This window comes from Curtobacterium sp. C2H10, assembly GCF_025407985.1.
Classification (GTDB): domain Bacteria; phylum Actinomycetota; class Actinomycetes; order Actinomycetales; family Microbacteriaceae; genus Curtobacterium.
The window spans coordinates 1-55,880 of sequence record NZ_JABXGF010000020.1 but is presented as its reverse complement, the minus strand read 5'-3'; the positions used below and the strand labels follow the sequence as shown (position 1 = coordinate 55,880).

50 protein-coding genes, 1 tRNA gene and 1 rRNA gene are annotated in these 55,880 nt (G+C 71.4%); 15 read left to right on the top strand and 37 right to left on the bottom strand.

Going from position 1 to position 55,880, the window contains the following annotated elements:
- From HWD93_RS09555 to otsA, 14 genes are all read right to left on the bottom strand, one after another.
- Positions 1-259 (bottom strand): 16S ribosomal RNA (locus HWD93_RS09555); the annotation flags it as partial.
- A gap of 498 nt (positions 260-757) precedes the next feature.
- A complete protein-coding gene (locus HWD93_RS09550) occupies positions 758-1,528 on the bottom strand; it encodes a fumarylacetoacetate hydrolase family protein (RefSeq protein WP_070418535.1) in 771 nt (256 codons plus the stop codon).
- A 30-nt stretch (positions 1,529-1,558) separates the two neighbouring features.
- Positions 1,559-2,668, bottom strand: coding sequence for a branched-chain amino acid aminotransferase (locus HWD93_RS09545; protein ID WP_092386564.1), 1,110 nt, complete (start codon positions 2,666-2,668; stop codon positions 1,559-1,561).
- Positions 2,669-2,683: 15 nt separating this feature from the next.
- The gene (locus HWD93_RS09540; RefSeq protein ID WP_070419523.1) at positions 2,684-3,751 is read right to left on the bottom strand and encodes a 3-isopropylmalate dehydrogenase; all 1,068 of its coding nucleotides are present in this window, start codon (positions 3,749-3,751) and stop codon (positions 2,684-2,686) included.
- Positions 3,752-3,764: 13 nt separating this feature from the next.
- Positions 3,765-5,354: a phosphoglycerate dehydrogenase gene (serA, locus tag HWD93_RS09535; RefSeq protein WP_071294936.1), complete on the bottom strand. Its 1,590-nt coding sequence runs from the start codon at positions 5,352-5,354 to the stop codon at positions 3,765-3,767.
- A 156-nt stretch (positions 5,355-5,510) separates the two neighbouring features.
- Positions 5,511-5,891 (bottom strand): hypothetical protein, encoded by a 381-nt coding sequence (locus tag HWD93_RS09530; protein WP_070418532.1) that lies wholly within the window; start codon positions 5,889-5,891, stop codon positions 5,511-5,513.
- The gene (locus tag HWD93_RS09525; RefSeq protein ID WP_070418531.1) at positions 5,888-6,328 is read right to left on the bottom strand and encodes a hypothetical protein; all 441 of its coding nucleotides are present in this window, start codon (positions 6,326-6,328) and stop codon (positions 5,888-5,890) included. Before HWD93_RS09525 ends, HWD93_RS09530 begins: the two co-directional genes overlap by 4 nt.
- Before the next feature lie 61 nt (positions 6,329-6,389).
- Complete coding sequence (locus HWD93_RS09520) at positions 6,390-7,580, bottom strand: mannitol-1-phosphate 5-dehydrogenase (protein ID WP_070418530.1); 1,191 nt, start codon at positions 7,578-7,580, stop codon at positions 6,390-6,392.
- A 209-nt stretch (positions 7,581-7,789) separates the two neighbouring features.
- Entirely contained in the window at positions 7,790-8,815 is a 1,026-nt protein-coding gene (gene ilvC / locus HWD93_RS09515; protein WP_070418529.1) for a ketol-acid reductoisomerase, read from the bottom strand.
- A 117-nt stretch (positions 8,816-8,932) separates the two neighbouring features.
- Complete coding sequence (gene ilvN, locus HWD93_RS09510) at positions 8,933-9,433, bottom strand: acetolactate synthase small subunit (protein WP_022907763.1); 501 nt, start codon at positions 9,431-9,433, stop codon at positions 8,933-8,935.
- Positions 9,430-11,253, bottom strand: coding sequence for an acetolactate synthase large subunit (locus tag HWD93_RS09505; RefSeq protein ID WP_070418528.1), 1,824 nt, complete (start codon positions 11,251-11,253; stop codon positions 9,430-9,432). Before HWD93_RS09505 ends, ilvN begins: the two co-directional genes overlap by 4 nt.
- A gap of 46 nt (positions 11,254-11,299) precedes the next feature.
- Complete coding sequence (gene ilvD / locus HWD93_RS09500; protein WP_070418527.1) at positions 11,300-12,994, bottom strand: dihydroxy-acid dehydratase; 1,695 nt, start codon at positions 12,992-12,994, stop codon at positions 11,300-11,302.
- 107 nt (positions 12,995-13,101) lie between these two features.
- Entirely contained in the window at positions 13,102-13,884 is a 783-nt protein-coding gene (gene otsB, locus HWD93_RS09495) for a trehalose-phosphatase (protein WP_071303818.1), read from the bottom strand.
- Positions 13,877-15,469: an alpha,alpha-trehalose-phosphate synthase (UDP-forming) gene (otsA, locus tag HWD93_RS09490; protein ID WP_070418525.1), complete on the bottom strand. Its 1,593-nt coding sequence runs from the start codon at positions 15,467-15,469 to the stop codon at positions 13,877-13,879. The genes otsB and otsA overlap by 8 nt, the downstream gene beginning before the upstream one ends.
- Before the next feature lie 116 nt (positions 15,470-15,585).
- Between otsA and HWD93_RS09485 the strand changes: the two genes are divergently transcribed.
- Both HWD93_RS09485 and HWD93_RS09480 read left to right on the top strand, forming a co-directional pair.
- Positions 15,586-18,195, top strand: coding sequence for a hypothetical protein (locus HWD93_RS09485; RefSeq protein ID WP_261646675.1), 2,610 nt, complete (start codon positions 15,586-15,588; stop codon positions 18,193-18,195).
- A 67-nt stretch (positions 18,196-18,262) separates the two neighbouring features.
- Positions 18,263-19,234, top strand: coding sequence for a magnesium transporter CorA family protein (locus HWD93_RS09480; protein ID WP_070418523.1), 972 nt, complete (start codon positions 18,263-18,265; stop codon positions 19,232-19,234).
- Here the strand turns inward: HWD93_RS09480 and HWD93_RS09475 are convergent.
- Complete coding sequence (locus HWD93_RS09475) at positions 19,231-20,382, bottom strand: SLC13 family permease (protein ID WP_071294932.1); 1,152 nt, start codon at positions 20,380-20,382, stop codon at positions 19,231-19,233. The genes HWD93_RS09480 and HWD93_RS09475 overlap by 4 nt on opposite strands.
- A 93-nt stretch (positions 20,383-20,475) precedes the next feature.
- Between HWD93_RS09475 and HWD93_RS09470 the strand changes: the two genes are divergently transcribed.
- Complete coding sequence (locus tag HWD93_RS09470) at positions 20,476-20,667, top strand: hypothetical protein (RefSeq protein WP_071294931.1); 192 nt, start codon at positions 20,476-20,478, stop codon at positions 20,665-20,667.
- A 102-nt stretch (positions 20,668-20,769) separates the two neighbouring features.
- On the opposite strand, the gene HWD93_RS09465 is transcribed toward HWD93_RS09470, so the two are convergent.
- From HWD93_RS09465 to HWD93_RS09450, 4 genes are all read right to left on the bottom strand, one after another.
- Complete coding sequence (locus HWD93_RS09465) at positions 20,770-21,936, bottom strand: mechanosensitive ion channel family protein (RefSeq protein ID WP_261646674.1); 1,167 nt, start codon at positions 21,934-21,936, stop codon at positions 20,770-20,772.
- A gap of 107 nt (positions 21,937-22,043) precedes the next feature.
- Positions 22,044-22,958, bottom strand: coding sequence for a glycine betaine ABC transporter substrate-binding protein (locus HWD93_RS09460; RefSeq protein ID WP_261646673.1), 915 nt, complete (start codon positions 22,956-22,958; stop codon positions 22,044-22,046).
- Positions 22,959-22,972: 14 nt separating this feature from the next.
- On the bottom strand, positions 22,973-23,950 hold the full coding sequence (locus HWD93_RS09455; RefSeq protein ID WP_261646672.1) for a proline/glycine betaine ABC transporter permease: 978 nt from the start codon (positions 23,948-23,950) through the stop codon (positions 22,973-22,975).
- Entirely contained in the window at positions 23,947-25,269 is a 1,323-nt protein-coding gene (locus HWD93_RS09450) for a glycine betaine/L-proline ABC transporter ATP-binding protein (RefSeq protein WP_267484330.1), read from the bottom strand. Before HWD93_RS09450 ends, HWD93_RS09455 begins: the two co-directional genes overlap by 4 nt.
- A 423-nt stretch (positions 25,270-25,692) precedes the next feature.
- Here HWD93_RS09450 and HWD93_RS09445 point away from each other — a divergent pair, with 423 nt between their 5' ends.
- Positions 25,693-27,330 (top strand): amino acid permease, encoded by a 1,638-nt coding sequence (locus HWD93_RS09445; RefSeq protein WP_261646671.1) that lies wholly within the window; start codon positions 25,693-25,695, stop codon positions 27,328-27,330.
- 116 nt (positions 27,331-27,446) lie between these two features.
- Complete coding sequence (locus HWD93_RS09440; RefSeq protein WP_261646670.1) at positions 27,447-27,752, top strand: hypothetical protein; 306 nt, start codon at positions 27,447-27,449, stop codon at positions 27,750-27,752.
- 72 nt (positions 27,753-27,824) lie between these two features.
- Here HWD93_RS09440 and HWD93_RS09435 read toward each other — a convergent pair whose 3' ends face one another.
- The 8 genes from HWD93_RS09435 to HWD93_RS09400 all read right to left on the bottom strand — a co-directional run bounded on the left by HWD93_RS09435 (position 27,825) and on the right by HWD93_RS09400 (position 33,940).
- Entirely contained in the window at positions 27,825-28,661 is an 837-nt protein-coding gene (locus tag HWD93_RS09435) for a VOC family protein (protein WP_261646669.1), read from the bottom strand.
- 108 nt (positions 28,662-28,769) lie between these two features.
- Positions 28,770-29,396, bottom strand: a complete 627-nt coding sequence (locus HWD93_RS09430; protein WP_261646668.1) for a PepSY domain-containing protein — start codon at positions 29,394-29,396, stop codon at positions 28,770-28,772.
- Between the two features lie 48 nt (positions 29,397-29,444).
- Entirely contained in the window at positions 29,445-30,788 is a 1,344-nt protein-coding gene (locus HWD93_RS09425) for a HAMP domain-containing sensor histidine kinase (protein ID WP_261646667.1), read from the bottom strand.
- A complete protein-coding gene (locus HWD93_RS09420) occupies positions 30,781-31,458 on the bottom strand; it encodes a response regulator transcription factor (RefSeq protein WP_261646666.1) in 678 nt (225 codons plus the stop codon). Before HWD93_RS09420 ends, HWD93_RS09425 begins: the two co-directional genes overlap by 8 nt.
- Before the next feature lie 263 nt (positions 31,459-31,721).
- Positions 31,722-31,934: an SCO4848 family membrane protein gene (locus HWD93_RS09415; RefSeq protein ID WP_070418512.1), complete on the bottom strand. Its 213-nt coding sequence runs from the start codon at positions 31,932-31,934 to the stop codon at positions 31,722-31,724.
- A 178-nt stretch (positions 31,935-32,112) separates the two neighbouring features.
- The gene (locus tag HWD93_RS09410) at positions 32,113-33,039 is read right to left on the bottom strand and encodes a hypothetical protein (RefSeq protein ID WP_261646665.1); all 927 of its coding nucleotides are present in this window, start codon (positions 33,037-33,039) and stop codon (positions 32,113-32,115) included.
- Positions 33,036-33,503 (bottom strand): ImmA/IrrE family metallo-endopeptidase, encoded by a 468-nt coding sequence (locus HWD93_RS09405; protein WP_261646664.1) that lies wholly within the window; start codon positions 33,501-33,503, stop codon positions 33,036-33,038. Before HWD93_RS09405 ends, HWD93_RS09410 begins: the two co-directional genes overlap by 4 nt.
- Positions 33,500-33,940 (bottom strand): hypothetical protein, encoded by a 441-nt coding sequence (locus tag HWD93_RS09400; protein WP_070419521.1) that lies wholly within the window; start codon positions 33,938-33,940, stop codon positions 33,500-33,502. The genes HWD93_RS09405 and HWD93_RS09400 overlap by 4 nt, the downstream gene beginning before the upstream one ends.
- An 84-nt stretch (positions 33,941-34,024) precedes the next feature.
- Between HWD93_RS09400 and HWD93_RS09395 the strand changes: the two genes are divergently transcribed.
- Positions 34,025-34,675 (top strand): YigZ family protein, encoded by a 651-nt coding sequence (locus HWD93_RS09395; protein ID WP_261646663.1) that lies wholly within the window; start codon positions 34,025-34,027, stop codon positions 34,673-34,675.
- 105 nt (positions 34,676-34,780) lie between these two features.
- Here the strand turns inward: HWD93_RS09395 and HWD93_RS09390 are convergent.
- Positions 34,781-34,856: transfer RNA gene (locus tag HWD93_RS09390), tRNA-Lys, on the bottom strand.
- A gap of 93 nt (positions 34,857-34,949) precedes the next feature.
- Between HWD93_RS09390 and bcp the strand changes: the two genes are divergently transcribed.
- Positions 34,950-35,420: a thioredoxin-dependent thiol peroxidase gene (gene bcp / locus HWD93_RS09385; protein ID WP_261646662.1), complete on the top strand. Its 471-nt coding sequence runs from the start codon at positions 34,950-34,952 to the stop codon at positions 35,418-35,420.
- A gap of 73 nt (positions 35,421-35,493) precedes the next feature.
- Here bcp and HWD93_RS09380 read toward each other — a convergent pair whose 3' ends face one another.
- Complete coding sequence (locus HWD93_RS09380; RefSeq protein WP_261646661.1) at positions 35,494-35,916, bottom strand: hypothetical protein; 423 nt, start codon at positions 35,914-35,916, stop codon at positions 35,494-35,496.
- 260 nt (positions 35,917-36,176) lie between these two features.
- Between HWD93_RS09380 and HWD93_RS09375 the strand changes: the two genes are divergently transcribed.
- Entirely contained in the window at positions 36,177-36,425 is a 249-nt protein-coding gene (locus HWD93_RS09375) for a WhiB family transcriptional regulator (RefSeq protein WP_022904217.1), read from the top strand.
- 850 nt (positions 36,426-37,275) lie between these two features.
- On the opposite strand, the gene HWD93_RS09370 is transcribed toward HWD93_RS09375, so the two are convergent.
- The gene (locus tag HWD93_RS09370; RefSeq protein WP_092386542.1) at positions 37,276-38,784 is read right to left on the bottom strand and encodes a sensor histidine kinase; all 1,509 of its coding nucleotides are present in this window, start codon (positions 38,782-38,784) and stop codon (positions 37,276-37,278) included.
- Between the two features lie 117 nt (positions 38,785-38,901).
- Between HWD93_RS09370 and HWD93_RS09365 the strand changes: the two genes are divergently transcribed.
- Positions 38,902-39,315, top strand: coding sequence for an Rv3235 family protein (locus tag HWD93_RS09365; protein WP_261646660.1), 414 nt, complete (start codon positions 38,902-38,904; stop codon positions 39,313-39,315).
- A gap of 78 nt (positions 39,316-39,393) precedes the next feature.
- On the opposite strand, the gene secA is transcribed toward HWD93_RS09365, so the two are convergent.
- The 6 genes from secA to mtrA all read right to left on the bottom strand — a co-directional run bounded on the left by secA (position 39,394) and on the right by mtrA (position 48,111).
- Entirely contained in the window at positions 39,394-42,174 is a 2,781-nt protein-coding gene (gene secA / locus HWD93_RS09360; RefSeq protein ID WP_261646659.1) for a preprotein translocase subunit SecA, read from the bottom strand.
- A gap of 158 nt (positions 42,175-42,332) precedes the next feature.
- Positions 42,333-43,040 (bottom strand): ribosome hibernation-promoting factor, HPF/YfiA family, encoded by a 708-nt coding sequence (hpf, locus tag HWD93_RS09355; RefSeq protein ID WP_092386538.1) that lies wholly within the window; start codon positions 43,038-43,040, stop codon positions 42,333-42,335.
- Positions 43,041-43,224: 184 nt separating this feature from the next.
- Positions 43,225-43,971 carry a ComF family protein gene (locus HWD93_RS09350; protein WP_261646658.1) on the bottom strand — a complete coding sequence of 249 codons (747 nt, stop codon included), beginning with the start codon at positions 43,969-43,971 and terminating at the stop codon, positions 43,225-43,227.
- Positions 43,972-44,066: 95 nt separating this feature from the next.
- Positions 44,067-45,749, bottom strand: coding sequence for an LpqB family beta-propeller domain-containing protein (locus tag HWD93_RS09345; RefSeq protein WP_261646657.1), 1,683 nt, complete (start codon positions 45,747-45,749; stop codon positions 44,067-44,069).
- Complete coding sequence (gene mtrB / locus HWD93_RS09340) at positions 45,749-47,431, bottom strand: MtrAB system histidine kinase MtrB (protein WP_229086247.1); 1,683 nt, start codon at positions 47,429-47,431, stop codon at positions 45,749-45,751. The genes HWD93_RS09345 and mtrB overlap by 1 nt, the downstream gene beginning before the upstream one ends.
- Before the next feature lie 5 nt (positions 47,432-47,436).
- The gene (gene mtrA, locus HWD93_RS09335; RefSeq protein WP_070418502.1) at positions 47,437-48,111 is read right to left on the bottom strand and encodes an MtrAB system response regulator MtrA; all 675 of its coding nucleotides are present in this window, start codon (positions 48,109-48,111) and stop codon (positions 47,437-47,439) included.
- 148 nt (positions 48,112-48,259) lie between these two features.
- Here mtrA and HWD93_RS09330 point away from each other — a divergent pair, with 148 nt between their 5' ends.
- From HWD93_RS09330 to HWD93_RS09310, 5 genes are read left to right on the top strand one after another with little or no spacing between them, the layout of a single operon-like run.
- Entirely contained in the window at positions 48,260-49,699 is a 1,440-nt protein-coding gene (locus tag HWD93_RS09330) for a glycerophosphoryl diester phosphodiesterase membrane domain-containing protein (RefSeq protein WP_261646656.1), read from the top strand.
- Positions 49,696-50,334, top strand: coding sequence for a DUF4129 domain-containing protein (locus tag HWD93_RS09325; protein WP_261646655.1), 639 nt, complete (start codon positions 49,696-49,698; stop codon positions 50,332-50,334). The genes HWD93_RS09330 and HWD93_RS09325 overlap by 4 nt, the downstream gene beginning before the upstream one ends.
- A complete protein-coding gene (locus HWD93_RS09320; protein WP_261646654.1) occupies positions 50,331-51,581 on the top strand; it encodes a DUF4350 domain-containing protein in 1,251 nt (416 codons plus the stop codon). The genes HWD93_RS09325 and HWD93_RS09320 overlap by 4 nt, the downstream gene beginning before the upstream one ends.
- A complete protein-coding gene (locus HWD93_RS09315) occupies positions 51,578-52,573 on the top strand; it encodes an AAA family ATPase (protein WP_374115155.1) in 996 nt (331 codons plus the stop codon). The genes HWD93_RS09320 and HWD93_RS09315 overlap by 4 nt, the downstream gene beginning before the upstream one ends.
- Positions 52,573-53,925 carry a DUF58 domain-containing protein gene (locus tag HWD93_RS09310; RefSeq protein WP_261646653.1) on the top strand — a complete coding sequence of 451 codons (1,353 nt, stop codon included), beginning with the start codon at positions 52,573-52,575 and terminating at the stop codon, positions 53,923-53,925. Before HWD93_RS09315 ends, HWD93_RS09310 begins: the two co-directional genes overlap by 1 nt.
- Before the next feature lie 7 nt (positions 53,926-53,932).
- On the opposite strand, the gene HWD93_RS09305 is transcribed toward HWD93_RS09310, so the two are convergent.
- Positions 53,933-54,928, bottom strand: a complete 996-nt coding sequence (locus tag HWD93_RS09305; RefSeq protein ID WP_261646652.1) for a stage II sporulation protein M — start codon at positions 54,926-54,928, stop codon at positions 53,933-53,935.
- A gap of 80 nt (positions 54,929-55,008) precedes the next feature.
- Between HWD93_RS09305 and HWD93_RS09300 the strand changes: the two genes are divergently transcribed.
- Positions 55,009-55,878, top strand: coding sequence for an RDD family protein (locus HWD93_RS09300; RefSeq protein ID WP_261646651.1), 870 nt, complete (start codon positions 55,009-55,011; stop codon positions 55,876-55,878).
- The last annotated feature ends 2 nt before the right edge of the window (positions 55,879-55,880 follow it).

Here is a 55,880-nt window from a genome sequence, read left to right as displayed (position 1 = left end):
TACCTCACCAACAAGCTGATAGGCCGCGAGTCCATCCCCAACCAAAAAATCTTTCCACCACCAGACCATGCGGCCGGTGATCATATCCAGTATTAGACGTCGTTTCCAACGCTTATCCCAGAGTCAGGGGCAGGTTACTCACGTGTTACTCACCCGTTCGCCACTAATCCACCCAGCAAGCTGGGCATCATCGTTCGACTTGCATGTGTTAAGCACGCCGCCAGCGTTCGTCCTGAGCCAGGATCAAACTCTCCGTAAAAAATTACAACCAACACCCGAAAGCGTCAGCGAGTTGATTCTGACTGTTGACTGTCTACTGACAATCTTCAATCCAAAAGGAATTGTCTCCGAACCCACCAGCAAGCTGATGAGTCACGGGGTCAATAAATTGGCATTGACAATGTGCACGCTGTTGAGTTCTCAAGGACCAGACGCACTCCCCACTCGTCCCGTGGAACACGAGCGTCGTCAGAGAGGCATTTCGTCTCACCCCGAACAGACCACTTCGAGAGTGGATCGTCATCGGGATTCGTTGCCTGAGCGGGACCCCGTCCGGACTGCATCTCCGGGGCGTTCGCTCCGGTGACCGTCTCGGCCGTTCCGTTCTCCGCCTCAGCGGCAACGAGTGATTACTCTACACATGCCCCGGGGGCCCCGCCAACCGTCCCGCACCCCGGGCGTGTCGCAGGGGCTGATCCGCGCGGAGACGCGGAACGGCCCGCCCCCACGGTGGGAGCGGGCCGTTCGGTGACGCATGTCAGTGCTTGGCGATGACCGGGTTCTTGAGTGTGCCGATCCCCTCGATCGTCACCTCGACGACCTCGCCGTCGCGGATCTCGCCGACGCCGGCAGGGGTGCCGGTCAGGATGACGTCGCCAGGGAGGAGCGTCCAGATCGACGAGACGAACTCGATGAGGGACGGGATGTCGTGCACCATCTCACTCGTCGAGCCCACCTGGCGCAGGTCGCCGTCCACGCGGGTCTCGATGCGGATGTCCGACGGGTCGATCTCGGTCTCGATCGCCGGCCCGAGCGGGCAGAAGGTGTCGAAGCCCTTGGACCGAGTCCACTGGCCGTCGCGCGCCTGCAGGTCACGGGCGGTCACGTCGTTGGCGATCGTGTAGCCGAGGATCACGCTCGCGAAGTCCTCGCGCGTGACGTTCTTCGCGAGCGACCCGATCACGATGGCGAGCTCGCCCTCGTGGTCGACGCGTCCGACCCCGGCGGGGAGACGGATCGGGTCCTCGGGGCCGATCACCGACGTGTTGGGCTTGAGGAACACCACCGGGTCGTCCCCGGAGCGCTCGTCCATCTCGGACGCGTGCTCGGCGTAGTTGAGCCCCACGCCGATCACCTTCGACCGCGGGATGACGGGGGCGAGGAGCTTGGCGTCCGCCAGGGGCACCCGCTCCCCCGTGGTCTCGAACCCCTGGTACATCGGGTCACCCGCCAGCACGACCAGGTCGCGCTCGTCGAGGATGCCGTACCGGGGGTCTTCGCCCTTGCTGCTGAACCGTGCGATCTTCACCGTTGGAGCCTATCGACGTGTGGTGTGCGTTCAGGCCGGGTCGGTCAGGCGCGTCATCCACCCGTGCGGGTCGGGACGGCGGCCGTACTGGATGTCGGTGAGTTCGTCGCGCAGGGACATCGTCAGCTCGCCGGCCCCGACGGTCGGCGACCCGATCGTGAAGCCCTCGCCGCGGAGTTCCGCGATCGGGGTCACGACGGCGGCGGTCCCGCACGCGAAGGCCTCGGTGATGGAGCCGTCCTCGACGCCGTCACGCCACTCGTCGAGGGTCACCCGACGGCGTTCGACGCGCAGCCCGCGGTCCTCCGCCAGCTGCAGGATCGAGTCGCGCGTGATGCCCTCGAGGATGGAGTCGGAGTCCGGCGTGACGAGCGTGCCGTCCGCCTTCACCAGCACGACGTTCATGCCCCCGAGTTCCTCGAGGTACTTGCCCTCGACCGAGTCGAGGAACATGACCTGCTGGCAGCCGTGCTCGTAGGCCTCTTGCTGGGGCAGGAGCGACGAGGCGTAGTTGCCGCCGGTCTTCGCCGCACCCGTGCCGCCCTTGCCGGCCCGCGCGTAGTTCGTGGACAGCCAGATCGACACCGGCTTCGGTCCGGAGGTGAAGTACGCCCCCGCCGGGCTCGCGATGCAGTGGTACGCCACCGCCTGTGCCGCACGCACCCCCAGGAACGACTCGGTCGCGATCATGAACGGCCGCAGGTACAGGCTCGTCTCGGCCGCCGAGGGCACCCAGTCGACGTCGGTCCGGACCAGCTCGCGGATGGAGTCCACGAAGGTCTCCACCGGCAGCTCCGGCAGCGCGAGCCGCCGCGCGGACCGCTGGAAGCGCTTGGCGTTGGCGTCCGGGCGGAACGTCCAGACCGAGCCGTCGGCGTGCCGGTAGGCCTTCAGCCCCTCGAAGATCTCCTGCGCGTAGTGCAGGACGCTCGCGCTGGGGTCGAGGCTGATCGGCCCGTACGGGTGGACCGAGGCATCGTGCCACCCGGCGTCCAGCGTCCACTGCACGGTGGCCATGTGGTCCGTGAAGTGCTTGCCGAAGCCCGGGTCGGCGAGGATCTCCTCGCGCTCGGCGGCGGCACGGCGCTCGGGTGAGGGGGTGGTGGCGAACGCGAGTCCGAAGTCGGTGTCGGTGCTCATACGGGGAGACTCCTGTCAGGCGGTGGTGGTGCGTGCCGTGGCCGCGGCGGCGATGGCGTCGCCGATCTCGGCCGTGCGACGCTGCGAGGTGCCCCGGTCGGCGAGGTCGGCCTCGACCGCCCGCGTGACCGCCGCCGCGAGGTCGCTGCGACCGATGTGGTCGAGCAGCAGTGCGACGGACAGGATGGCGGCCGTGGGATCGGCCTTCTGCTGACCCGCGATGTCCGGCGCGGAGCCGTGGACCGGCTCGAACATGCTGGGGAAGGTGCCGTCCGGGTTGATGTTGCCCGAGGCCGCCAGACCGATGCCGCCGCTGATCGCGCCGGCCAGGTCGGTGATGATGTCCCCGAAGAGGTTGTCGGTGACGATGACGTCGAACCTAGCAGGTTCGCGCACCATGTGGATGGTGACGGCGTCGACGTGCTGGTAGTCCACCGTGACGTCCGGGTACTCCTGCCCGACGGCCGCGACGGTGCGCTGCCAGAGGGCTCCGGCGTGCACCAGGACGTTGCTCTTGTGCACGAGCGTGAGGTGCTTGCGCGGCCGCCGGTCCGCCAGCTCGAACGCGTACCGGACGACGCGCTCGACGCCGTACGCGGTGTTCAACGAGACCTCGGTCGCGATCTCCTGCGGGGTCCCGACGCGGATGGCGCCGCCGTTGCCGACGTACGGTCCCTCGGTCCCCTCGCGGACGACCACGAAGTCGACATCACCGGGGGACGTCAGCGGCGTCGTCACCGACGGGTAGACGACGGTCGGGCGCAGGTTCACGTAGTGGTCGAAGGCGAACCGCAGCTTCAGCAGCAGCCCGCGCTCGATGATCCCGCCCGCGAGCCGGGGGTCGCGGGGGTCGCCACCGACCGCGCCGAGCAGGATCGCGTCGTGGGTGGCGATGGCGGACATGTCGTCCTCGGTGAGGATGTCACCGGTCTCGAGGAACCGGTCGGCACCGAGGGAGAACGGGGTCTCCTCCACCACGAGGTCGTCCGGCAGCACCGCGTGCAGGACCTTCAGCGCCTCGTCGACCACCTCGGGTCCGATGCCGTCCCCGCGGATCACCGCGAGCTTCACCGTCTGCGTCATGTCCGCCACTCCCCTACAGCGTGATGTCGATCTCGCGGAGCGAGGCCGCGTCGATCGTGGACCGGACGTGCTCGAGGATCTCGGCCGGGACCGGCGAGTCGACGGTGAGGACGCTGAGCGCCTGGCCGCCGGCGGCTTCCCGCGAGATCTGCATCGCCGCGATGTTGATGCCGGCGTCGCCGAACTCCTTGCCGTAGACCGCGACGATGCCGGGCCGGTCGGTGTACTCCATCACCACGTGGTGCTCGGCGAGGGCGACCTCGACGTCGTGACCGTTGATCTCGACGAGCTTCGCGACCTGCTTCGGGCCGGTGAGCGTGCCGGACACGCTGATCGCCGGGCCGTCTGACTGGGCCCCGCGGATCGTGAGCACGTTCCGGTACTCGGGGCTGTCCGAGTCGGTGATGAGCCGCACGGTGACCCCGCGCTGCTCGGCGATCAACGGTGCGTTCACGTAGGACACCTGGTCGCTGACGACGTCGGTGAAGACGCCCTTGAGCGCAGCGAGCTTCAGCACGCTGACGTCGAACTCGGCGAGCTCGCCGTGCACCTCGACGTCGATGCTGGTGACGGGCGACGTGGCGAGGCCGGTGAAAACCTGACCGAGCTTCTCGACGAGCGGGATGCCGGGGCGCACGTACGGGTCGATGACGCCACCGGCGACGTTGACCGCGTCGGGGACGAGTTCGCCGCCGAGGGCGAGCCGCACGGACTTGGCGACCGAGACGCCCGCCTTCTCCTGCGCTTCGTCCGTCGAGGCACCGAGGTGCGGCGTGACGACGACGTTCGGGAGCGCGACGAGCGGCGAGTCCTTCGGGGGCTCGGACACGAAGACGTCGAGACCGGCGCCGGCGATCGTGTTCGAGGTGAGCGCACGGTGCAGCGCGTCCTCGTCGATCAGTCCGCCACGGGCGACGTTCACGACGAACGCGGTCGGCTTCATGAGCGCGAACTGGTCGTCCGAGATCATGCCGACCGTCTCCGGCGTCTTCGGCATGTGGATCGTGGTGAAGTCGGCGCGCTTGAGCAGGTCCTCGAGCGAGACGAGCTCGACCCCGAGCTGCTGGGCACGGGCCGTGGTGACGTACGGGTCGTACGCGATCACCTGGACGCCGAACGCCTGCAGGCGCTGGGTGATGAGCGCACCGATGCGGCCGAGGCCGATGATGCCGACGGTCTTCTCGTACAGCTCGACACCGGTGTACGCGGAGCGCTTCCAGGTGCCGGCCGCGAGCGACGCGTGCGCGGCCGGGATGTGGCGCGCGAGCGACAGGATGTGGCCGACCGTGAGCTCGGCGGCGGAGATGATGTTCGACGTCGGCGCGTTGACGACCATCACCCCGGCGGTGGTGGCCGCCTTGATGTCGACGTTGTCGAGGCCGACACCGGCACGGGCGACGACCTTGAGGTTCGGGGCCGCGGCGATCGCCTCGGCGTCGACCTTGGTGGCGGAGCGCACCAGGATGGCGTGCGCGTCGGCGAGGGAGGCCAGGAGGGCGGGGCGGTCGGTACCGTCCACGTTCCGGATCTCGAAGTCGGGCCCGAGGGCGTCGACTGTGGCGGGCGAGAGTTCTTCGGCGATCAGGACGACCGGCTTCGGCACAGCTGCAGTTTCCTCACACGAGACGGGCGGTATCCCACCATCGTATCGACGTGCGCACGTGGTTACGACCGCAGGGGCGGTCCGGTGGGCGACCACACGACGGACGGGAGGCGCGGTGCCAGCCGGCACCGCGCCTCCTGGCCGTCGGACGGACCGTCAGAAATCCAGCAGCCGCGGCACGAAGAGCTGCAGATCGAGCCACAGCGCGCCGGCGGCGGCGAACGCGAGGACGAAGACGCCGATCGTCACCGCGAGCCGCGCGCGACGGCTCACCCACAGCGCGACGACGAACGCGATCGGCGCGATCGCGATGTCCAGGACGAGCCACACCCACGGGGTGCTGCGGGCCAGCGAGTCGCCGCCGGACGTCGTACCGAGGAACGCGTTGAACGCGCGGACGGACTGCGAGACGGTCACGAGGTTGCCGACGCTCTGCACGGTCATGTACGCGAACAGCAGGGCGAACACGAGCCAGACGACGACCTTGCCGACGAACGCCCGGGACGACCGGCGGACGGTCGGCGTCGCGGCGGTCACCCGAAGCTCCGCGTCATGAGGAACGGCCACGGGAAGAGGACGAGGGCGCCGAGCAGCATCCACAGCAGCCGGCTCCGCGTGCGCTGTCCACGGCCGGCCCAGAGCACGACGGTGAACCACAGCGCGGGTGCGACGATCGACAGGAACCGGAGGACCTCGACGAAGACGGTCAGCACGGTGTCGACGTCCGAGACGTACGAGGTCGAGGCCGTGAGCAGCCAGGCCACCGTGTAGAGCAGGTACAGGCCACCGAAGACGCCGAACCCGATGAGCGCGCCGGAGGTCTCGGGGGCCTCGGGGTCACGGCCGGAGCGTTCCTTGACGGTGACCGGGTTGTGCGCCGCGTCGACGTGGGTCGCGTCGTCGGCGTCGCCCCAGCTGAGGGCGTCGTCGTCGTGGTCGACCGAGCCGTCGGGCGGGGATGCTGCCGTGGTCATGCCTCGATTCTACGAGGCGTGCCGCTCCGGCTCGACCACGGACGACCGGTGCGGCCGCCGGTCAGACGTCGGCGGGCTGGGTCTCGAGGACCTCGGCGACGACCTCGCGCACCGCGGGGAACAGCGGGTGGCTCTCCATCAGGCCGGTGAGGATCTCGGTGAGGGCGTGTGCCGTCGCACCCGAGCGGAGCAGCGCGTGCAGCTCGATCGACTCGGGGTCGTTCTCGTCGTCGAAGTCGAGCGCGACGCGCACGGCGCCGAGCAGGTGGTCGACGGGGAGCCCGCGTTCGGCGAGCTGCGCGGCCGGGCCGACGAAGCGCTCGCGGCGGCCGAGCTTCCGGAGCGGGTTGCGTCCGACGCGGACGGTCGTGTCCGGGAGGTGCGGGTTCGCGATGCGGGAGAGGTTCGCGGCGACGTAGCGCGCGTGCTCCTCCGGGTCGAAGCCGTGCTTGGCGACGAGGAGCGCGGTGGTCTCGGCGAGGACGCCGTCGACCTCGGCGCGGACGGCCTCGTCCTCGAGGGCCTCGCGGATGAGGCGGATGCCCCGGACGTAGCCGTGGTAGGCGGCCGTCGCGTGCGCGGTGTTCACCGTGTAGAGCTTGCGCTCGACGAACGGCTGCAGGTCGTCGACCCAGGTCACGCCGTCGATCGCGGGCGGCTCGGCGTCGGAGTCGGCGAAGGGCGTGCGCTCGATGACCCACTCGTAGAACGGCTCGAGCACGACGTCGAGGCCGCCGGACTGGCCGAGCACCCCGGACTGGTCGGGGACGATGCGGTCGATGGCGCAGTTCGCGAAGACGGCGGCGATGTCGCGGTCCTCGAGGATGGGGGCACGACGGATGCTGGCGTGCAGGGAGTCCGTCGCGTTGAAGGCGTTCTCGCACGCCACGATCGTGACGTCGCCACGGTCGAGCGGCCGGGCCGCCAGCCCCTCGGCGATGACGGGGGCGACGAGCGGGAGGGTGCGGGCGCCGACCGCGGTCGTGACGACGTCGGCCTCGGCGATGGCCCGGACGACCTGCTCGCGGTCGGTCTTGCTGCTGAGTGCCGTGAACCCGTAGACGAGGTGCTCGACCGGCATCTCGCCGACCTCGTGCACGACGAACCGGCCGGCTTCGTTCAGTGCCGAGACGACGCGGTCGTCGACGTCCACGAAGGTGAGCTCGTAGCCGCTCGCGACCAGGAACTGCCCCACGAACCCGCGTCCGATCTTGCCGGCGCCGATGTGGACCGCTCGCTTCGTCACCGCCATCCGACGATCCTCCCATGCTGGACGACGACCTGAGGACCGCCCATGTCCGGGCCGGACGACGGTCGTCGCGAAACGTCCCCGGGAACGCCGAGGGGACGCCGGTGGGCGGCGTCGGGGCTGGTGGTGAAGTGCTGCATAACGTTCGGGTCACATCGCGAGGCGGCGGTGCGGGTGCACCGCCGCCTCGTCGTCGAGTGGTGTTGCGAAGACTACCGCGCGGCGGAACCGTCCACGTAGTCGGCGTCGTTCGACTTCCACGCGAAGAGGGCGCGCAGCTCGCGACCGGTCGCCTCGATCGGGTGGCCCTCGCCCTTGGCGCGGAGTGCCTTGAACTCCGGCGCGCCGGCGTCCTGGTCGTCGATGAAGCGCTTCGCGAAGGCACCGTTCTGGATGTCCGCGAGGACGGCCTTCATGTTCTCCTTGACCTCGGGCGAGATCACGCGCGGGCCGGAGACGTAGTCACCGAACTCGGCCGTGTCGGAGATCGACCAGCGCTGCTTCGTGAGGCCGCCCTCCCAGATGAGGTCGACGATGAGCTTGAGCTCGTGCAGGACCTCGAAGTAGGCGATCTGCGGCTGGTAGCCGGCCTCGACCAGGGTCTCGAAGCCGTACTGGATGAGCTGCGAGGTGCCACCGCACAGGACGGCCTGCTCGCCGAACAGGTCGGTCTCGGTCTCCTCGGTGAAGGTCGTCTTGATGCCGCCGGAGCGGAGGCCGCCGATGGCCTTCGAGTACGACCACGCGAGGTCCCAGGCGGAGCCGGACGCGTCGACCTCGACGGCGACGATCACGGGGACGCCACGGCCGGCCTCGTACTCGCGGCGCACGGTGTGCCCCGGGCCCTTGGGGGCGACGAGCGACACGTCGACGCCCTCCGGCGCCTGGATGTAGCCGAAGCGGATGTTGAAGCCGTGGCCGAAGACGAGCGTGGCGCCCGGCTTGAGGTTGGGCTCGATGTCGTCCTTGTAGACGATGCGCTGGACCTGGTCCGGCGCGAGGATGACGACGACGTCCGCCCAGGCCGTGGCGTCGGCCGGGGTGAGGACCTCGAAGCCGGCTTCTTCCGCCTTCTGGCGGCTCTTCGAGCCCTCCTGCAGGCCGATCTTGACCTCGACGCCGCTGTCGCGGAGGTTGAGGGCGTGGGCGTGGCCCTGCGAGCCGTACCCGATGACGGCGACCTTCTTGCCCTGGATGAGCGTCAGGTCGGCGTCGGCGTCGTACACGATGTCAGTCACGGTGGTGGTTCTCCTGTGGTCGGTTCGGGAAGCGTTGGTTGCGGTGAGTCGGGAGGAGACGGCCTGGAGGCGCGGTGCGGGTGGCGACCCGCGCCTCCAGTCCGTCACGGGTCGCGGTCAGCGCACCCGGTCGGTGATGCTCTTGGGCCCACGGCCCATGCCGAGGAGGCCCGCACGGGCGAGCTCCTTGATGCCGTAGGGCTCGAGCACGCGGAGGATCGCCTGGATCTTGCCGGGGTCGCCGGTCACCTCGACGATGAGCGAGTCGTTCGCGACGTCGACGACCTGCGCACGGAACAGGTTCACTGCCTCGAGCACGGCCGAGCGCGTCTGGTTGTCCACCCGCACCTTCACGAGCATGTGCTCGCGCTGGACGGACTGGGAGAAGTCCAGCTCGACGATCTTGATGACGTTGACCAGCTTGTTGAGCTGCTTCGTCACCTGCTCGAGCGGGAGGTCCTCGACGTCGACGACGACCGTGATCCGGCTGAGGCCGTCGACCTCGGTGTTGCCGACCGCGAGGGACTCGATGTTGAACCCACGGCGCGCGAACAGCCCGGCGACGCGGGTCAGCAGACCCGGCTTGTCCTCGACGAGGAGGGAGAGGACGTGGCTCATGCGGTTTCCCCCGTCATGTCGGCGTCCTCGTCGTCCCAGGTGGGGGCGAGGGCCTGGGCGTACTCGATGGACGAGTTGCTGACTCCCTGCGGGACCATCGGCCAGACCATCGAGTCGCGGCTCACGACGAAGTCGATCACCACGGGGCGGTCGTTGGTCTCGAGGGCGAGCTGGATGGCGGCGTCGACCTCGTCCGCCTTCTCGACGCGGATGCCGAGGGCACCGTACGCGTCCGCCAGCTTCACGAAGTCGGGCACGCGGCGCGAGTCGTGGCCGGTCTCGAGGTCGGTGAACGAGTGGCGGCCGTCGTAGAACAGCGTCTGCCACTGCCGCACCATGCCGAGCGACGAGTTGTTGATGATCGCGACCTTGATCGGGATGTCGTTGATGACGCAGGTCGCGAGCTCCTGGTTGGTCATCTGGAAGCAGCCGTCGCCGTCGATCGCCCAGACCACGCGGTCCGGCTCGGCGACCTTCGCACCCATCGCGGCGGGGACGGAGTAGCCCATCGTGCCCGCGCCGCCGGAGTTCAGCCAGGCGTTCGGACGCTCGTACTTGATGAACTGCGCCGACCACATCTGGTGCTGCCCGACGCCGGAGGCGTAGATCGCCTCGGGGCCGCTCAGCTCGCCGATGCGCTTGATGATGGCCTGCGGCGCGAGCAGTCCGTCCGTCGGCTCCGCGTAGCCGAGCGGGAAGTCGACCTTGAGCTGCTCGAGCTTCGCCCACCACTCGGCGGTGCTCGCACGCTGGTCGGTCGGGATGCCGCCCCACGCGTCGAGCAGGTCGACCAGGACCTCTTTCGCGTCGCCCACGATCGGGACGTCGGCGAAGCGGATCTTCGAGATCTCGGCCGGGTCGATGTCGACGTGCACGACCTTGGCGTTCGGCGCGAACTCGTCGGCCTTGCCGGTCACGCGGTCGTCGAAGCGGGCGCCGAGCGCGATGATGAGGTCGCTGTCCTGCAGGCCGAGCACCGCCGGGACGGTGCCGTGCATGCCGGGCATGCCGAGGTGCTGCGGGTGCGAGTCGGGGAAGGCGCCCCGTGCCATCAGCGTCGTGACCACCGGCGCACCGGTGGCCTCGGCGAAGCGGAGCAGCTCGGCGGTCGCCCGGGAGCGGATCACGCCGCCGCCGACGTAGAGCACCGGGCGCTCGGACTCGGCGAGGAGCTGCGCGGCCGCGGTGATCTGCTTGCCGTGCGCCTTGGTGACCGGACGGTAGCCGGGCAGGTCGATCTTCGGCGGCCAGACGTACGGCGCCGACTTCTGCTGGGCGTCCTTCGTGATGTCGACCAGCACGGGGCCGGGGCGTCCGGTCGTCGCGATGAGGTGCGCCGCGGCGAGGGTCGCCGGCACGTCGGCCGGGTCGGTCACGAGGAACGAGTGCTTCGTGATCGGCATCGTGATGCCGACGATGTCCGCTTCTTGGAAGGCGTCCGTCCCCATCAGGGTCGAGAAGACCTGGCCGGTGATCGCGATGAACGGCACCGAGTCCATGTAGGCGTCGGCGATCGCGGTGACGAGGTTCGTCGCGCCGGGGCCCGAGGTCGCGATGGCGACGCCGACCTTGCCGGACGCCGAGGCGTAGCCCTCGGCGGCGTGGCCGGCGCCCTGCTCGTGGCGGACGAGGACGTGGCGGATCGTCTGCGACGCCATGAGCTCGTCGTAGAACGGGATGATCGCACCGCCCGGCAGGCCGAAGACGTCGGTGATCCCGAGGTGCTCGAGCGTCCGGAGGACGGCTCCCGAGCCGGTCAGGATCTCCGGCGTCCGGCGTGCACCGGCGGCCGCGGACAGCGGAGTGGCTTCCGTGGGCATGAGGTGTTCCTTGCCTGGAGTGATGGCGATGGTGCGTGTGTCGACGCTAGCCCGTGACCGCGCCCTTGGCGGCGGACTGGACGAGCTTCGCGAACTTCGCGAGGACTCCGCGGGTGTAGCGCGGGGGCAGCGGGGCCCAGCCTTCTCGGCGGGCTTCCAGCTCGGCTTCGTCGACCAGTAGGTCGAGCGAGCGAGCCGCGATGTCGACACGGATGCGGTCGCCATCGCGCACGAATGCGACTGGACCTGCGTCCACCGCTTCCGGTGCGATGTGGCCGATGCACAGGCCGGTTGTGCCGCCTGAGAATCGTCCGTCCGTCAACAGTAGTACATCCTTGCCGAGTCCAGCGCCCTTGATGGCCGCCGTGATGGCGAGCATCTCGCGCATGCCCGGGCCGCCCTTGGGACCCTCGTACCGGATGACGACGACGTCGCCCTTCTGGATCTTCCCCTCGGTGAGGGCGTCCATGGCGGCGCGCTCGCGGTCGAACACCCGCGCGGGGCCCTCGAAGACCTCGGCGTCGAAGCCGGCCGTCTTCACCACGGCGCCCTCCGGCGCGAAGGAGCCCTGCAGGATCGTCAGGCCACCGGTGGCGTGGATCGGGTTGTCGAGCGTCCGGAACACCTCGCCGTCGAGCTCCGGCGGGTCGATCTCGGCCAGGTTCTCGGCGAGGGTCTTGCCGGTGACGGTCATGACGTCGCCGTGCAGCAGGCCGGCGTCGAGCAGCGCCTTCATGATCACCGGGATGCCGCCGTTGCGGTCCACGTCGACCATGACGTACTTGCCGAACGGCTTCATGTCGGCGAGGTGCGGGACCTTCGAGCCGATGCGGTTGAAGTCGTCGAGGGAGAGCTCGACCTCGGCCTCGTGCGCGATCGCGAGGAGGTGGAGGACGACGTTCGTGGAGCCTCCGAGTGCCATGGCGACGGCGATGGCGTTCTCGAACGCCTCCTTCGTGAGGATCTGGCGGGCGGTGAGGCCCAGGCGGAGCATGTTGACCACGGCCTCGCCGGAGCGGTGCGCGTAGTAGTCACGACGACGGTCGGCGCTGGGCGGCGCTGCCGAGCCGGGGAGCGACATGCCGAGGGCCTCGGCGACCGACGCCATGGTGTTCGCGGTGTACATGCCGCCGCAGGCGCCCTCGCCCGGGACGATCGCACACTCGATCTTCTTGAGTTCCTCTTCCGACATGGTGCCGGCCTTGCACGCGCCGACGCCCTCGAAGGAGTCGATGATCGTGACCTCCTTGAAGGAGCCGTCGGCCTGCTTCACGTAGCCCGGCATGACCGAGCCCGCGTAGAGGAAGACGCTCGCGAGGTCCAGGCGCGCGGCCGCCATGAGCATGCCTGGCAGGGACTTGTCGCACCCGGCGAGCAGGACGGTGCCGTCCAGTCGCTCGGCGTTCACGACGGTCTCGACGCTGTCGGCGATGACCTCACGCGAGACGAGGGAGAAGTGCATGCCCTCGTGGCCCATCGAGATGCCGTCGGAGACGGAGATGGTGCCGAACTGGAGCGGGTACCCGCCGCCGGAGTGGACGCCCTCCTTCGCCCCCTGCGCGAGGCGGTCGAGGGAGAGGTTGCACGGGGTGATCTCGTTCCACGAGGAGGCGATGCCGATCTGCGGCTTCTCCCAGTCCTCGTCCCCCATCCCGACGGCACGCAGCATGCCACGCGAGGTGGTTGCTTCGATCCCGTCGGTGACGACCCGGCTGCGCGGCTTGACGTCGATATCAGGCATGGGGTGAGTCTAGGCGCAGTTGGGATACCAAGCCGACAACTCCATGCATCCGCATGGGTGACGGGCGGTCCAGGAGGCGCGGCGCGGGTCCGCCGGGTCGCTGCGGGTCAGCGCGTGGCGCGGATCCGGGCGAGCTGCTTCAGCACGTCGGTGAGCGCCGCGGGGTCGGCGACCCGGTAGCCGGCGAGCGTGTCGCCCTCCCCCACCTTCACGCCGACGTCGCCGTCGCGGAGCACCCGGAAGGCGTCCTCGTCGGTGACGTCGTCGCCGGCGAAGAACACCGCGTCGGCGCCGTGCAGGTCGCGCAGCCTGGCGATCGCGTCACCCTTGGTGACGTGCCGGACGGCGAACTCGAGGATGTCCTTGCCCCCGCGTTCGAGGACGTCCGGGTCGGCCTCGTGCGCGGCGGCACTCGCGGCGGCGTTCGCCTCGGCCGCGACCTCGGCGCTCACCCGGCGGGTGTGCACGCCGTGGCCGGCCGGCTTGTGCTCGATGACCACGCCCGGGAACCGCTCCCCGACCGCGTCGAGCGCCGTGCCGATCCGGGCCACGCGGGCCTGCTCGTCGTCGGTGAGGGCCGCTTCGTCGTGCCCGTCGACGCGCCACTCGACGCCGTGCGACCCGACGAGGGCCATCTCGGCGGGGGCGTGCGTCACCGCGGCGAGGCTGTCCAGCGGACGCCCGGAGACCAGGACGACCTCGGTGTCCTTCGCCCGGTGCAGGGTGAGGACGGCCGCCCACGAGCCGGGCAGCGCGCCGACCTGCGAGGGGTCGTCGGCGAACGGCGCGAGCGTGCCGTCGAAGTCGAGGGCGACGATGAGTCGCGGCGCAGCCGCGAGCGTCTCGAGGGCCCGGTCGACGGCGGTCTGGTCGGTGGTCGTCTCAGGCATCACGCGCCTCCCGGGTGTCCTCGGCAGCACGCGCCGTCTGGGCGTCCTGGTCGAAGATCGACATGTTGTCCGTCTGTGCCTCGCGGTGCTGGTCCTTCGGGTCCGCCGCGGAGGGGTCGATCTGCGCGTTCTTCGGGGCGTGGCGGTCGAGCGCCTCGAGGAACGAGCGCGACCAGCGCGCCACGTCGTTGTCGCGGACGCGCTTGCGGAGGGCCCGCATGCGGGTCGAGCGTTCGCGTCGGGGCATCTCGATCGCGCGCTGGATCGAGTCCTTCAGCGCGCCGATGTCGTGCGGGTTGACGATGACGGCCTGCTTCAGTTCGTCGGCGGCACCGGCGAACTCGGACAGGATGAGGACGCCGTCGTTGTCGAACCGGGCCGCGACGTACTCCTTCGCGACGAGGTTCATGCCGTCGCGGAGGGCCGTGACGAGCATGATGTCGGCGGCGAGGTAGAGCGCCACCATCTCCTCGCGCGGGTAGCCGTGGTGCAGGTAGGCGATCGGCTGGTGTCCGATCACGCCGAGGTCGCCGTTGATGCGGCCGACCGTGAGCTCGATCTCGTCGCGGAGCGTGGCGTACGTGTCGACGCGCTCGCGGCTCGGGCTGGCGACCTGCACGAGGGTGGCGTCCTCGACCGCGATGCGGCCGTCCTCGACGAGTTCGCCGAAGGCCTTGATCCGGTGGCGGATGCCCTTCGTGTAGTCGAGGCGGTCGACACCGAGCAGCACGGTCTTCGGGTTGCCGAGGCTCGCGCGGATCTCTCGGGCGCGCTCCTGCACCTCGGGCCGGTGCGCGATCTCCTCGAAGCCGGCGGCGTCGATGGAGATCGGGAAGTGCCGGGCCTCGACGTGCCGCACCGTGATGCCCTTGCGGCTGCGCGGTGCGTCCGGGTCGTCGACGGGGACGTCGATCGTCTGCCCCTTGGTCGTGTAGCCCTTGATGTGCCGGACCGCCCGGAGGAAGTCGCTCGCGTCGTCGTGCCGCTGGAAGCCGATCACGTCCGCCCCGAGCAGGCCGTCGAGGATCTGTGCGCGCCACGGGAGCTGGGCGTAGATGCCGACGGGCGGGAACGGGATGTGGTTGAAGAAGCCGATCGTCAGGTCCGGGCGGAGCTCGCGGAGGAGCGCGGGGACGAGCTGCAGCTGGTAGTCCTGCACCCAGACGATGCCGTCCTGCTCGACGATCTCGGCGATCTGCTCGGCGAAGCGCTGGTTCACGCGCTTGTACGCGTTCCACCAATCGCGGTGGTAGCTCGGGTGCTCGATGACGTCGTGGTAGAGCGGCCAGAGGGTGTCGTTGCTGAACCCCTCGTAGTACTCCTCGACGTCGTCGTTGCTCAGCGGGACGGGCACGATGTGGATGCCCTCGTTGTCGAACGGGGCGACCTCGACGTCGGGCTGGCCGACCCAGCCGACCCAGGCACCGTCGTTCGCGCGCATCACCGGTTCGAGTGCGGTGACGAGGCCGCCGGGCGAGTGCCGCCAGCCCTCGTTGCCGTCCTCGTCGACGATGCGGTCGACCGGCAGGCGGTTCGAGGCGACGACGAAGGCGTAGCGGGTCTGTTCGGTGCGGGGTGCTGCCATGGGGTGCTGGGGTCTCCGTTCCGCCCGGCACGAACGCCGGGTTCGGTGCCGAAGTTACCAGCGTGCCGACAGCGGATTCACGGCGGATCGACGGCTTCCGGTACGCTGCGTCCATCGTGTCGGGGGGACACGCAGGTGACGCACGGGGTCGTCACCGCCCTCTCGACGAGAGAGGACCCAACCGTCGTGAGCGATCAGTCGCCCGTCCCGCCCGTTCCGCCCGGGCCCCCGTCAGCTGCGCCGGCCGCGACCCGCTCGGTCGCCTGCTCCGCGCCGTCCCCGGTCGCGACTGGGTCGCCGCCGTCGTCGCGGCCGTCGGCGGGTGGGTCGCGGCGTACATCGTCGCGGCGATCTCGCTGTTCCTGACGGTCGCCGTGGCCGCCGCCGGTTCCGGTCCGGTGTCCACGGGCTCGTCCTCGGGCCTCGGCACCGGCGGCTCCGACCTCGGGTCGGCCGGGGCACCCGACGTCCAGTCGCTCCTGTCGGGGGTGAGCGTGCTGCTGGGGTCCCCGGCGCAGCTCGTCGCCCTCGCGGACCTCGGGCGGCTGCACGGCTCCGGTTCGATCCTGCTGCTCGGTTCCGGGTCGGGGTCGGTCGGCGTCGTGCCCGTGCTGGTGCTCGCGGCGCAGGTCGTGCTCGCGGTCGTGCTCACGCGCCGCATCCGGAGCCGGGTCCTCGCGCTCCCGCAGCTCGTCGTCACGGCGGTCGTCGCAGGGCTCGTGACCACCGCGGTCACCACGCTCGCCGGCCTCGTGCTCGCCATCCGGTTCCCCGCCGTCTCCGGGGTGCAGATCGACCCCGTGCACGCCGTGGGGATCGGCAGCGTGCTCGGGTCGTTCGTGATCGGCACCCTCGCGGTGCTGCTCGCCCGTCCGTCGCTCCTCGTCGGCCGGAGCACCTCCGTCGCCCGGGCACTCGGTGCCCTGCGGGTCGCCGCGTGGCAGCTCGGCGGGCTCCTCGTCCTGCTCGCCCTCGTGCTCGTCGTCGTGGCGCTCGTCGCGCAGCCGTCGTGGGGCGCCGCCCTGCCGCTGCTGCTCGGCAACACGGCCGTCGCCCTGACCGCGCTCGGCTTCCTCGGCGGGGTCGGCACCTCCGGACTCGGTGCCGCCGGGAGCGACGCCTCGGTGTTCGCGGGCGCCGGTGGCTGGACCTGGCTCGTCGTCCTGCTCGTCGTCGTGAGCTCGTTCGCGGCCGGTCTGGCGCTCGCGGTGCGCCGGAACGACCGGGTCCGCACGACGCTCGACTGGGTCGCGACGCCCGTGGTCTGGTTCGTCGCCGGACTCGTGCTGTTCGTGCTCGGCACCGGCGTGGTGTCCTACCAGGTGACCGGTTCGAGTGCGGTCGGCGGGTCCGGCTCGGTCGGTGTGACCCCGTGGACGCCCGTCGTCTTCGCGCTCTGGGGCGGGGCCGTCGAGGTCGTCGCCCGGTACGTCGCACCCGTGCTGCTCCCCCGCCTCGGCGGCGGTGTGCTGCTGCGGACGGCGCGCGTGGTCGGGACCGACCCGGTGCCGGCTCGGCCGACCGTTCCGCTCGACGGGTCCGCCGGCGCTAGCGTGCCCAGGGCACCCGTCGCTCCCGCCACGGGGGCGACCGGCTCGGCGGCCGACGGTGCGGCTCCGGTGTGGGCGGTGCCCGACGATGCGGCGGCCCCGGCGGCCACGGCAGACCCGTCGCAGCCGGACCAGCCCGTCGAGCCCGGTGCGCCGGTCGGCCAGCCGCACCCGAGCCAGCCCTTCGTCGGCCAGGGCGCCCCCGCCCCCGCGCCGATGTCCCCGCGCGCGAAGAAGGTCCTCGTGCGCTCCCTCGTCGCGGGCGGCGCGGTCGTCGTGGTCGTCGTGGCGGGAGCGATCACCACGGGCGTGCTCCGCACCACCGTCTGGGGCCCCGGACCCACGGCCCGGTCGTACGTCGACGCGATCGCCCAGGGCGACGCGGACACCGCGGCGAGCCTGAGCGAGGTGACCGGCGACGCCTCGATGCTCGACTCCGCCGTGCTGCAGAGCGCGAAGGACCGTCCCACCGACGTCCGCGTCGGCCGGGTGTCGACCAGCGGGGACACCGCGTACGCGAACGTCACCTTCCGGCAGGGCGACGCGCAGCGCTCCGGCCAGATCGTCCTCGAGCGCACCGGCACGTCGTTCCTCGTGAAGGACGAGTGGCGCGTCACGGAGCCGCTCACGGACCGTGTGACCATCACGGCCGGAACGGTCCTCGAGGGCGCCGACGTGACGGTCGGCGGCAAGAAGGTGGGCGAGATCGAGAACGGCGCCTTCACGTCACTCGCCTACCCCGGCAGCTACCAGGTCGAGGTCGGCGGCACGGAGTACTTCACCGGCGGCACCGAGACGCTCCGCGTGGGCTCGTCGAGCTCGCCGTACGCCGACTTCGAGGCGAAGCCCACGAAGCAGCTCGAGACCGATGCCGAGCAGTACGTGTCGGACCTCATCGACGACTGCGCGGCGAAGACCGACATCAGCTACGCGGACGGCTGCCCCTGGTACGGCCCGTACGACGCGGACGGCGCGGTGCAGTACGACGTCCGGTCGAAGCCGGATCTCGAGGTGCAGTCCTCCGGGGGCGGACTCGTCGAGGTGACGAGCACCGCGGACGGCAGGATCGGGTACTCGTACACGGACTACTTCGGCGACGCGCAGAAGAGCGAGGACACGTTCGACGTGGACGTCTACCTGAAGGTCGAGGACGGGAAGCTCGTCTCGGCGTACTGAGAGCCCGTACCGCCTGCACGGCCGACCCTGGAGTCCCGGGGTCGGCCGTCTCACTAGGCTCGACCCCATGGTCATGACACGGGCGTGGCGGAACGGCACCGCGGCGGAACGGGACTTCCCGGTCGACCGGATCTCCGAGCTCATCGCCGAGGACGGCACCTTCGTGTGGGTCGACTACACCGACCCCGAGCCGTCCGACCTCGAGCACGTCGAGGCCGAGCTCGGCATCCACGCGCTCGCGGTCGAGGACGCCGTCGAGCGCGGCCAGCGCCCGAAGCTCGATCGGTACCGCGACAGCCTCTTCCTGGTCGTCTACGACGTGGGCGGCCTCGACCACGCCGGGGACCTCACCACGCACGAGGTGAAGGCCTTCGTGACCGAGCACGCCCTCGTCACGATCCACGGCAGCGACGTCGACACCGGGGCCATGGAGCGCCGGCTCGACGCGACCACGGACATCGCCGACCACGGCGTCCCGTGGTTGATGTGGGGCCTGCTCGACGCCGTCACGGACCACGCCACGAACACGGTCGAGGACATCGAGCGCCGGATCGACGCGCTCGAGGAGGACCTCTTCGAACACGGCACCCCGCGTGAGAAGCAGATCCAGCGGCGATCGTTCCGCCTCCGCAAGGCCCTGGGCGTCCTGCGCCGTCAGGTGGTCCCCACGCGGGACAGCGTCGCCTCGTTGCTGCACGGGGACGCCGAGACGATCTCGGACGGCATCCGCCCCTACTTCCGCGACGTCGAGGACCACCTCGTGTCGATCACCGACTCCGTCGACCAGCTCCGTGACGCGGTGTCGAGCGTCCTCGACACGAACCTCAACCTGGCGTCGAACCGGCAGAACACGGTCATGAAGAAGGTGACGAGCTGGGCGGCGATCATCGCGATCCCGACGGCGATCACGGGGTTCTTCGGCCAGAACCTGAAGTTCCCGGGAATGGGCGAGTGGAGCGGGCTCTACTTCTCCCTCGGGCTCATCATCGCCTCATCGCTGACGCTGTACCGGGTCTTCAAGGCGAAGGACTGGCTCTAGAGCCGCAGCGCGAGGACCCCGGCGACGACGGTGAGCGGTGCCACGATGCACCCGAGCGCCATGTACCGCCCCCACGACAGGTGGACGCCCTCGGACGACAGTCGTGCGTGCCACAGCAGCGTCGCGAGCGAGGCCCACGGCGTGATGAGGCAGCCGGCGTTCACCCCGACGAGGAGCGCCGCGTAGCGCAGGGCCTCGTGCCCGGCGGCCGGCTCGAGCACCAGGTAGGCGGGCAGGTTGTCGATCGCGTTCGCCGCCAGCGCGCCGGCGCCGCCGAGCACCAGGAGCGACCCCGTCCCGGTGCCACCGGAGAGCGCAGCCACGATCGGGTCGGTGATGCCGGTCGTGTGCAGCGTCTCGACGACCACGAACAACCCGGCCGCGAAGACGAGCGTCGACCACGGCACGCGCGACGGCTTGAGCTCCGACGGCGCCCGGAAGGCCGCGACGACCACCAGCACGACCGCCGCGGCGATCGCGGCGATCCACACCGTGACGCCGGCGGTCAGGGCGATCACCAGCGCGACGAGCACCGCCGACGCCGACCAGAAGAACACCGGGTCGGTCGCCGCCCGGACAGAGACCGGCGTGTACCGGCCGAAGAGCTTGCCGCGGAACACCACGAGGAGCACGGCGCACGGGACCACCACGCCGGCGAGGGCGGCCCACACCATGAGCCCGGCGAACGGGATCGGCCCGTCGAGCCCGATGCGGTCGACGGCGAGCAGGTTCGTCAGGTTCGACACCGGCAGCAGCAGCGACGCCGTGTTCGCGAGCCACACGGTCGTCAGCGCGAACGGCATCGGCGGCAATCCGACCCGCCGGGCGAGCGTGATGACGATCGGGGTGAGGAGCACGGCCGTGGTGTCGATCGACAGGAACACGGTGCAGAGGACCGCGAGCACGACCACGGCGCCCCAGAGCCCGATCGTCCGACCGCCCCCGACCCGTGCGGCGACGTCGGCGAGCCGGTCGAAGACCCCGGCGTCCGCCGCGAGTTCGGCGACGACGGTGAGTCCGAGCACGAAGGCCAGCACCGGGACGACCCGGTCGGCGAGCTCGGCGAGGTCGGACAGTGGGAGCAGCCCGAGGGCGACGCACACCGCGCCCACCACGAGCAGGACTCCCCCGATGACGGCCTGGCGCACGACGACTCCTCCACGAGTGCGCCGGGCAGGGCGTCCGGCGGCGCTCCAATGTACTGGCCGGTAGCGTTGACGGGACGACGACAGGAGGAACCCGTGCGGAAGTTCATGTTCAGCGGTGCGGTGTGGAGTTCGATCATCAGCGGCTACAGCGTGCTGCAGACCACGCGGCAGGGCCCGCGTGACTGGCGCCTCGCGCTGACGTGGGTGGCGTGGATCGCGACGACGCTCGTGGCGATCGGCACGGTCGTCGAGGACGACCGCGCCGTCAAGGCCAAGCAGCCGTAGACCGCGACGCGACCCGGTGACGGGACGCGACCCGGTGACGGACGGGAGGGACGGTGCCAGCTGGCACCGTCCCTCCCGTCCGTCAGCTTCCGGGCCGGCCGGTCAGCGCTCCGACCGCGGGATGTCCGAGGTCTGGATCGGCCCCGTGAAGAGCGCCGCACGGTCGTCCTGGTCCGGCGTGAACAGCGCGGACTCCGACGCGGTCGACGCCGCGCGCCGTCGCGGCGCCGCGACCTCGTCCACCATGAGCACCCGCTGGACCGGCAGCGCGTCGGGGTGGGTCCGCTGGATCCAGTCGACGAGCTCCTCGCGGATGTAGCAGCGCAGGTCGAACAGGGACGGCGCGTCGTGCGAGGTCGCGAGGACCCGGACACGCACAGACCCCTGCACGGCGTCGGTGACCTGCAGGACCTTCACCCGGCGGTCCCAGAGCTCGGTGCGGTCGAGGATCCGGTCGAGCTCGGCGCGCATCTCCCCCGGCCGGACCCGCCAGTCGAGGTCGAGCTCGACGGCCCCGAGCATCTCGCTGTTGGTCCGGGTCCAGTTCTCGAACGGCGTGCTCGTGAAGTACGTCGACGGCAGCACGAATCGCCGGTCGTCCCACAGGTGCACGACGACGTAGGTGAGAGTGATCTCCTCGATCCGCCCCCACTGCTGCTCGACCACGACGACGTCGTCGACACGGATCGACCCGGAGAACGCGAGCTGCATGCCGGCGAAGACGTTGCCCAGCGTCGACTGCGCCGCGAGGCCGGCGATGACGGAGATGAGCCCCGCCGACGCGAGCACGCTCGCCCCGGCTGCCTCGACCCCCGGGAAGGTCAGCAGGATCGCGCCGATGCCGATGATCACGAGGACCGCGACGGTCAGCCGGCGGATCACGAGGACCTGCGTGCGGATGCGGCGGGCCTGCCGGTTGTCCGGGACGTCGATGCGGAAGCGGTGCAGGCCGAGGTCCTCGAGGAAGATCGCGATCTGGCACGCCAGCCAGGTGCCCGCAGCGATCGTGGCGATGAGGAAGCCGTGCGACACCGGCGCGCGCCACGGGAAGGCGTCCGGCCGGTTCGGGACGCTCGTGACGAACGCGACCCAGAGGAGCACGACGAGCAGTTCGGTGCGGAACGGGTGCTTCATGCGTCGGGAGAGCACGGCCGCCCAGCGTTCCCGCCGCGCGAGTGCGCGGAAGACGAGGTGCAGGACGAGCGCGGCGGCGGCAGTGACGAGCAGCGCGACGCCAATCGCGACGAGGAGCCGGAGGAGGATGTCCATCCCTCCATCGAAGCGGTGGACGACGGACGTCGTTCAGGAACGCGACCACCCACATGCCAGGAGGCGCGGCGCCGGACCGGCACCGCGCCTCCTGGCAGGGGCTGCTGCTACTTCGTCGAGGTGAGCGAGTCCACGTAGTCCTGGTGCTCGGACGCCCACTTCGCGGTGATCGCCGGGTACTCGCTCGTCTTCGCACCGCTGTTCACGAGCGCGTTCTCGAGTGAGTAGAGCGTGTCGGAGTCCATCTCGAAGTCCTCCATCCACTTCGACGCCTGCGGGAACTCGTCGGCGAAGTCCTTCTTGGCGATGGTGTGGATCTCCTCGTTCTTGCCGAGGGCGCCCTTCGGGTCCTCCAGGTCCTTGATCGGGAAGGCGTCGTACGCCCAGTGCGGACGCCACAGCGTCACGACGACGTCCTCCTTCTTCGCGATCGCGGCCTTGAGGTCGGCGAGCATCGCCGGCGTCGAACTCGTGATGAAGTCCATCCCGTCGAGGCCGTACTGCGGGATCACCTGGTCCTGCACGACCTTCGTCTCGCCGGCTGCGGGCTCGATGCCGACGATCTTGTTGCCGAAGTCCGAGGCCTTCGCCTGCAGTTCGTCGATCGAGTCGATGTCCGAGTACTCCGGCACGGCGAGCTCGAGCGACGCCTGCTCGTTCCACGCGCCGAGGTCCGTGAGGTCCTTGCCGTACGTGTCCATGTACTCCTTGTGCGTGTTCGGCAGCCAGGTGTCGAACACGACGTCGTAGTCGCCGGATGCGAGGCCCGTGTAGGCGGGCGCGACGTCGGAGTTCGTGAGCTGGACGTCGTAGCCCTTCTGCTCGAGGACGTGCTTCCAGAGATAGCTCGCGGCGGTGTCCTCGTCCCAGCCGTTGAAGACGACGACGTGCATGGACTTCTGGTCGCCGTTGTCGAGCGTGCCGGAGGCGCCGTAGTACCCGGGCGGCATGCACGCGGACAGGCCGAGGGTGGTAGCGGCGGCGAGTGCGGCGGCCGCGAGGGTGCGCTTGGTTCGCTTCATGATCTGTTCCTTCCTCACGCGTCGACGGTCTGGCGGTCGGTGACCGCTTCGGTGGTGGCGGCGGTCTGGGCGGTCGCCGCGTTCGGCGTCGCGGTCACGGTGGGCTTCCGCTTCGCACGTCCGAAGAGCCTGGAGGCGCGGCCCGAGTCACCGCCGAGCGCTGCGGTCAGGCGGTCCAGCAGGATCGCCAGCACCACCACCGACAGGCCGGCTTCCGCACCGAGACCGACGTCGATGCGGTTCAGCGAGGCGACGATCTGCTCGCCGAGTCCCCCGGCGCCGACCATGCCGGCGATGACGACCATCGAGAGCGACAGCATGATGACCTGGTTGACGCCCGCCATGATGCTGGCCTTCGCGAGCGGCAGCTGGATCTGGCGGAGGATGCGCCACGGACTCGACCCGAACGCGGCGCCGGCCTCGACGACCTCGCTCGGGACCCCACGGATGCCGAGCTCGGTGAGCCGGACGCCCGGAGCCATCGCGAACACGATCGTCGCGACGATGCCGGGGACGACGCCGACGCGGAAGAGCAGCAGCGCCGGGATCAGGTAGACGAAGGCCGGGGTGGTCTGCATGAAGTCGAGCACCGGGCGGATGATCCGACTGGCGGAGTCCGAGCGGGCGGCCCAGATGCCGAGCGGGATGCTGAACACGACAGCGAGCCCCGCGGCGACGATCACGAGGGCGAGGGTGTCCATCGCGTTCGTCCACTGGCCGACGCTCACGATGAAGAGCAGACCGACGGCGGCGCCGAGCGCGAGCTTCCAGCCCTTGGCGACGAACGCCAGGACCACGAGGATCGCGACGACCACCCAGAACGGCGGCGTGGAGAGGAAGTACTCCATCCACGCGTCCATCCACGTGAACACGTAGCGGACGACGTCGAAGAAGCCGGAGAGGTAGGTGGTGATCCAGTCGACGATCGCTGCGACCCAGGTGCCGAGGGGCAGGTGGAAGTCGCCGAAGGAGTTGGTTCCGGGGGTGATCATGCGTGGTCTCCTTCGGCGAGGGTCGAGTCCATGTCGGAGTCGGAGATGCGGGTGACCGGCTCGAGCACCGGGATGGGCATCGTCGCCGTCGGCACGTTGCCGAGGGCGGCGAGCAGGGTGACGCGCGGGACGACCCCGAGCAGGCGCCCCTCGTCGTCGACGACCGCGATCGGCAGCGGCGACTCCACCGCGAGCTCGAACAGGTCGGTCAGCGCGGTCTCCGGCGCGACCCGGGCGTACTCGGTGTTGACGATGGCGTCGAGGTTCGTGTCGCCGGCCTTGACCTGGCGCATCACGTGCCGGTCGCGGACCCAGCCCTCGAGCTTCCGGCCGCGTCCGGTCACGAAGACCGCGGCCGTCTGCAGGTCGCGCATGGTCCGGAGCGCGCCACGCGGGCCGACGGTCAGCGGGACCGCGGCACGTGCGGGCTCCATGACGCTCGACGCGGTGAGCACGCGGGCGCGGTCGACGTCCTGCACGAACTGGGCGACGTAGTCGTTCGCGGGGTCCGTGAGGATGTCCTCCGGCGAACCGATCTGCACGATCCGGCCGTCGCGCATCACGGCGATCCGGTCGCCGAGGAACATCGCCTCGTTGAGGTCGTGCGTGATGAAGACGATCGTCTTGCCGAGGCGCTGCTGCAGGTCGACGAGCTGCTCCTGCATCTCGCGGCGGATGAGCGGGTCGAGGGCGCTGAAGGCCTCGTCCATCAGCAGGACGTCGGTCTCCGCGGCGAGGGCGCGGGCGATGCCGACGCGCTGCTGCATGCCGCCGGAGAGCTCGTCGGGCTTGGCGTCCGCCCAGACGTCGAGTCCGACCAGGCCGATGACCTCGCGGGCCTTGGCCAGCCGGGTGGCCTTGTCGACGCCGTTGACCTCGAGGCCGTACGCGACGTTCTCGAGCACCGTGCGGTGCGGCAGCAGCGCGAAGTGCTGGAAGACCATCGACACGCTGGTGCGGCGGATCTCGCGGATCTCCTTCGGCGTCGCCTTGGTGACCGTCCGGCCGCCGATCTCGACGCTGCCCGCGGTCGGCTCCAGCAGGCCGTTCAGCATGCGGATGAGTGTCGACTTGCCCGAGCCGGACAGGCCCATGACGACGAAGATCTCGCCGGGACGCACGTCGAAGGACGCGTCGATGACGGCTGCCGAGCCGAGGTCACGGACCTCGTCACGGGTGGCGCCGTCGGCCAGACGGCGGACCGCTTCACCGGGTCGGCGGCCGAAGACCTTGTAGGCGCCGTGCACGCGCACGGCCGGGACGTCGGTGGGGTGGTCCGGCGTGACGGCACGCCGGTCCTGGGGTGGTGCGATGGTCAACGGTGCTCCTCGCGGGACCGCGGCGCGAGGACGGCGCACGGCGGTACCGGTGGTTGCGGACGGGTCGCCCGGCACCGTGTTCGGCGGCATCGCATCGAGCCCGCGCAACGGCGCAGGGCGAGCGATCACGCACGCGGGGGTCGTACTCGGGACGACCCCGGTCCAGCCGACCGTACGGCCCCCGCTGTGCTGCTGCGGTGGACGCGTCCTGATCGTCGGTGTCCCCTGAAGGGACGTTCAAGGCTATCCGCGCTTGTCCCCCGTCGCGAATCCGGGTCCGCCGGAATCCCGGCACCGGTGTACCCCGTTCACGGCGTGTCGCCCACCGGTCCGGGGATCGCGATCGTGACCGGCTCGTTACTTTTCAGGAGACTCGCATGGTTGTGTGCCACCCCTGTTCGACGCACCTGTAGCGTGTCGCGCATGACAGCGCAGAACGACACCGGCGTGGACCGCGCGCCCGCGAACGACTTCTCGCACGAGCAGGAGGGCTACCAGCACGGGCTGAAGCCCCGGCAACTGCAGATGATCGCCATCGGCGGCGCGATCGGCACGGGGCTCTTCCTCGGCGCGGGCGGTCGCCTGCACACCGCGGGGCCGGCCCTGGCGGTCGTGTACCTCATCGCGGGCATCTTCGCGTTCTTCATCCTCCGGGCACTCGGTGAGCTCGTGCTGCACCGTCCGTCGTCCGGGTCGTTCATCTCGTACGCCCGCGAGTTCTTCGGGGAGAAGTTCGCGTACGCCGCCGGGTGGATGTACTTCCTGAACTGGGCGATGACCTCGATCGTGGACACCACCGCGGTCGCGCTCTACCTGCACTACTGGGCCGGACCGCGCGCGATCCCGCAGTGGGCGCTGGCCCTCGCGGCGCTCGTCGTCGTGCTGGCCGCGAACCTCGTCGCCGTGAAGGTCTTCGGCGAGCTGGAGTTCTGGTTCGCGATCATCAAGGTCGCCGCCCTGGTGGCCTTCCTCATCGTCGCGCTCGTGTGGCTCGTGTTCGCGTTCCCCGTCGAGACGGGCGGCGAGACGGTCCGGACCGGGTTCAGCATCTGGGCGGACAACGGCGGCCTCTTCCCGACCGGCCTGCTCCCGGCGGTCCTCGTCGTGCAGGGCGTCGTGTTCGCCTACGCCGCGATCGAGCTCGTCGGCACCGCGTCCGGCGAGACGCAGGACACCGAGAAGGTCATCCCCCGCGCGATCAACTCGGTCGTCTTCCGCATCGCGGTGTTCTACGTCGGGTCGGTCGTCCTGCTCTCGCTGCTCCTGCCGTACACGTCGTACAAGGACGGCGTCAGCCCCTTCGTGACCTTCTTCTCGTCGATCGGCAACCCGCAGGTCGGCCAGGTCGTCGGCTCGATCATGAACTTCGTCGTCCTCACCGCGGCGCTGTCGTCGCTGAACGCCGGGCTCTACTCGACCGGACGAGCACTCCACTCGATGGGCATGAACGGCTCCGCGCCGAAGTGGACCACGAAGATGACGAAGGGCGGCGTGCCGTTCGCCGGCATCCTGCTCACCTCGGCGTTCACGCTGGTCGGCGTCATCCTCAACCTGTTCGTCCCCGGGCAGGCGTTCGAGATCGCCCTGAACATCGCGAGCCTCGGCATCATCACCGCCTGGGGCACGATCATCCTCTGCCAGATGAAGCTGCGGTCGTGGGCGAAGCAGGGGCTCGCGAAGGAGCCGTCGTTCAAGCTGCCGGGCGCGCCGTACACGTCCTGGCTGACGCTGGTGTTCCTCGCGACCGTCATCGTGCTCATGGCGATCGACTACCCGATCGGCACGTACACGATCGCGTCGCTCATCATCGTGATCCCGCTGCTCATCCTCGGCTGGTTCCTGCAGCGCGACCGCATCCTCCGGATCGCCTCGCTCCGCTCGGGCATCACGGGTCCGTACCCGGTGACCGGTCGGGACCCGGCGAACCAGGTGCGTCGGAGCGGCGCCGGCACGGACGGCTCCTCGACCGCAGCGGCGGACGGTTCCTCGACCGGGTCCACGGATGCGTCCGCTGGTCCGGACGCCGGGTCGGACCCCGGGTCGGACGACCACCGGGCCTGATCACCGGCAGCTCCCCCGTCCGTCGGCTCGACCGGCGACGGGCGGAGTGTCCGGATAGCGAAACAGCGCGCCTTGGGCGTGCAGGAGGGTCCGGCACCCGTCGGTACGATCGGCGGGTGCCGGACCAATCTGTCTCCCCCACGCTCGACCTCCAGCTCACCTGGCGCGGTACCTTCGGCCGCGTCCGGGTGTTCGACGACCGCGTCGCCGCCGAGACCAGCTACGAGCGGGACGCCCTGACGCCGGTGCCGATGGAGTCCGTGCGCGGGTGGCGGATCGAACCGTGCGACTTCGACGCGGTGTGCGTCGAGTTCGTCACGCCCGGCGAGACCTACCGGGTGCTGCTCGACACCACGGACGAGCAGGTCGCGGGGCTGGCGTTGCGCCGAGCCCTCGGCGCGCCGTTGCCGTCCGCGTCCTGAGGCGGGCCGTCCTGCGACGGGGCGTCCCGGGACGGGACTCCTGACCGTCGATCGACGTCGTCGTGGCGGGACTCAGCCGTCCTGCGGCGCGAACTGCGTGACGCGGAACGTCGCACCCTGCGGGTCCTGCAGCTCCGCAGCCCGGGTCCAGGAGCCATCCCACGAGTCCAGCACCCGGCCACCGAGCCGTTCGGCGAGCGCCGCGGCACCGTCGCGGTCCGCCACGCTGAACGAGACGTGCCAGTCGTCGGCACCGGCGTCGAGCCGAGCGAGCGCGCCGATGACGTCGGCGAACCCCTCCGGCGCGCCGACCTGGCGTTCGCGGATGTCCGGGTCCGAGGTCGCCGCGAGGTGGTCGCCGTACCCGGGCAGGCGGACCATCGCGCTCGGGCCTTCCTCGATGCCGGAGACCTGCCAGCCGAAGAGCTGCTCGTAGAACCCGATCGCCTGCTCCGGATCGGTCGAACGGAGGTCGCTGAACACCCACCCACCGGGGGCGTTGATGTGCTGCGCGCCGAGTCGGGCGCGCGCCTGCCAGAGCCCGAACGCGGCACCACGGGGATCGACGCAGTCGACACTGCGGCCGGCCGCTCCCCCGGGTCCGGCGTCCTCGGCGGGACCAGCGGTGCCGCCGAGCTCCGTGACGCGACGGGCCACGGCGTCGGCGTCGTCGACCGCGATGTACGTGAGCCACGTGGCCGGCTCGTCACTCGACGCGACGGCACCGACCTCGTGCCCGTCGATCGACACGATGCGGTAGGAGCCCGGCACCCCCGGCGGGAGTCGCTCCTCGAAGTCCCAGCCGAACAGCCCGCCGTAGAAGGCCTGGGCTGCATCCGGGTCCGGCTGTCGGGCGTCGATCCAGCTGGGGACGCCCTGGGGGTACGTGCGCGGGGTCTGGTCGGTCATCGTCGCTCCCGGGTCCGCCGGCGCGTGGCCGGATGCCCCAGGTCTACCGCGGACCACCGACGCCCTCGCACCCGCGCCCGCCCTCACGCCCGCGCCCGCGCCCGCGCCTCAGTCGTCGATGTCGACCTCGTCCGTGACGACCTTGCCGGTGCCCGCGTCGAGGCGGACGCTGTGCTTCGTGCCCGAGGCGTCGCGCACGTCGCCCTCCCAGACGACCTTCCCGAGGTGGTCGTCGAGCCCGAGCTCGGTGATCGTGCCGGCGTGCAGGTCCTCGAACCGGCCGACCGCGTCGTCCACGGTCAGGTCGGCCGCGGCCGTGGAGCGCTCGTTCTCGGCCCGGTCGTCGGCGTCCGAGGTTTCGGTGCGCGGCGATCCGGACACCGCCGTGCCGGCCTCGTTCGTGTGCACCTCGTGCTCGGTGCCGTCGTCGGTGACGACCAGCACTTCGTACGCGGTGCCGTTCTGCTCCTGCTCGACCGAGAGCACGGTGCCAGACCCCACGGCGTCGCGGGCGGTGGCGACGGCGGCACGCAGGGCGTCGTTCGACGTGGCGGACGCAGCGGTCGCGCCGCCGGACGCCGATCCGGACGAGGACGATGACGACGTCGTGGACGAGGCCCCGTCGGACTGCGCGGTGGAGCACCCGACGAGGGCGAGGGACGCCACGAGCGGCAGGGCAGCGATGCCGGCGACACGACGGGTCGAGCGGGCTGTGGTGGTGCGGAGTGCGTTCATGCGACCAGGGTGCCGGGCGGGTGCTGAAGCACGGCTGAAGCCCCCTGGTCAGCCGCCGAGTGCGATGCGGACCGCGAACCGGGCGCCGCCGAGGGGCGAGTCCGTCACGACGACGTCCCCGCCGTGTGCCCGGACGGCGTCCTGGACGATCGCGAGGCCGAGTCCCGCGCCGCCCGCGTCCCGGCTGCGCGCCTCGTCGAGCCGGACGAGGCGTTCGAACACTCGCTCGCGGTCCGCCGGGGCGATGCCCGCGCCGTCGTCGTCCACCGTCAGGACGGCGCGTCCGTCCTGCTCGGCGAGCGCGACGACGACCCGACCCTCGGCGTGCCGGACGGCGTTGTCGACGAGGTTGCGGACCACGGCGGCGAGGAGCCGTTCGTCCCCGAGGACACGGGCCGGCCCGATCCCGGACCCCTCGACCCGGATCGACCCGTCGGTGCTCCCGCCGAGCCGTCCACGCGCCCGGGCCACGGCGTCGAGCGCCAGGTCGTCGAGGTCCACCGGACGCCGGACGCCCACGTCGCCCTCGTCGAGCCGCGAGAGCTCGAGGAGGCCCGTCACGAGGTCCTGCAGCCGGAGCGCCTCCGATCGCACCACCTCGGACAGCTCGACGACGTCGGCGCGGTCGGGGTGCGCCGCGGCGACCTCGGCGTGCTGGCGGATGGTCGCGATCGGCGACCGCAGCTCGTGGGAGGCGTCGGACACGAACCGCCGCTGCCCCGCGGCGGAACGGTCGAGCCGGTCGAGCATGGTGTTCATGGTCGTGGCGAGCCGGGCGATCTCGTCGCCGGTGTCCGGGACGGCGACCCGGGCGTCCGGTCGTGCCGCGCGGATCGTCTCGACCTCGGTGCGCATGCGTTCGACCGGGCGGAGCGACCGGCCGGTGACCACCCACGTGACGGCACCCATCACGAGCACGAGCACCGGGACGCCCACGGCCAGCAGCGCGACCGCGGCACCGACGGCGGCGTCGGTCTGGTCGAGGGAGACCCCGTAGACGAGCGTCGCGTCCCCGCCGCCGGGCAGGTCGACATCGTCGGCGACGAGCAGCCACCGCTCGCCGTCATGCGTCCAGCGGGACTCGTCGGCCGTCGGGAGCGCCGGTGGATCGGCGTCGTCCCCGTGGGCGAGGACGGACCCGTCGTCCCCCACGACCTGCACGAGGACGTCCTCGTAGCCGCTCACGACCCCGGCGCCGTCGGCCTCGACACGAGCCGAGGCCTGCTCGAGCCCCGACTCCGCCGTGGTCCGCACCCCGTCGAGGAGGACGAGGCGGAGCACGACGACGAACGCCGCCGCGCCGACGAGCAGCGCCGCGAGCACGACGACGACCGCCCCGAGGGTGGTCCGCGCCCGGACGGACCGGAAGCGCCGGCGGCCGCCGTCAGCCACCGTCCGCCGCCAACCGGTAGCCGGCGCCGCGCACCGTCTCGATCGCGGTGCGACCGAACGGCCGGTCGACCTTGCGACGCAGGTGTCCGACGTACACCTCGACGATGTTCGGGTCGCCGTCGAAGTCGACGTCCCACACGTTCTCGATGACGTCGCGCTTCGAGCAGACCTCGCCGGCGCGGCGCGCCAGGAACTCGAGGACGGCGAACTCGCGACTCGTCAGCTCGACGGGCGTCGACGCCCGGGACACCGTCCGGGCGGCCGGGTCGACGACGAGGTCGCCGAGCGTCAGGACCGCCGGGCGCTCGCGCGCACCACGGCGGACCAGGGCACGCAGCCTCGCCACGAGGACGGGGTGCGAGAACGGCTTCGTCACGTAGTCGTCGGCCCCGGCGTCGAGCGCCTCGACCTGGTCCCACTCGCCGTCCTTCGCCGTCAGCATGAGGACGGGCGTCCAGTCGCCGTCGGCACGGAGCTGCGCGCACACGGCCCAGCCGCTGAGGCCGGGCATCATCAGGTCGAGCACGATCGCGTCGTAGCCGAACTCGCGGGCGTGCCACAGTCCGTCGACGCCGTCGTGGGCGACGTCGACCGCCCACCCCTCGGCTTCCATCCCGCGACGGACGCCGTCGGCGAGCCGCACCTCGTCGTCGACCACCAGGACACGCATGCCCCGATCCTGCCGTGCGCCGCTGAAGCAGGCCTGAAGCGCCCTGGACACGACCGGTCGCGGGCCAGGAGGCGCGGTGCGGGCCGGCACCGCGCCTCCTGGCCGGCACCGGGTCGCGTCCACAGCCCCGTCGTCGCCGGGTCCCGGGACGGATTCGGGTTCTGGCCCGGCCTCCGGCGGCGACGGTACCAGCGCCGATCCTGCTCCCTCGGCGACGGACACGCTCGCAGCCGGCCGGGCCGGCGAGGCCGGTCGGGACCGGCTCAGACGAGCAGGAGGATCCCCGCGACGACGGCCGCGACGGCGATCGCCAGCGCGATGAGCAGCAGCACGAGGTGCACCGTGTAGAACGTCGTCGGCTTGCCGGCGGCGTCACGCGCCCGGGAGTCCTTCGCGACCCGCTGGAAGAAGCGCGGCCAGGTGACGACGTTGAAGACGGCACCGATGAACAGGACGAGGGCTGCGAAGACGGTCACCCGACGATCCTAGACACCGCGGGCACGGGGCCGGTGGTGCTCGGCCGCCCCCAACGCGGCCGAGTCCCACCCCGTGCTGCCACATCGCGTGTAGCACCTGCTACAGACCCTACACGGCGGCCCGGACGACGTCGACCCATCCAGTGGGATCGATGTCCCGTTCTGATAACGACTGGCGCTACGCCGCGTCGAGGGCCGCTTCGGCGTCGGCCAGGGCCCGCTGCTCCGAATCGCTCAGCGACTGCCGGGCGCGACGGGCGCCGTCGTTGATCTCGACGATGAGCCGACTGAGCCGCGTCGCCGGGTCGCCGGAGTCGGGGTAGGCGTTGTCGGTGCCGATCCGCGCGTGCAACGGCGTGAGGGCGCGCAGGGCGGTCTCCACCCGGCGGGAGCGCCGACGACGGGAGACCTGGTGGCCGATGACGAGCAGGAGCATCCCGGACGACACGCAGATCACCGCACCCGGGGTCGTGACGTCGTAGGGCAGCGCGAGGGCCCGGGTGAGGCCGAGGTCGCCCAGGACGTGCGCGAGGTCCATCACCACGACGACGACCATCCGCACGACACCGAGGACCCCACCGAGCACGAGGACCCACAGGCCGACGAGGTCGGTGGTGGTGCGGGCCTCACGCAGGTGCAGGACGCAGATGAGTCCGGTCGCGCCGAGCGCCACCCCGAGGTAGACCGTCTGCGCGATCGAGTAGACCGTCGCCGCCGGGTGCGATCCGGCGTCGAGCATGAAGGTCGTCGTCGTCGCGGGCTTGTCGAGCACGGTGAACGCCACGATGACCACCACGACGACGACCGCGCACGTCACGACGATCGCGTTCCGCAGCCACGGCCGCGCGGCACCGACGGCCTTCGCCACACCCCAGAGCAGGGTGCTCGTCCCCGCGACCATCAGGCAGTCGCTGACGACCGTGACCACGTTGAACCCGCCGAACCGCGGGTCGAGCCACCGGTACAGCGGGTCGACGTTCGTGACGATCGTCGCGGCGAACAGCAGGAAGGTGACCGCGAGCGTGCGGTCCTGCCCGCGCTGCAGGACGAACAGCGTGACCGTGCCCGCGATCAGGAGCAGCGCCTGGACGAGGGAGACGATCACCCGAACACCCCGCGGAACGCGCTCGGACGGTCGCGGTGGCCGCGGATGAGCCCGGCGAGCCGGTCGGCGAAGACCTCGGCCTCGTGCTCGTACTCGTTCGAGAACAGCCCGCGGGCGAGTGCCCGCTCGACCTTGTACTCCGGCAGGTCCGGGATGACGTCGCGGATGTAGGCCGCCTGCGGTGCGTGGTCCTGGTGGCGGTGCAGGATGTGGCCGAGTTCGTGGCCGATGACGAACGACCGGAACGTCCGCGAGGCCGTCGGGGAGATCATCACCAGGTGCTGCCGCTCGAGCGTCGCCACGAAGCCGCACACGGGCTCGGCGGCGAGGAACGCCTCTTCACGGACGACGATCGGCTTGCCGACCACCTCGGCCGCGGCGGCGACGGCCTGGTCCACGTCGGACCACCCCTCGGCCGCGCCACGCGCCCAGAACGCCTCGATGAGGTCGGTCGGCGCGCTCATGCGACGCTCCCCCGGGCGGACTCCTCCTCGAGCACCTCGGCGATGCGACGGAGCGCCTCGGGCGAGAGCTCACCGGGGAAGGTCCGGGCGGCGAACCCGCTGACACGTGCCGATCGGAGGGAGCGGACGAGGGCGAGCTGGGCGCCGATGCGCTCCGGGACGTCGCTGTCCTCGAGCAGGAAGCGCTCGTCGACCTCGAAGAAGCCCGCGAGCAGGCGGAGCAGCCCGGTGTCACGGTTGCGACGGCCGTCCCCGGAGAGCATGTACGTCCACTTCGCCCGGGACAGCGAGCCACCCTGGGCCGCCACGTACTCCTCGATCGCCGCGAACGGGACGGGGGCGCCGCGCTGCGCTTCCTCGAAGTCGAGGAGGAGGTTCAGCCGGCGCGCGAGTTCCGCGGCGTCGAGCACGCCACCCCTCGGATCTGCTGTCGCCATGTCGATCGGACTCCTCCCCAGCCGCACGTCGTGCAGGACATGGTAGCGCGAGCCGCCGACGAGGACCTCGCTAGCCTCGACGGTGTGAGCACCCCGTACCCGTCCACGGTCGCCGCCCCGGTCGAGCACGAGATCGTCATCACGAAGTCGCGCTTCATCACGACCGTGGCGCCGGTGTCCGGGGTCGCGGACGCGGACCGGGTGATCGCCGAGGTCCGCCGCCGGCGGTGGGACGCCCGGCACAACTGCACCGCGATGGTCACCGGCGTGCTCGGGGACCAGGCGCGGTCGAGCGACGACGGTGAACCCTCCGGGACCGCCGGCGTCCCGATGCTCGAGGTGTTCCGACGCCGTGGGCTGACCGACGTCGTCGCAGTCGTCACGCGGTACTTCGGGGGCGTGAAGCTCGGCGCCGGCGGACTCGTCCGTGCCTACTCGACCTCGGTGTCCGAGGCACTCGACCGCGCGACGCTCGTGCACCGGCGCGCACTGACCCGGGTGACGGTGGACGTCCCGCACGCCGACGCCGGCCGGATCGACAACGTGCTGCGCGACTGGGTCCGGCACCACGGAGCCACGCTCGGCGACCCCGCGTACGGCGCCGCCGCGACGTTCGAGCTCTGGGTGCCGGGCGACGGCATCGAACCGCTGCGTGCCGACCTCGCCGCGACCTCGGCGGGAGCGCTCGACCCGGTGGTCGGCGAGGAGCGCGTGGTCGACGTCCTCGCCGAGTGATCCGCACGCGGAGTCGCGGCGGAATCGCACTCCGGGCGTGTCTCACCGTGCGGCACCGCATGCCGGGAACGACGAAGGCCCCGACTCGATGAGTCGGGGCCTTGCTGGTGCACCCCCTCGGACTTGAACCGAGAACCCACTGATTAAGAGTCAGTTGCTCTGCCAATTGAGCTAGAGGTGCATGTTGCGCTTCCGTGCTGCAACGGGAAACAACAATAGCATGGGTTTCGCGTGCTCTTGACCACTCGGGGCACGGACCACGAACAGGAGCCCCATGACCGACCGTCTCGCCGCCGGCGACACCGCCCCCGACTTCACCCTGCCGGACCAGGACGGCACCGAGCACTCCCTCTCGGCCCTGCGTGGGAAGAAGGTCATCGTGTACTTCTACCCGGCAGCGTCGACGCCGGGGTGCACCACCGAGGCATGCGACTTCCGCGACAACATGTCCTCGCTGCAGGCCGCCGGGTACGAGGTGCTCGGCGTCTCGAAGGACGACCTGCCGGCACTCAAGACCTTCCAGCACGAGCAGGCCCTGACCTTCCCACTGCTGAGCGACCCGGACCTCGCCGTGCACAAGGCGTGGGGCGCCTGGGGCGAGAAGAACAACTACGGGAAGATCGTCACCGGCACGATCCGCTCCACGATCGTGGTCGACGAGGACGGCACCGTGCAGCTGCCGCTCTACAACGTCAAGGCGACGGGGCACGTGGCGAGCCTACGGAAGAAGCTCGGCCTGGTCTGAGACCCGGCTGATCGACGGACGGGAGGCGCGGTGCCAGCTGGCACCGCGCCTCCAGTCCGTGGATCGGGACCGTCTACTCGACCGGTCGGGCGAGCGCGTCCGTCACCGGTCGCGACAGCACCAGCGTGATGCCCAGCAGCGCGGGGATGAGCAGGAACCAGCCGACGGCGGGCACGCGGAAGACGCCCTGGAACGCCCCGATCGCGAGCGCACCCTGCAGCACCTGCCAGACGATGATCCCGGACCGCACCCACGGACGACGGTTGCGGAGGCCGATGAACAGGGAACCGAGCCAGAGCGCCGCGATGGCCGCGAGGACCGTCAGCGCGATCCCGGACGCGATGCTCGTGGCCGGCGCGACGACGAGTTCGACGACGAGGACGATCGTCACGACGACGAGGGCGGCGAACTCGAGTCCGACGACGACGAGGAGCGCCAGGAGGGCAGGCGACCGCCGCTCGACGTGGTCGGGCTCGATCGGGGTGGTGTCGGGCACAGCATTCCTCCAGCGTCGGAACCCTTGATTTGGCCCTACCAGTATGGAACGATATTCGAGGTCGTTTGGACGGCACGATGTGGTGTGCGTCTCCCGTGGTTCGACGCTCCTCCCCCGAGCGTTCTGCGGGCGTCAGACTCGCTTCCAGCGGACTCCTCCCCCACGGGTGTCCCCTCGTGCCTCGCGCATGCTCAGCGTTCCGATCCCCGAACCACGGCCCCGGCCTGCCGTTCGAGCATCGATTTCAAGGAGCACCACACATGGACTGGCGTGACCAGGCAGCCTGCCTCACCGCGGACCCCGAGCTCTTCTTCCCCGTCGGGAACACCGGACCGGCCGTCGATCAGATCGAGAAGGCCAAGTCGGTCTGCGCTCGCTGCACGGTCACCGAGATGTGCCTGCAGTACGCCCTCGAGAACAACCAGGACTCCGGTGTCTGGGGTGGCCTGAGCGAGGACGAGCGCCGCGCGCTGAAGCGTCGCGCCGCCCGCGCTCGCCGCGCTTCCTGACCCGGCGCCTGCTGCGCGCCTGACGCCCGCCGTCCCCTCTGGGCCGGCGGGCGTCGTCGTGCGCGGGGCGCGGCTGCGCCGCGCGCGGCGCGAGGCGGTAGCGCACGCCTGCGCAGCACCGAAAGCACGCGACGCCGCACCATCGCGCGGTTCGGACGCACTTGCGTTGTGCTGCCGCCCGACGCGCGGCGCGGCGAACCACGGAACCGACGTCGAACCAGGGCCGGACGGCGGTTCGACGTCGGGAACGTGGTTCGACGCGGCCCTGGCGGGCGCACGCCGCGCCTCCAGGCGGCTGCGCAGGCCTCCGCACAACGGAAAGCAGGCGACGCCGCGGCATTGCGTGGTTCGGACGCACTTCCGTAGCGCGGCCGCGCGACGAACCACGGAACCGACGTCGAACCAGGGCCGGACGGTGGTTCGACGTCGGGAACGTGGTTCGACGCGGCCCTGGCGGGCGCACGCCGCGCCTCCAGGCAGTTGCGTGTGCCTGCGCACAACGGAAAGCACACGACGCCGCGGCATCGCGCGGTTCGGACGCACTTTCGTTGTGCGGCTGCATGCTACGGCTGCCGCCGCGGCATGCGCGCCGGCGCGCGCCGCGCGACGAACCACGAGACCGACGTCGAACCAGGGCCGGACGGCGGTTCGACGTCGCGAACGTGGTTCGACGCAGGACTGGCGGGCGCACGCCGCGCCTCCAGGCGGTTGCGTGTCCCTGCACACAACAGAAAGCACGCGACGCCGCGCCATCGCCCGGTTCGGACGTGCTTTCGTTGTGCGGCCGCGCGGCGAACCCGGACGGCGGTTCGACCCCACCGCGGCGGGCGCGCGGCGGGCGCGGAGCGCGCTACGCGGCGCCCGGCGTCGCCGTCAGCCAGCGGAACGGGATCGTGATGGTGACCTCGGTGCCGCTGCCGGTCAGGGTGTGCCAGTCGATGGTGCCGCCGAGCTCGCCCTGGATCAGCGTCCGGACGATCTGCGTCCCGAGGCCCGACCCGACCTTGCCCTCGGGCAGGCCCCGCCCGTTGTCGCGGACCTGGATGTCGAGGTGGTCGTCGAAGCGCTCCGCCACGATCTCGACCTCGCCGTCGCGGCCGTCCAGCCCGTGCTCAACGGCGTTCGTGACGAGCTCGGTGAGCCCGAGCGCGAGCGGGGTCGCGGCCTCGGAGGGCAACACCCCGAACTCCCCGGTCTTCTTCGGGCGGACGGTCGTGTTGTGCGACGCCGCGACCTCGGTCACGAGCTTCAGCACGGAGTCGAAGACCTCGTCGAAGTCGACGTTCTGGCTGAGGCCGGTCGACAGGGTGTCGTGCACCACGGCGATCGCGGCCACGCGGCGCATCGCGTTCTGCAGCGACGTCCGGGCCTCGTCCGAGTGGGTGCGGCGCGCCTGGATGCGCAGGAGCGACGCCACGGTCTGCAGGTTGTTCTTCACGCGGTGATGGATCTCGCGGATCGTCGCGTCCTTGGTGATGAGCTCGCGCTCCTGGTGCCGCAGTTCGGTCACGTCGCGGCAGAGGACGATCGCACCGATCCGCTCGCCGTGGTCGCGGAGCGGGATCGACCGCAGCGAGACCGTGACGCCCTTCGACTCGACGTCGGCACGCCACGGGGCACGGCCGGTGACGACCAGGGGCAGCGACTCGTCGACGTCGAGCTGCGCACCGATGAGCTCGGTCGTGACCTCGGCGAGGGACTTCCGCTCGAGCTCGCCCTCGAAGCCCATCCGGTTGAAGGCGCTGAGGCCGTTCGGGCTGGCGAACGTGACGATCCCGTTCGTGTCGAGGCGGAGCAGGCCGTCGCTGGCGCGCGGTGCACCGCGTCGGGGCCCGGCCGGCGCACCGATGTCGGGGAAGTCACCCGTGGCGATCATGCCGAACAGGTCGTTCGCGCTCGCGGTGAAGTTGAGCTCCTGGCGGCTCGGGGTGCGCATCTCGTCCTGGTTCGAGTGCCGCGTCACGACCGCGATCGGGCGCTCGGTCGTCTCGGCGCTGTTCGCGCTCAGCCGCCGGAGCACCGGGATCGCCCGGACGCGCGTCGGGGTGTCCTCGTACCAGTCCGGCTCGGCGGAGTCGACGACCCTCGCGCCGACGAAGCTCTCGGTGACCTGTTCGCGCCACTCCTCGCGGATCTCCTGCCCGACGATGTCGCGGTAGAAGAGCGTCGCCGCGGAACTCGGGCGAGCGTGCGCCACCGCCACGAACGAGCCGTCCTCGGCGGTCGGGACCCAGAGGACCATGTCCGCGAAGGACAGGTCGGCGAGCAGCTGCCAGTCCCCGACGAGCAGGTGGAGCCACTCCACGTCGGCTTCGGAGGAACGGCCTTGTGCGAGGACGAGGTCACTGAGGGTCGACACCCGCCCAGTCTAGGTGCGCACCACTGTGGACAACTCCGCTCTCTCCACAGGCTCGGAGGCAGTCATATTTCTCATGTTGTACTCGCTCTACGCTCGGCCCCGACGAAAGGGGCAGGGGTGGCCGAGGAAGCACGCCGGATCGATGACGCAGAGCCGATGGGGGACGTCCCGCGACTCAGCGCGGTACCGCCACCGACCGACGTCGAGGACACCGCTCGCGCGCTCGGCCTCTGCGTCGCCGAGATCCTGACGGGGTCACGCGAGGTCGACAGCATCGCCCGGTGGATCACGGACGAGGTGCACCGGCACCTGCAGCAGCGGGCGGCGGTGGCGGCGCGGGCCCGGCAGCTCGGCAGCCGGTCGCGCGGACGGGCGCTGCTCCGGGTCGGAAGCGTGATCGTGTGCCGCCCGGCCGACGGGGTCGCCGAGGCGACGATCGTCGTGCACACGCGCAGTCACGCCCGTGCGGTCGCGATGCGCCTGGAAGAACGGCAGGGTCGCTGGCGCGCGACGGCCGTCGGGGTCTTGTGACGCCCGTGACGTGACCGGAAGACGGACAGGAGGAGCGGTGCCAGCCGGCACCGCGCCTCCTGTCTGGACGTGGTCGCGTCAGCCCTTCTTGGCGGCCTGACGACGCTCGGCACGGTTGCCCGCGGCAGCCTGGCCGGACGCGGTCGCGGCGTTGCCGAACGCGGAGCCCTGCTCCGGCCCGGCGGCCGCCTCGGCCTCGGCCTGCGCCTTCTGCGCTCGCGCGGTCGCGGCCTGCTCGAGGCGACCGCGCTCGTCGCGGACCTCGACCTCGCCATCGATCGACGGAGCGGAGTACTCGAGACCGGAGACCTCGTCCTCACCGAGGCCCTTGGCCTCGATCACGGCGTTCTCGCCGTCGGACTGGACCTGCACCTCGAGGTTGAAGAGGTAGCCGACCGACTCTTCGCGGATCTGGCCCATCATGCTCTGGAAGAGCGCGTAGCCCTCGCGCTGGTACTCGACCAGCGGGTCGCGCTGTGCCATCGCACGGAGGCCGATGCCGTCCTTGAGGTAGTCCATCTCGTAGAGGTGGTCGCGCCAGCGGCGGTCGATCACCGAGAGGACGACGCGGCGCTCGAGCTCACGCATGGCCTCGTCGCCGAGGAGTTCCTCGCGCTGCTGGTAGGCGAGCTTGGCGTCGGAGAGGATCTCGCGGCCGAGGAACTCGCGCGAGGCCTTGCCCTTCGAGCCGGCCTCGGTGATGACCTCGTCGATGGAGATCGAGATCGGGTACAGGGTCCCGAGCTCGGTCCACATGGCGTCGAGGTCCCAGTCGTCCGCGTTGCCCTCGGCGGTGTGGGAGTCGATCACGTCGTCGACGACGCTCTTGAGGAACGACTGCGCACGGTCGTGGATGTCGTCACCCTCGAGGATGTGGCGGCGGTCGCTGTAGATCGCTTCACGCTGGCGGTTGAGGACGTCGTCGTACTTCAGGACGTTCTTGCGGATCTCGGCGTTGCGGCCCTCGACCTGCGCCTGGGCCGACCGGATCGCACGGCCGACGAGCTTGTTCTCGATCGCGAGGTCGTCCGGGACGTTCGAGCGGCCCATCAGGCTCTCGGCGGCACCGGAGTTGAACAGGCGCATGAGGTCGTCGGTGAGCGACAGGTAGAACCGGCTCTCGCCGGGGTCGCCCTGACGGCCGGATCGACCGCGCAGCTGGTTGTCGATGCGACGGGACTCGTGGCGCTCGGTGCCGAGGACGTAGAGGCCGCCGACCTCGCGCACCTTGTCGGCCTCGTCCTTGATCTCGGCCTTGACGCGGTCGAACACGTCGTCCCACGCGGCCTCGTACTCTTCCGGCGTCTCCGTCGGGGACAGCCCCTTGGCGTGCATCTCCTGCACGGCGAGGAACTCCGAGTTGCCGCCGAGCATGATGTCGGTACCGCGACCGGCCATGTTCGTCGCGACCGTCACGGCGCCGAGTCGACCGGCCTGGGCGACGATCGCGGCCTCACGCGCGTGGTTCTTCGCGTTGAGGACCTCGTGCTTGACGCCCTTCTTCGCGAGGAGCTTCGACAGGTACTCGGACTTCTCGACGCTCGTGGTGCCGACGAGGACCGGCTGGCCCTTCTCGTGGCGCTCGGCGATGTCCTCGGCGACCTGCTCGAACTTCGCCTTCTCGTTCTTGTAGACGAGGTCGGTCTGGTCGATGCGCTGCATCGGCTTGTTCGTCGGGATGGGGACCACGCCGAGCTTGTACGTCGACATGAACTCGGCGGCCTCGGTCTCGGCCGTACCCGTCATGCCGGACAGCTTCTGGTAGAGGCGGAAGTAGTTCTGCAGCGTGACCGTGGCGAGGGTCTGGTTCTCGGCCTTGACCTCGACCTTCTCCTTCGCCTCGATCGCCTGGTGGATGCCCTCGTTGTAGCGGCGGCCCATCAGGATGCGGCCGGTGTGCTCGTCCACGATGAGCACCTCGCCGTTCATCACGACGTAGTCCTTGTCCTTCTTGAAGAGGGCGACGGCCTTGATCGAGTTGTTCAGGAACGAGATGAGCGGGGTGTTCGCCGACTCGTACAGGTTGTCGATGCCGAGGTAGTCCTCGACCTTCTCGATGCCGGGCTCGAGCACGCCGACGGTGCGCTTCTTCTCGTCGACCTCGTAGTCCTCGCCCGGGGTGAGGCGGGTCGCGATCGACGCGAACTCGGTGAACCAGCGGTTGGCCTCGCCCGAGGACGGACCGGAGATGATGAGCGGCGTGCGGGCCTCGTCGATGAGGATCGAGTCGACCTCGTCCACGATCGCGAAGAAGTGGCCGCGCTGCACCATGTCGGATGCCTGCCACGCCATGTTGTCGCGGAGGTAGTCGAAGCCGAACTCGTTGTTCGTGCCGTAGGTGATGTCGGCGGCGTACTGCTCGCGACGCTCGGCCGGGGACTGGTTCGCGATGATGCAGCCGGTCGTCATGCCGAGCGCACGGAACACGCGGCCCATGAGCTCGGACTGGTACGACGCGAGGAAGTCGTTGACGGTGATGACGTGCACGCCGCGCGACGGGATGGCGTTGAGGTACGCGGCCGTCGTGGCGACGAGGGTCTTGCCTTCACCGGTCTTCATCTCGGCGATGTTGCCGAGGTGCAGCGCGGCACCGCCCATGAGCTGCACGTCGAAGTGCCGCATGCCGAGGGTGCGCTTCGCTGCTTCCCGCACGGCGGCGAACGCCTCGGGCAGCAGGTCGTCGAGGGTCTCGCCGTTCGCGTAGCGCTCGCGGAGCTCCTTGGTCTCGTCCTGGAGTTCCTCGTCGGTGAGGCTCGCGAAGTCGTCCTCGAGGTCGTTGATGGCCGAGGCGTACGCCTTCAGCCGTCGGAGGGTGCGTCCTTCGCCGATGCGGAGGACCTTCTCCAGCACGTTTGCCACGTGAGCTCCTTACGAGATCGTCACGCGCGACCTGCGCGATGCGAACAGCCAGTCATGCTAGCAACCCGTCGACTCCGGCCGCTGTGAACAGCGCGGGTGTGCGCGGCCCGCGAACGGTCCGCGCACACCCGGGTTCGGTCTGCCGTACTGAGCGATCGTCAGGCGATCGCGACCGCCGGCTCGGACTCCGACGCCGCTGCCGGAGCGTGCTCGGCGGACGGGTCGTCGATGCCGATCACGCCGTAGTCCCAGCCCTTGCGGCGGTAGACCACGCTCGGCCGGTGCGTCTCCGCGTCGACGAACAGGTAGAAGTCGTGCCCGACGAGCTCCATGAAGTACAGGGCGTCGTCGACCGTCATGGGACCGGCTTCGAAGACCTTGTGCCGGATCACGACGGGGCTGTAGACCTCGTTCTCGTCGTCCTCGGCGTTCGCGTCGACCACCGGGACGGCACCCGTCGCGACGTCCTCGATGAGCTTGCCGTCGGCCGGGACGACACCCATGCGCTCGAACGCGGTGCCGGACGCCTCGGACACGGAGGTCGGACGGTGGCGGCCGCGGTGCACCTTGCGGCGGTCGCGTGCTCGGCGGAGTCGTTCCATGATCCGGGCGAAGGCCAGATCGAAGGCGGCGTACTTGTCCGACGCGGCGGACTCCGCCCGCACGAGGGGGCCGGGGCCGATCAATGTCAGCTCGACGCGGTCCTCGCCCTGGGAACCGCCCGATTTCTCGTTGTGGCGGCTGATGCGCACCTCGAAGGCGAGGGCGCGGTCGGCGAGCACGTCGATCTTCTCGGACTTCTGTTCGACGTAGGTGCGGAATCGGTCGGTGACCCCGATGTTCCGGCCCGTGATCGTCACGTCCATGTGGCGGCTCCCATCCAGACTCAGCGCGTCGCCTCCATCCGGCGATCCTGAACGCCTTGCCGCGAGGCTAGACCCGGTGGCGCTCCGGCGTCACGTGATGTCGGTGAGTCGCCAGGACACCCACCGGACACACAGTGGCCACCGAGCGTTCACCGATGCGCGAAGGGCTCCGGGCGGGCGCTCCTCAGTCGTCGACGCTCGCGACGGCGACGCACCGCACGACCCGACCACCGGCGGCACGCACGGCGCGCACGGCCTCTGCCATCGTGACGCCGGTGGTGACGACGTCGTCCACCACGACGACGGCTCGACCGGTGACGCCCGTGACCGAGAGGGTGCCGACCGTCGCGGCCACCCGTTCCACCGCGCTGCGTTCCTTCTGCCCGCCGTGCAGTGCGCCGGCACCGACGCCGACACCTGCACCGCCACCGGCACCGACGCCGACACCTGCACCGGCACCGACGCCGGCGCGGCGCCGCACCAGCCCTCCTGCCCGCACCCGCGACATCGCCCGCGACCGCTGCACTCCCCCGCGCGCCGCCAGCAGGACGACCGGGTCGAACCCCCGCCGCCGAGCACCCTGCCGCGACGGCGGTACCCGCAGCAGCACGGCCCCGGGTCCGGCGTCGGCGAGCGCCGCCCGCACGAGCCCACCGAACCGGGCGCCGAGGGGCCGAGCGAGGTCCACCCGCCCGCGCAGCTTGAGCTCGAGGAGCATCGTCCGTACGAGTCCCGTGTACTCGAACGCCGCGTCCAGCCGGACCCCGGCGACGAGACGCACCCGGCAGGGCATCGCGTCGAGCGCGTGTCGGCACGCGGCGCAGAGTGCCCGGTCGGGCCGGCCGCACCCGACGCAGTCCACCGGCAGGAAGAGCCCGAGCACCGCGACGGCCGCGTCGAGCCACGGCCGCAGCCTGTCCCGTGTCGTCATGCCGACGATCCTGACCGCCACCCACCACCGGGCGGGGGCCGATCCGTGGGGCTGGGGACGCGCCTCCTGGACCGCCGCCCTGTGGAGGAGCGACCTCAGCGCTGCACGCCGAGCACGTCCGCACTGATCCCGGTCGTGACCCAGCCACCGCCGGTCGACTGCAGGACCGACCCGTCGGACATCCGCAGGAGCATCGAGCCGCCGCTCCCGCCGACGATCTCGGTCGCACGCCCGTCGGGCTTCGGCAGGGTGCTCGACTGCCCACCGATCGTGGAGCGGACGACGTCCGGGCCGGAGGACGTCTGCCCGACCGAGGCGACGTCGGAGTCGCTGATCCAGGCTGCCCCGACGGCGTTGCCCGTGGCGGCCTGCACGCGCACCGGGGAGCCGAGCGCGGTCGGTGTGCGGTCGGCGCCGCGGACGATGGCCATCACGTACAGGCTCGGTCCGTCGTTCGTCTGGATGAGCGCGAGGGCCCTGGTCGAGTCGCGCGAGACCTGGAACGACACGAGGTCGCCGGCCGGGAGGGTCGTGTTCACCGCGTGCGGATCGCCGCCGAGGCCGTAGGCCGTGACCCGGCGGGTGTTCTTCTCGGACGCGACCCAGACGAAGCCGAGGTCGTCGATCGACGGCGGGACCAGGCCGTCGGTCGCGTCGATGCGCAGGTGCGATCGTCCGCGCACGACCGTCACGCCGTCGCCGTTCCCGACCACCGCAGCGGTCCCGGACGCGGACAGCGCGAACGAGGACGGCCCGAGGTCGCCGATCTCCGCGCCCATGCCGTTGCCGAGCGGTGCGATCTTCCCGCCGCCGAGGGCCGAGTAGCCCACGGTGCCGTCCTGGTCGACGAGCGGGCGGGCATCGACGTCGGGGTTCTGCTGCGCGTCGGACCCGCTGCCGTCGGGGACGGCGAAGGTCGTGCCCTCGGCCGTGATGTCGACGGAGGACACCGTGGCGACCGAGGCGAGCGACTTGCTCAGCTGCTCGCGCATCCGGATCCGGTCCTGACTGCTGGCGCGCAGGGCGTCGCTGGACAGGTCGACGAGGGCGGTCCCGCTCTGGATCGTGACGGCGTTCAGGGAGAGCTGCGTGCCCTCGGGGAAGGCGGTGACCACGGCCCCCTTGAGCCAGCTCGCGGGTCCGGCGAGCAGCGCGCTCGCGATGCGGGTGCTCGTCGACGACCGGGCGAGGAACCAGCGCTCGTCGGGCACGAGGAACTTGTACGTCGGGTCGTAGAAGTAGAGCGCGTGCTGCTGGAACACCGACTCGAAGTTCACCGGCGACAGGATGATGCCGTCGGGGGCGTAGGCGATGCGCCACTCGCCGTCCTCGCGGGTGAACTGGAACGTCAGCGTGGACGAGGTCGGTCGGACCGCCTGCGTGTACTCGCCGTCGGCGTCCACCGAGGCGCTCGCGGTGAGGGTGTAGGTCAGCTCGCGTTCACCGACCCGCTCGATCGCCGGGTTGCCGGGCTGGATCGTCACCGAGCGCCGGGGGTTCCACTTCGTCGAGAAGTTCGAGGCGAGGAACTCCCGGGCCACGGCGTAGTCGTCCGCCGCACCGGTGCCGGCCGCGATGAAGCCGCGGAGGATCGTCGTCTGGTCGGCGCCGGGCACGGGCTTGCCGGGCCGGTAGTCGACGCCGGACACCGACTGGTCCTTGATCACGCCGCCGGAACGCACCGCGCCGTCGGTGGGGATCGCGGCGCAGGCGGACACGGCGACGATCGTCAACGCGGCGAGCGCCGTGGCGACCAGGGTGCGGAAGCGGGTGCGCATCAGTCGTCCTCCCTGACGGCGCGGGGGCCGTCGTACGACTCGTCGAGGTCTGGCAGCGGGATCGCCGAGGTCGTCACGGTGACGCGGTCGTTGCGCGGCAGCGTGAGCACGAAGGTGGAGCCCTCGCCGGGGCGGGACCACACGTCGATGCGGCCGCCGTGGAGGTTCGCGTCGCCGAGCGAGATCGCGAGTCCGAGGCCGGTCCCGCCGATCGTCCGCTTGCGGCTCGGGTCGGCGCGCCAGAACCGGTCGAACACGCGGGCGGCGTCCTCCGGCGGCATGCCGACGCCCTGGTCGCGCACGGCGATCGCGACCGAGCGGGCATCGCTGTCGACGACGACCTGCACGGGCTTCGCGTCGCCGTGCTCGATCGCGTTGCCGACGAGGTTGCGGAGCACGCGGCGGATGCGCTTCGCGTCGAGCTGCATGGTGGTGTGCCCGCCGGGTGTGGCGAGCTGCAGGTCGATGCCGGCCCGTTCGGCGAGCGGCCGGAACTCGTCGACGATGTCGGTCGCCAGGGCCGCGGGGATGACGGGCTCGGGATCGAGGTGCACCGCCTGCGCGTCGAACCGTGAGATCTCGAGGAGGTCGGCGAGCAGGAGCTCGAACCGCTCCACCTGGGCGTGCAGGAGCTCGGCGGACCGACCGACCGACGGCTCGAAGGCGTGACGGGAGTCGAACAGCATGTCGCCGGCGAGCCGGATGGTCGTCAGCGGGGTCCGGAGCTCGTGGGAGACGTCGGAGACGAACCGCTGCTGCACGCGGGAGAGCTCGGCGAGCTGGGTGATCTGTCGGCTCACCGCGTCGGCCATGCCGTTGAAGCTGCGGGCGAGGGTGGCGATGTCGTCGTTGCCCCGCACCGGGATGCGTTCGTCGAGCCGGCCCGCGGCGATCTTCCGACTCGTCTCGGCCGCGCCCCGGATCGGCACGACCACGAGCCGGACGACGAGCGAGGTCACGAGGGCGATGAGCACCATGAGCGCGACACCGCCGATCGAGAGCGTCTGCGAGACGAAGTCGAGGGTCTGCTGGGCGTCCGACAGGTCGTAGACGAGGTACAGCTCGTACTGACCGGCACTCGGGATCTGCAGGGTCGACCCGACGGCGAGGCCGGGCTGGTGGCGGCCGTCGTCGTCGAGGCGCACGGGCTGCAGGCTGAGCGTGCCGGTGTTCTTGCCGACCTGCTTCCGGAGGGCGTCGGTGATCACGGCGTCCGGGAAGCCCTGGCTCGCGACGTTCTGCACCGTCTGCGGCCCGGGCTGGTCGGGACTCCGCTCGATGGCGATGCTCGTGCCGCCGGGGCTCGTGGTGTTCGACAGGATCGCCTGCTGCGCCTCGCTCTGCAGGGTCTCGAGCTCGCTCTGGTTGTTGTCCTCGCCCGCGGTGGCCGCGTCGAAGATGCCCTGCGCGACGATCGTCGCGCGTGCCGACTCGGCCTCGATCTGGTCGCGGCGCTGCGAGTAGACGTTGTTCGAGATGCTGATCATGACGGCCGTGCCGATGATCGCGACCGCGAGGCCGGTGGTCATCACCGTGATCGCGACCGACCGGAACATCAGGGACCGACGCCACAGGTACGCCGCGGCCCGCCAGCCGCGCCGGACCCACCGTCGAAGGCGACGGCCGGCACGGGCGAGCCTGCCCTGCACGGCGACGCCGCCGGTCGACGCTGCGGACGGCACGGTGCTCAGGCTCCTCCGGCCCGGTACCCGACGCCGCGCACCGTGGTGACGATCTTCGGGTTGTCGGGGTCGTGCTCGATCTTCGCGCGGAGGCGCTGCACGTGGACGTTCACCAGGCGGGTGTCCGCCTTGTAGTGGTAGCCCCAGACCTGTTCGAGCAGCATCTCGCGGGTGAACACCTGGTTCGGCTTCTCGGACAGCGCCCGCAGCAGGTCGAACTCGAGCGGGGTCAGCGCGATGACGGCGTCGCCGCGACGGACCTCGTGCCCGGCGACGTCGACGGTGAGGTCGCCGACGTGCAGCACCGTCGCGTCGGCGGCCGTCGGACGGAGCCGGGTGCGGATGCGGGCGACGAGCTCCTTCGGGTTGAAGGGCTTCACGACGTAGTCGTCGGCGCCGTTCTCGAGCCCGGCGACGACGTCGGACGTGTCGCCCTTGGCGGTGAGCATGATGATCGGCGTGCCGCTCTCGGCGCGGATGCGCTTGCAGACCTCGATGCCGTCGATGCCCGGGAGCATCACGTCGAGCAGCACCAGGTCGGGCTTCGTCCCGTGGAACGCGTCGATGGCGTCGTTGCCGTCGGCGCTGAACTCGGGTTCGTAGCCCTCGGAGCGGAGGACGATGCCGATCATCTCGGCGAGGGCCTGGTCGTCGTCGACGACGAGGATGCGCGGTGTCATGTGATGGGGACTCCGTGTGACGTGCAGCGGTACCCGGTCGGCACCTGACCACTCACGATAGCCGAGGCCCCGTGCGACGGCGTTTTCCGACAGGATGGGTGTCGACCGCGCCTTCCGCGTGCTCGGTCGGGACCACGAGGGGGCGGCGATGTCCGATTGGCAGGTACCGGGGGCGCCCGGCGGTCCGCAGGACGGTCGGGGCAACGGCCCAGGAGGCGCGGCGCGGCCCCCGGGGCAGCAGCCGTCCGCCCCGTGGCCGGGCCGGTCCGGTGGGCCGTCCGCCGGTGGACCGTACGGCGGCGGGCCGTCCGCCGGTCGGCCGCCGGGGCCGCCGCCGGCCGGGTCGCGGCCGGTCATCCCGCTGCGACCGCTCGGGCTCGGTGACGTCCTGAGCGGCGCCTTCACCGTGTTCCGCCGCAACGCGCGGGTGCTGCTGCTCTGGAGCGTGCTCCTCAGCGGGGTCCTCGGGCTGCTCTCCACCATCGCGAGTGCGTTCGGCCAGCGTGCGATCCAGTCCCGCATGCTCTCGGCGGTCGACGGTGACGTGAACGGCGAGACGTCGATCCTCGCCGGATCGGTGACGCTCTGGCTGGTGCTGTCGATCGGGCTCCCGTTCCTGGCCTACCTCGGGCGCGGCTTCCTCGTCGCCCCGGTCGCCGCGGACACCGGACAACGCATCCTCGGACGGCGCGCCACCTTCCGCGGGCTCTGGGCGCTCCTCGCCGGACGACGCTGGTCGGTGGTCGCCTGGATCCTCCTGCAGCTCGCAGCCGGTGCCGTCATCGGGATCGTCTTCGTGCTCGTGCTGGTCGGCGCCGCCGCCGGGCTCTCCGGCAACGGGTCAGGCATCGGCGGCTTCCTGCTCACCTTCTTCGTGCTCGGCCTCGGCTTCACCGTCGTGCTCGTCTGGCTCGGGACGAAGTTCGCGTTCACCGTCCCGACCATCGCGCTCGAGGGACGCCCCGTCTTCCAGGCCGCGGCGCAGTCGTGGCGGCTCACTCGCGGAGCCTTCTGGCGCACCTTCGGCATCATCCTGCTCGTGCAGGTGATGTTCGCCTTCGCGGTGTCGATCGCCTCGGTCCCGCTCACGATCGGTGCGACGCTCGTCGGCGGCACGTTCGACCCCCTCGGGCAGACCGATGCGGGGTCGGGAGCCGGGGTCGGCGGGCTCGTGGCGATCGTCGTGGGGAGCCTGCTCGGGATCGCGGTGCAGTGCATCACCGACGTGCTGTCCGCGTCCGTCGTGACCTTCCTGGCGATCGACCGCCGCATCCGGACCGAGGCGCTCGACCAGCGGATCGCGTCGCACCTCGAGACCGGGCAGCCGGGTGACCCGTTCGCGCCGTCGCCGCGGGTGGACCGGCCGGCGTGGCCGGGGCAGGGGCAGGGGTGGCCGGGTGCCGGTCCGGGGCCCCAGCAGCCGTGGCCGGGACAGCCCTGGCCCGGTGGCGGTCCGGGTCCGCAGCAGCCGTGGCCTGGCCAGCCGTGGCCGGGGCAGCCGGGCGCAGGCGGCCAGCAGCCGGGCGGCCCGACGCCGCCGCAGTGGGGCGGCGAGCCCGGACGGTACCCGCCGGACGGCCGCGCATGACGATCGACCCCGACGACGCACGACGGCTCCTCGAACGCGAGCTCGAGCGGTCGGAGTACGACGGTGCCCACGTGACGTGGTGGGACCGTGCCTCGCGCGCGGCCCTCGACTGGCTCGGCTCGCTCCGCGCCGACGGCCTCGGCTCCCCCGCGGTCGCGCACACCCTGCTCTGGACGGCCGTCGTCGTGCTCGTCGCGGTGGTCGTCCTCTTGGTCGTCGCCCGCGGACTCCCCCGGCGTCGCGCTCGGCTCGCGGACGGGCAGGTCGGCGGGGTGTTCGACGACGACGACCTGCGTCCCGCCAGTGCGATCGCCGAGGACGCCCGAGCAGCCCTGCGCGCGGGTGACTGGTCCCGCGCCGTGCTCGACGGGTACCGTGCCCTCGCCCGTGGGCTCGGGGAGCGTGACCTCGTCCCCGACGTCCCCGGTGCCACCGCGCGTGCCATCGCCGGCCGGGCGGCCGTGGTCTTCCCGGCCGAGGCCGCGCGGCTCGAACGCGCCGCGGCCACCTTCGACGAGGTGCGGTACCTCGGCGCCGAGGCGACCGAGCGGACCGCCCGCGACGTCCTGGACACCGAGCACGCGGTCCGGACGGCACGCCCCGCGCGGACGACGACCCCGGCGGTCCCCGCGTGACCGCGACCGCCACCCCGTCCGCACCGTCGGGAGCAGCCTCGACCTCGACCTCGCCCTCGCCGCGCCGTGCGGGCCGTGGGCTCCGAGCCGGCTTCTGGGTCGCCATCGTCCTGGTCGGCACCGTGCTCGCCGTGCTCACGGCCGTCGTCGGGCGGACCGGTCCCGGGCAGGCGCCGCTCGACCCGACCTCCGCGACGGCGAGCGGCGCGAAGGCACTCGTGCGGGTGCTCGAGCAGCAGGGCACCGACGTCCGGATCGTCGACCGCGCCGACCGGATCGGGGACGGCACCGTGTTCGTCGACGACGAGCAGGGCGTCCTCGACCGAGGCGTCGCGCGGCGGATCGCTCGGCAGGCGGACCACGTCGTCCTCGTGTCGACGGCCCCCGCGACGCTCGAGGCGTTCGGGCTCGACGTCGAGCCGGTCACGCAGGTCGGCGGGGACGACACCGTGTCCACCGCCTCGTGCGCGATCCCGGCCGCTGCCGGTGCCGAGCGGGTCACCCTCGGCGGCACCGGGTACGCCGCGCCGGACGACGGCCGGACCCCCATCGGCACCGACCTCTGCGCACCGTCCGGCTCGGGCGGCGACCGGGCCTACGGCCTCGTCCGGACGGCGACCCCGGCTGGTGACGTCACGCTCGTCGGGACCACGGCGGCGTTCCGGAACGACACGATCACCACCGCCGGCAACGCCGCCCTCGCCCTCGGCCTGCTCGGCGACGACGCGACGCTCACCTGGTACACGCCGACCCCCGGCACGTCGGACGCGGCACCGACCCTCGGGTCGCTCGCACCGCCGTGGGTGCCGAGCGCACTCGTGCTGCTCGGACTCGTCGCGGTCGCCGCCGCGGTCTGGCGCGGCCGCCGGCTGGGCCCGCTCGTGGTCGAGCGGATGCCGGTCGTCGTCCGTGCCGCCGAGACCACCGAGGGCCGTGCCCGGCTCGCCGCACGCACCGGCGACCGCACCCACGCGCTCGACACGCTCCGGATCGCGGCCCTCCGCCGCACGGCACGCCGGCTCGGGCTCCCCCGGTCGGCCCACGTCGACGAGGTCGTCCGGGCCGCGGCACGCGCCACCGGGATCCCCGACCGGCGCATCGGGTCGGTCCTCGTGGGCGGCCCGGCCACCGACGACCGGGCCCTCACCGCCGGGGCAGCGGCGCTCGACGACCTCGAGCGTGCCGTCCTCGCCGCGACCACCGGCGCCCAGCAGACCGACCGAGACCACCGAGGAGCACGACCGTGACCGATCCGTCCACCACCCAGACCCCGCAGGCGACCCCCGCTGGTGATCCGTTGCGCGACGTGTTCGGACGGCTGCGCGCCGAGGTCGGCAAGGCCGTCGTCGGGCAGGAGGGCGCCGTCTCCGGGATGATCGTCGGCATCCTCACGCAGGGGCACGTCCTGCTCGAGGGCGTCCCCGGCGTGGCGAAGACCCTGCTGGTCCGGAGCCTGGCCGCCGCGATGTCGCTCGACACGAAGCGGATCCAGTTCACGCCGGACCTGATGCCCGGCGACGTCACCGGCTCGCTCGTGTACGACGCCTCGACGGGCACCTTCCCGTTCCGCGAGGGACCGGTGTTCACGAACGTGCTCCTCGCCGACGAGGTGAACCGGACACCGCCGAAGACCCAGTCCGCACTCCTCGAGGCCATGGAGGAACGCCAGGTCAGCGTCGACGGCGACGCCCGGGTGCTGCCCGACCCCTTCTTCGTCGCGGCGACGATGAACCCGATCGAGTTCGAGGGCACGTACACGCTCCCGGAGGCCCAGCTCGACCGCTTCCTCATGAAGCTCACGCTCGACGTCCCGCCGCGGGACGTCGAGTGGCAGGTGCTCCGTCGGCACGCGGACGGCTTCGTGCCGCGGGACGTCCGGTCGGCCGGGATCGCACCGGTCCTCGGGGTCGACGAGGTCCTCGCCGCACAGCGCGCGGTCCGCGGGGTCGGGGCGCGGGACGACGTCCTCGCGTACATCGTCGACCTCGCCCGCGCCACCCGGCAGGCGCCGTCCGTCCGGGTCGGGGTCAGCCCCCGCGGTGCGACCGCCCTGCTCGCCGCCGCGAAGGCCTGGGCCTGGCTCACCGGCTACGACGCGATCACGCCGGACCACGTCCAGGCCATGCTCCTGCCGGTGTGGCGGCACCGGCTGCGGGTGGCCGCCGACGCCGAGCTCGAGGGCGTCGGTGCCGACGGGATGCTGCAGCAGGTGCTCGAGCAGGTCCGGGTGCCGATCTAGTGGCGATCTCCGGCCGGTTCGTCGCGCTCCTCGCCGTCGCGATCGTGCCCACCGTGCTGCTCGGCACGGGATGGGCTGGTGCGGCCTGGGCGGGCGTGGTCGTGCTGGCGGCCCTGCTCGACGTGCTGCTCGCCGCCGACCTCACCGCCGTGCGCGTCGAGCGGCGGATGCCCCGGCTCGCCCGCCGGGACACCACCGCCGACGGCACCCTCGTGCTCGCCAACGACGGCCGCCGGACGCTCCGCGGTGTGGTGCGCGACATGTGGGAGCCGTCCGCCGGGCAGGCCCCGCGCCGCATCGACCTGCAGGTGCCCGCCGGGGAGCGACGGACCGCGCGCATGCGGTTCGCCCCGTTCCGTCGCGGCCGCCGGGCCTCCGCGGGCGTCGCCGTGCGTGCGTTCGGGCCGCTCGGGCTCGCCGCACGCCAACGCGTCCTCGTGGCGCCCGCCGAGCTGGTCGTCACGCCGCCGTTCCGGTCGCGTCGGCACCTGCCATCGCGGCTCGCGCGGTTGCGGGAGCTCGACGGCGAGACCACCCTCCAACTGCGGGGCCACGGCACCGAGTTCGACTCGCTGCGGGACTACGTGCGCGGCGACGACGTCCGGTCGATCGACTGGCGTGCGACCGCCCGCCGCCAGGACCTCGTGGTGCGCACCTGGCGTCCGGAGCGGGACCGTCGGGTGATCGTCGTCGTCGACGCCGGGCGTGCCGGTGCCGGACGGGTCGACGACGAACCGCGGCTCGACACGTTCATCGAGTCCGCGCTGCTCCTCGGCGCACTCGCGGCGGCCGCGGGCGACCGGATGGACCTCGCCGTGCTGGACGACGCCGTCCGGGGTCGCGTGCACGGTGCCACGCGCACCGACGTCGTGCAGCGGTTCGGGGAGACGCTCGCGCTCGCGGAACCCGGGATCGCGGCCACCGACTGGTCGGCGGTGCCCGGGCTCGTCGACTCGATCACCACCTCCAGGGCCCTCGTGGTGCTCGTGTCGAGCCTCGACTCGGTCGGCGCGTCGGGTGACCTCCTCGCCGTGCTCCCCCGCCTGACGCGGCGGCACGCGGTCGTCGTCACCAGCGTGACGGACCCGGCCGTCGAGCGGATGGCGAGCGGGGCGGTGGACCCGGCGGTCTCGGGACCGGGGCGGCGGGGCGGACGTGCGCCGTCCCTCCAGGGCCGTGCCGAGCGCGACGTGTACCGACGCGCTGCCGCCGAACGCACGCTCCTCGATGCCGACGGCGTGGCGGACGTGGCGCGCCGCGCCGGGGCCGAGGTGGTCCGGGCCGCACCCGAGCAGGTGCCGCCCCTCGTCGCGGACGCGTACATCCGCGCGAAGGCGACCGGACGGCTCTAGGCGTCGGTCAGTCGGCGACGAGGGCGGACGTGCCGCGCTCGAACTCCTCGAGGTCGCCGCGCTGCCCCGCGCGGTACGCGCGACCGCCGAGGACCCACTGGTACCAGAGCACGGCCGCGAGGGCGACGGTGCCGATCCCGATCTTGACGGGCCACGGCCAGTCCTGCCGGGTCACCGTGCCCTCGACGAGACCGGACAGCAGGAGCGTCAGGGCGAGGCCGACCGCGATCGTGATGAGGGCTCGGCCGTCCTCGGCGAGGGCCTGCCCGCGGGTGCGTGCCCCGGGGGCGACCCACGACCAGAAGATCATCAGGCCGGCGGCCGCCGCGAGGAAGATCGAGTACAGCTCGAGCTGCCCGTGCGGGGCGATGTAGAGGAAGAAGTCGCCGAGGCGGCCCTGGTCGTGCAGGATGGCCGCCGAGACGCCGAGGCTGATCGCGTTCTGGCCGATCGAGAACGGCACGAAGAGTCCGGTGATCCCGAAGGCGACCATGGTGGCGGCGATGTACGCGTTGTTCGTCCACACCCGTGCCGTGAAGGCACCGAGGCCGTGGTCGGAGTAGTACGCCTGGAAGTCCCGGGTCGCGTACTGCCGGAGGGCCTCGGGGGTGCCGAACGTGTCGACGGCGCCCGGGGTGGTCGTGATCCAGACCGCCGTGATCGCGGCGATCGCCGCCGTGGCGGCCGCCACCCAGATCGCGACCCAGCGGATCCGGTACAGGGCGGCGGGGAGCTGCAGGACGAAGAAGGACGTCAGCGCCGCGAGCGGGTCGACGGGGGTGCCGGTGAACCGGAGTCGGGCGCGGAACAGTGTCAGCGAGAGCCGGTCGCCGACGGCGGTGCGCGGGGCGGCGCCGCGGATGCGCGCGAGGTCGGTCGCTGCCGCCTGGTAGCCGGAGACGAGGCGGTCGACGTCGGCACCGGAGGCGTGGCGGGTGCGGGCGAGCCGGTCGAGTTCCTGCCACCGGTCGCGGTGCACCTCGGTGTAGGCGTCCAGGTCCACAGCGTCTCCCCCGCTCGTTCCGGTGTTCGCGCGTCCGTGCCGTCCGGGCGGCGGGCGTGCGTCTCCGACAGAATGATCCCATGCCGAAGACCCGCGTGCCGCGTGACCTCGCCGACGGTCGGTTCGTCGTCGCGCTCGACGACACCCACGACGAGCTCGTCGTCGGTGAGGCCGTCGCACTCGACGTGCAGCCCGCCGGCATCGCGTTGCGGCTCGCGGCGGCGCTCCTCGACGGTGTCTGCCTGCTCGCGCTGTACGTGATGCTCATGATCGGCCTGTCGCGGGTCTGGCCGAGCGACCTCGACGAGGCCTGGGCAGCGGCGCTCAGCATCGGCGTGCTCGTCGTCGTGCTCGTGCTCGTACCGGCGGCGCTCGAGACCGTCACCCGGGGCAAGAGCGTCGGCCGGTACGCGACCGGCACCCGGGTCGTCCGGCTCGACGGCGGGGCGATCGGGTTCCGGCACGCGTTCACCCGTGCCCTCGTCGGGCTGTTCGAGCTGTGGATGACGTTCGGTTCCGTGGCGCTGCTCGTGGCGCTGTTCGGATCCCGTCCGCGGCGGATCGGGGACCTGCTCGCCGGGACGTTCGTGCAGCACGAGCGGGCGGCGAAGCAGCGGTCCCCCGAGGTCCTCATGCCCGCGGAGCTCGTCGCCTGGGCCGGAGTCGCGGACGTGTCGGCGCTGCCGCAGCGGCTCGAGAACCGGCTCGGGGCGTTCTTCCGCGGTGCTGCCGACCTCCGCCCCGAGCTCCGGGAGGCGGCGGCACGGTCCCTCGCGGCAGCGGTCGCCGAGTACGCGCACCCGGTGCCGGCGGTCCACCCCGAGGTGTTCCTCGCCGGGGTGGTCGTGCTGCGGCGGGAGCGGGACCTGCGCGCGTTGCGGGGTCGGGCGGCGGTGCTCGACCGGGCGTCGGCGGCGGCGACGGCGCGGCCGCCGGGGTTCCCGCGCTGACG

Coding starts and splice junctions, on each gene's coding strand:
- HWD93_RS09545 (WP_092386564.1), bottom strand. CDS start 2,668: ATGAGCACCGACACCGACTTCGGACTCGCGTTCGCCACCACCCCCTCA.
- HWD93_RS09540 (WP_070419523.1), bottom strand. CDS start 3,751: ATGACGCAGACGGTGAAGCTCGCGGTGATCCGCGGGGACGGCATCGGA.
- HWD93_RS09525 (WP_070418531.1), bottom strand. CDS start 6,328: ATGACCACGGCAGCATCCCCGCCCGACGGCTCGGTCGACCACGACGAC.
- HWD93_RS09520 (WP_070418530.1), bottom strand. CDS start 7,580: ATGGCGGTGACGAAGCGAGCGGTCCACATCGGCGCCGGCAAGATCGGA.
- ilvN (WP_022907763.1), bottom strand. CDS start 9,433: ATGAGCCACGTCCTCTCCCTCCTCGTCGAGGACAAGCCGGGTCTGCTG.
- HWD93_RS09505 (WP_070418528.1), bottom strand. CDS start 11,253: ATGCCCACGGAAGCCACTCCGCTGTCCGCGGCCGCCGGTGCACGCCGG.
- ilvD (WP_070418527.1), bottom strand. CDS start 12,994: ATGCCTGATATCGACGTCAAGCCGCGCAGCCGGGTCGTCACCGACGGG.
- otsB (WP_071303818.1), bottom strand. CDS start 13,884: ATGCCTGAGACGACCACCGACCAGACCGCCGTCGACCGGGCCCTCGAG.
- otsA (WP_070418525.1), bottom strand. CDS start 15,469: ATGGCAGCACCCCGCACCGAACAGACCCGCTACGCCTTCGTCGTCGCC.
- HWD93_RS09480 (WP_070418523.1), top strand. CDS start 18,263: ATGGTCATGACACGGGCGTGGCGGAACGGCACCGCGGCGGAACGGGAC.
- HWD93_RS09465 (WP_261646674.1), bottom strand. CDS start 21,936: ATGGACATCCTCCTCCGGCTCCTCGTCGCGATTGGCGTCGCGCTGCTC.
- HWD93_RS09460 (WP_261646673.1), bottom strand. CDS start 22,958: ATGAAGCGAACCAAGCGCACCCTCGCGGCCGCCGCACTCGCCGCCGCT.
- HWD93_RS09455 (WP_261646672.1), bottom strand. CDS start 23,950: ATGATCACCCCCGGAACCAACTCCTTCGGCGACTTCCACCTGCCCCTC.
- HWD93_RS09445 (WP_261646671.1), top strand. CDS start 25,693: ATGACAGCGCAGAACGACACCGGCGTGGACCGCGCGCCCGCGAACGAC.
- HWD93_RS09435 (WP_261646669.1), bottom strand. CDS start 28,661: ATGACCGACCAGACCCCGCGCACGTACCCCCAGGGCGTCCCCAGCTGG.
- HWD93_RS09430 (WP_261646668.1), bottom strand. CDS start 29,396: ATGAACGCACTCCGCACCACCACAGCCCGCTCGACCCGTCGTGTCGCC.
- HWD93_RS09420 (WP_261646666.1), bottom strand. CDS start 31,458: ATGCGTGTCCTGGTGGTCGACGACGAGGTGCGGCTCGCCGACGGCGTC.
- HWD93_RS09405 (WP_261646664.1), bottom strand. CDS start 33,503: ATGAGCGCGCCGACCGACCTCATCGAGGCGTTCTGGGCGCGTGGCGCG.
- HWD93_RS09400 (WP_070419521.1), bottom strand. CDS start 33,940: ATGGCGACAGCAGATCCGAGGGGTGGCGTGCTCGACGCCGCGGAACTC.
- bcp (WP_261646662.1), top strand. CDS start 34,950: ATGACCGACCGTCTCGCCGCCGGCGACACCGCCCCCGACTTCACCCTG.
- HWD93_RS09375 (WP_022904217.1), top strand. CDS start 36,177: ATGGACTGGCGTGACCAGGCAGCCTGCCTCACCGCGGACCCCGAGCTC.
- hpf (WP_092386538.1), bottom strand. CDS start 43,040: ATGGACGTGACGATCACGGGCCGGAACATCGGGGTCACCGACCGATTC.
- HWD93_RS09350 (WP_261646658.1), bottom strand. CDS start 43,971: ATGACGACACGGGACAGGCTGCGGCCGTGGCTCGACGCGGCCGTCGCG.
- HWD93_RS09345 (WP_261646657.1), bottom strand. CDS start 45,749: ATGCGCACCCGCTTCCGCACCCTGGTCGCCACGGCGCTCGCCGCGTTG.
- mtrA (WP_070418502.1), bottom strand. CDS start 48,111: ATGACACCGCGCATCCTCGTCGTCGACGACGACCAGGCCCTCGCCGAG.
- HWD93_RS09330 (WP_261646656.1), top strand. CDS start 48,260: ATGTCCGATTGGCAGGTACCGGGGGCGCCCGGCGGTCCGCAGGACGGT.
- HWD93_RS09325 (WP_261646655.1), top strand. CDS start 49,696: ATGACGATCGACCCCGACGACGCACGACGGCTCCTCGAACGCGAGCTC.
- HWD93_RS09300 (WP_261646651.1), top strand. CDS start 55,009: ATGCCGAAGACCCGCGTGCCGCGTGACCTCGCCGACGGTCGGTTCGTC.